The 57,671-nt window shown below is 39.8% G+C and carries 49 protein-coding genes and 2 pseudogenes; 11 read left to right on the forward strand and 40 right to left on the reverse strand.

Going from position 1 to position 57,671, the window contains the following annotated elements; translation table 11 throughout:
- Window positions 1-111: 111 nt before the first annotated feature.
- The 4 genes from JOC77_RS13965 to JOC77_RS13980 form a co-directional block, all read right to left on the reverse strand.
- Window positions 112-1,095 (reverse strand): Gfo/Idh/MocA family protein, encoded by a 984-nt coding sequence (locus JOC77_RS13965; protein ID WP_204544216.1) that lies wholly within the window; start codon window positions 1,093-1,095, stop codon window positions 112-114.
- 123 nt (window positions 1,096-1,218) lie between these two features.
- Window positions 1,219-2,439 carry an MFS transporter gene (locus tag JOC77_RS13970; protein ID WP_204544218.1) on the reverse strand — a complete coding sequence of 407 codons (1,221 nt, stop codon included), beginning with the start codon at window positions 2,437-2,439 and terminating at the stop codon, window positions 1,219-1,221.
- Between the two features lie 70 nt (window positions 2,440-2,509).
- Window positions 2,510-3,409, reverse strand: a complete 900-nt coding sequence (locus JOC77_RS13975) for an NAD(P)/FAD-dependent oxidoreductase (protein WP_204544220.1) — start codon at window positions 3,407-3,409, stop codon at window positions 2,510-2,512.
- A 153-nt stretch (window positions 3,410-3,562) separates the two neighbouring features.
- On the reverse strand, window positions 3,563-4,183 hold the full coding sequence (locus tag JOC77_RS13980) for a YczE/YyaS/YitT family protein (RefSeq protein WP_204544222.1): 621 nt from the start codon (window positions 4,181-4,183) through the stop codon (window positions 3,563-3,565).
- A gap of 208 nt (window positions 4,184-4,391) precedes the next feature.
- Between JOC77_RS13980 and JOC77_RS13985 the strand changes: the two genes are divergently transcribed.
- Complete coding sequence (locus JOC77_RS13985) at window positions 4,392-6,053, forward strand: glutamine--tRNA ligase/YqeY domain fusion protein (RefSeq protein ID WP_204544224.1); 1,662 nt, start codon at window positions 4,392-4,394, stop codon at window positions 6,051-6,053.
- Between the two features lie 465 nt (window positions 6,054-6,518).
- Here the strand turns inward: JOC77_RS13985 and JOC77_RS13990 are convergent, their stop codons facing one another.
- Window positions 6,519-8,633: an immune inhibitor A domain-containing protein gene (locus JOC77_RS13990; RefSeq protein ID WP_204544226.1), complete on the reverse strand. Its 2,115-nt coding sequence runs from the start codon at window positions 8,631-8,633 to the stop codon at window positions 6,519-6,521.
- A 379-nt stretch (window positions 8,634-9,012) separates the two neighbouring features.
- Between JOC77_RS13990 and JOC77_RS13995 the strand changes: the two genes are divergently transcribed.
- A complete protein-coding gene (locus JOC77_RS13995) occupies window positions 9,013-11,523 on the forward strand; it encodes a hypothetical protein (RefSeq protein ID WP_204544228.1) in 2,511 nt (836 codons plus the stop codon).
- Window positions 11,524-11,532: 9 nt separating this feature from the next.
- Window positions 11,533-12,192, forward strand: a complete 660-nt coding sequence (locus JOC77_RS14000) for a class D sortase (RefSeq protein WP_204544230.1) — start codon at window positions 11,533-11,535, stop codon at window positions 12,190-12,192.
- Between the two features lie 41 nt (window positions 12,193-12,233).
- Here the strand turns inward: JOC77_RS14000 and JOC77_RS14005 are convergent, their stop codons facing one another.
- The 3 genes and pseudogenes from JOC77_RS14005 to msrB all read right to left on the reverse strand — a co-directional run bounded on the left by JOC77_RS14005 (window position 12,234) and on the right by msrB (window position 14,866).
- On the reverse strand, window positions 12,234-12,662 hold the full coding sequence (locus tag JOC77_RS14005; protein ID WP_204544231.1) for a threonine/serine exporter family protein: 429 nt from the start codon (window positions 12,660-12,662) through the stop codon (window positions 12,234-12,236).
- A gap of 464 nt (window positions 12,663-13,126) precedes the next feature.
- Window positions 13,127-13,879: a threonine/serine exporter family protein gene (locus JOC77_RS14010; RefSeq protein WP_204544232.1), complete on the reverse strand. Its 753-nt coding sequence runs from the start codon at window positions 13,877-13,879 to the stop codon at window positions 13,127-13,129.
- A 28-nt stretch (window positions 13,880-13,907) separates the two neighbouring features.
- Window positions 13,908-14,866, reverse strand: a pseudogene (gene msrB / locus JOC77_RS14015) (peptide-methionine (R)-S-oxide reductase MsrB).
- A 157-nt stretch (window positions 14,867-15,023) separates the two neighbouring features.
- On the opposite strand from msrB, the gene JOC77_RS14020 reads away from it, so the two are divergent.
- Window positions 15,024-16,205 carry a NupC/NupG family nucleoside CNT transporter gene (locus JOC77_RS14020; RefSeq protein WP_204544234.1) on the forward strand — a complete coding sequence of 394 codons (1,182 nt, stop codon included), beginning with the start codon at window positions 15,024-15,026 and terminating at the stop codon, window positions 16,203-16,205.
- A gap of 147 nt (window positions 16,206-16,352) precedes the next feature.
- Here the strand turns inward: JOC77_RS14020 and JOC77_RS14025 are convergent, their stop codons facing one another.
- From JOC77_RS14025 to JOC77_RS14040, 4 genes are all read right to left on the reverse strand, one after another.
- On the reverse strand, window positions 16,353-16,967 hold the full coding sequence (locus tag JOC77_RS14025; RefSeq protein WP_204544235.1) for a hypothetical protein: 615 nt from the start codon (window positions 16,965-16,967) through the stop codon (window positions 16,353-16,355).
- A 12-nt stretch (window positions 16,968-16,979) separates the two neighbouring features.
- Window positions 16,980-18,170, reverse strand: coding sequence for a ParM/StbA family protein (locus JOC77_RS14030; protein WP_204544236.1), 1,191 nt, complete (start codon window positions 18,168-18,170; stop codon window positions 16,980-16,982).
- 421 nt (window positions 18,171-18,591) lie between these two features.
- Window positions 18,592-19,644, reverse strand: coding sequence for a hypothetical protein (locus tag JOC77_RS14035; RefSeq protein ID WP_204544237.1), 1,053 nt, complete (start codon window positions 19,642-19,644; stop codon window positions 18,592-18,594).
- Window positions 19,645-20,138: 494 nt separating this feature from the next.
- Complete coding sequence (locus JOC77_RS14040) at window positions 20,139-21,335, reverse strand: class I SAM-dependent rRNA methyltransferase (protein ID WP_204544238.1); 1,197 nt, start codon at window positions 21,333-21,335, stop codon at window positions 20,139-20,141.
- Between the two features lie 207 nt (window positions 21,336-21,542).
- On the opposite strand from JOC77_RS14040, the gene JOC77_RS14045 reads away from it, so the two are divergent.
- Window positions 21,543-22,433, forward strand: a complete 891-nt coding sequence (locus JOC77_RS14045) for an EamA family transporter (protein ID WP_204544239.1) — start codon at window positions 21,543-21,545, stop codon at window positions 22,431-22,433.
- A gap of 105 nt (window positions 22,434-22,538) precedes the next feature.
- On the forward strand, window positions 22,539-24,188 hold the full coding sequence (locus JOC77_RS14050) for a M20/M25/M40 family metallo-hydrolase (RefSeq protein WP_204544407.1): 1,650 nt from the start codon (window positions 22,539-22,541) through the stop codon (window positions 24,186-24,188).
- 485 nt (window positions 24,189-24,673) lie between these two features.
- Here JOC77_RS14050 and cstA read toward each other — a convergent pair whose 3' ends face one another.
- The 10 genes from cstA to JOC77_RS14100 all read right to left on the reverse strand — a co-directional run bounded on the left by cstA (window position 24,674) and on the right by JOC77_RS14100 (window position 37,617).
- Window positions 24,674-26,476: a carbon starvation protein CstA gene (gene cstA / locus JOC77_RS14055; RefSeq protein WP_204544241.1), complete on the reverse strand. Its 1,803-nt coding sequence runs from the start codon at window positions 26,474-26,476 to the stop codon at window positions 24,674-24,676.
- Between the two features lie 351 nt (window positions 26,477-26,827).
- A complete protein-coding gene (locus JOC77_RS14060) occupies window positions 26,828-27,577 on the reverse strand; it encodes a LytR/AlgR family response regulator transcription factor (RefSeq protein ID WP_204544243.1) in 750 nt (249 codons plus the stop codon).
- Complete coding sequence (locus JOC77_RS14065; RefSeq protein ID WP_204544245.1) at window positions 27,552-29,333, reverse strand: sensor histidine kinase; 1,782 nt, start codon at window positions 29,331-29,333, stop codon at window positions 27,552-27,554. Before JOC77_RS14065 ends, JOC77_RS14060 begins: the two co-directional genes overlap by 26 nt.
- 184 nt (window positions 29,334-29,517) lie before the next feature.
- Window positions 29,518-30,366 (reverse strand): KPN_02809 family neutral zinc metallopeptidase, encoded by an 849-nt coding sequence (gene ypfJ, locus JOC77_RS14070; protein WP_204544247.1) that lies wholly within the window; start codon window positions 30,364-30,366, stop codon window positions 29,518-29,520.
- Between the two features lie 278 nt (window positions 30,367-30,644).
- Window positions 30,645-31,691: an aldose epimerase family protein gene (locus tag JOC77_RS14075; protein WP_204544249.1), complete on the reverse strand. Its 1,047-nt coding sequence runs from the start codon at window positions 31,689-31,691 to the stop codon at window positions 30,645-30,647.
- 230 nt (window positions 31,692-31,921) lie between these two features.
- Complete coding sequence (locus tag JOC77_RS14080) at window positions 31,922-32,956, reverse strand: Gfo/Idh/MocA family protein (RefSeq protein ID WP_204544251.1); 1,035 nt, start codon at window positions 32,954-32,956, stop codon at window positions 31,922-31,924.
- Between the two features lie 12 nt (window positions 32,957-32,968).
- Window positions 32,969-33,943 carry an ABC transporter permease gene (locus JOC77_RS14085; RefSeq protein ID WP_204544253.1) on the reverse strand — a complete coding sequence of 325 codons (975 nt, stop codon included), beginning with the start codon at window positions 33,941-33,943 and terminating at the stop codon, window positions 32,969-32,971.
- A complete protein-coding gene (locus JOC77_RS14090) occupies window positions 33,936-35,450 on the reverse strand; it encodes a sugar ABC transporter ATP-binding protein (RefSeq protein ID WP_204544255.1) in 1,515 nt (504 codons plus the stop codon). The genes JOC77_RS14085 and JOC77_RS14090 overlap by 8 nt, the downstream gene beginning before the upstream one ends.
- A gap of 85 nt (window positions 35,451-35,535) precedes the next feature.
- The gene (locus JOC77_RS14095) at window positions 35,536-36,510 is read right to left on the reverse strand and encodes a substrate-binding domain-containing protein (protein ID WP_239558762.1); all 975 of its coding nucleotides are present in this window, start codon (window positions 36,508-36,510) and stop codon (window positions 35,536-35,538) included.
- Window positions 36,511-36,633: 123 nt separating this feature from the next.
- On the reverse strand, window positions 36,634-37,617 hold the full coding sequence (locus tag JOC77_RS14100; RefSeq protein WP_204544260.1) for a LacI family DNA-binding transcriptional regulator: 984 nt from the start codon (window positions 37,615-37,617) through the stop codon (window positions 36,634-36,636).
- A 532-nt stretch (window positions 37,618-38,149) separates the two neighbouring features.
- On the opposite strand from JOC77_RS14100, the gene JOC77_RS14105 reads away from it, so the two are divergent.
- Window positions 38,150-39,352, forward strand: a complete 1,203-nt coding sequence (locus tag JOC77_RS14105; RefSeq protein ID WP_204544262.1) for an MFS transporter — start codon at window positions 38,150-38,152, stop codon at window positions 39,350-39,352.
- Window positions 39,353-39,779: 427 nt separating this feature from the next.
- Here JOC77_RS14105 and JOC77_RS14110 read toward each other — a convergent pair whose 3' ends face one another.
- From JOC77_RS14110 to gvpJ (JOC77_RS14185), 16 genes are all read right to left on the reverse strand, one after another.
- Window positions 39,780-39,971 carry a hypothetical protein gene (locus tag JOC77_RS14110; protein WP_204544264.1) on the reverse strand — a complete coding sequence of 64 codons (192 nt, stop codon included), beginning with the start codon at window positions 39,969-39,971 and terminating at the stop codon, window positions 39,780-39,782.
- A gap of 92 nt (window positions 39,972-40,063) precedes the next feature.
- Window positions 40,064-42,097: a Na+/H+ antiporter gene (locus JOC77_RS14115; RefSeq protein WP_204544265.1), complete on the reverse strand. Its 2,034-nt coding sequence runs from the start codon at window positions 42,095-42,097 to the stop codon at window positions 40,064-40,066.
- A gap of 469 nt (window positions 42,098-42,566) precedes the next feature.
- Window positions 42,567-42,965, reverse strand: coding sequence for a gas vesicle accessory protein GvpU (gene gvpU / locus JOC77_RS14120; RefSeq protein WP_204544267.1), 399 nt, complete (start codon window positions 42,963-42,965; stop codon window positions 42,567-42,569).
- 2 nt (window positions 42,966-42,967) lie between these two features.
- Window positions 42,968-44,926 (reverse strand): YtxH domain-containing protein, encoded by a 1,959-nt coding sequence (gvpT, locus tag JOC77_RS14125; protein ID WP_204544269.1) that lies wholly within the window; start codon window positions 44,924-44,926, stop codon window positions 42,968-42,970.
- 15 nt (window positions 44,927-44,941) lie between these two features.
- Complete coding sequence (locus tag JOC77_RS14130; protein ID WP_204544270.1) at window positions 44,942-45,274, reverse strand: gas vesicle protein; 333 nt, start codon at window positions 45,272-45,274, stop codon at window positions 44,942-44,944.
- A gap of 24 nt (window positions 45,275-45,298) precedes the next feature.
- Window positions 45,299-45,583 carry a gas vesicle protein K gene (locus JOC77_RS14135; RefSeq protein ID WP_204544271.1) on the reverse strand — a complete coding sequence of 95 codons (285 nt, stop codon included), beginning with the start codon at window positions 45,581-45,583 and terminating at the stop codon, window positions 45,299-45,301.
- Window positions 45,549-45,824 (reverse strand): gas vesicle protein, encoded by a 276-nt coding sequence (locus tag JOC77_RS14140; RefSeq protein WP_204544272.1) that lies wholly within the window; start codon window positions 45,822-45,824, stop codon window positions 45,549-45,551. Before JOC77_RS14140 ends, JOC77_RS14135 begins: the two co-directional genes overlap by 35 nt.
- A gap of 10 nt (window positions 45,825-45,834) precedes the next feature.
- The gene (locus JOC77_RS14145) at window positions 45,835-46,644 is read right to left on the reverse strand and encodes a GvpL/GvpF family gas vesicle protein (RefSeq protein ID WP_204544273.1); all 810 of its coding nucleotides are present in this window, start codon (window positions 46,642-46,644) and stop codon (window positions 45,835-45,837) included.
- A 12-nt stretch (window positions 46,645-46,656) separates the two neighbouring features.
- Window positions 46,657-46,911 (reverse strand): gas vesicle protein GvpG, encoded by a 255-nt coding sequence (locus JOC77_RS14150; RefSeq protein ID WP_204544276.1) that lies wholly within the window; start codon window positions 46,909-46,911, stop codon window positions 46,657-46,659.
- Complete coding sequence (locus JOC77_RS14155) at window positions 46,911-47,675, reverse strand: GvpL/GvpF family gas vesicle protein (RefSeq protein WP_204544277.1); 765 nt, start codon at window positions 47,673-47,675, stop codon at window positions 46,911-46,913. The genes JOC77_RS14150 and JOC77_RS14155 overlap by 1 nt, the downstream gene beginning before the upstream one ends.
- A 21-nt stretch (window positions 47,676-47,696) precedes the next feature.
- The gene (gene gvpN, locus JOC77_RS14160) at window positions 47,697-48,611 is read right to left on the reverse strand and encodes a gas vesicle protein GvpN (protein ID WP_204544278.1); all 915 of its coding nucleotides are present in this window, start codon (window positions 48,609-48,611) and stop codon (window positions 47,697-47,699) included.
- Between the two features lie 24 nt (window positions 48,612-48,635).
- Window positions 48,636-48,902: a gas vesicle protein GvpO gene (gvpO, locus tag JOC77_RS14165; protein ID WP_204544279.1), complete on the reverse strand. Its 267-nt coding sequence runs from the start codon at window positions 48,900-48,902 to the stop codon at window positions 48,636-48,638.
- A 65-nt stretch (window positions 48,903-48,967) separates the two neighbouring features.
- The gene (gene gvpJ / locus JOC77_RS14170) at window positions 48,968-49,228 is read right to left on the reverse strand and encodes a gas vesicle protein GvpJ (RefSeq protein ID WP_204544280.1); all 261 of its coding nucleotides are present in this window, start codon (window positions 49,226-49,228) and stop codon (window positions 48,968-48,970) included.
- Window positions 49,229-49,256: 28 nt separating this feature from the next.
- Window positions 49,257-49,724, reverse strand: coding sequence for a gas vesicle protein GvpQ (gene gvpQ, locus JOC77_RS14175; RefSeq protein WP_204544281.1), 468 nt, complete (start codon window positions 49,722-49,724; stop codon window positions 49,257-49,259).
- A gap of 44 nt (window positions 49,725-49,768) precedes the next feature.
- A complete protein-coding gene (locus tag JOC77_RS14180; protein ID WP_204544283.1) occupies window positions 49,769-50,269 on the reverse strand; it encodes a gas vesicle protein GvpP in 501 nt (166 codons plus the stop codon).
- A gap of 47 nt (window positions 50,270-50,316) precedes the next feature.
- Window positions 50,317-50,577 carry a gas vesicle protein GvpJ gene (gene gvpJ / locus JOC77_RS14185; RefSeq protein WP_204544284.1) on the reverse strand — a complete coding sequence of 87 codons (261 nt, stop codon included), beginning with the start codon at window positions 50,575-50,577 and terminating at the stop codon, window positions 50,317-50,319.
- Between the two features lie 522 nt (window positions 50,578-51,099).
- On the opposite strand from gvpJ (JOC77_RS14185), the pseudogene JOC77_RS14190 reads away from it, so the two are divergent.
- Window positions 51,100-51,803, forward strand: a pseudogene (locus JOC77_RS14190) (DUF421 domain-containing protein).
- 223 nt (window positions 51,804-52,026) lie between these two features.
- Window positions 52,027-52,944 (forward strand): aldo/keto reductase, encoded by a 918-nt coding sequence (locus JOC77_RS14195; RefSeq protein ID WP_204544285.1) that lies wholly within the window; start codon window positions 52,027-52,029, stop codon window positions 52,942-52,944.
- A 100-nt stretch (window positions 52,945-53,044) separates the two neighbouring features.
- Here JOC77_RS14195 and JOC77_RS14200 read toward each other — a convergent pair whose 3' ends face one another.
- The gene (locus JOC77_RS14200; protein WP_204544286.1) at window positions 53,045-53,665 is read right to left on the reverse strand and encodes a DUF3298 and DUF4163 domain-containing protein; all 621 of its coding nucleotides are present in this window, start codon (window positions 53,663-53,665) and stop codon (window positions 53,045-53,047) included.
- A 228-nt stretch (window positions 53,666-53,893) separates the two neighbouring features.
- Here JOC77_RS14200 and JOC77_RS14205 point away from each other — a divergent pair, with 228 nt between their 5' ends.
- Entirely contained in the window at window positions 53,894-54,802 is a 909-nt protein-coding gene (locus JOC77_RS14205) for a Gfo/Idh/MocA family protein (protein ID WP_204544287.1), read from the forward strand.
- A 54-nt stretch (window positions 54,803-54,856) separates the two neighbouring features.
- On the opposite strand, the gene JOC77_RS14210 is transcribed toward JOC77_RS14205, so the two are convergent.
- Window positions 54,857-56,320: a protein adenylyltransferase SelO gene (locus tag JOC77_RS14210; protein ID WP_204544288.1), complete on the reverse strand. Its 1,464-nt coding sequence runs from the start codon at window positions 56,318-56,320 to the stop codon at window positions 54,857-54,859.
- A gap of 289 nt (window positions 56,321-56,609) precedes the next feature.
- Here JOC77_RS14210 and JOC77_RS14215 point away from each other — a divergent pair, with 289 nt between their 5' ends.
- Window positions 56,610-57,527 carry a nuclease-related domain-containing protein gene (locus JOC77_RS14215; protein ID WP_204544289.1) on the forward strand — a complete coding sequence of 306 codons (918 nt, stop codon included), beginning with the start codon at window positions 56,610-56,612 and terminating at the stop codon, window positions 57,525-57,527.
- The last annotated feature ends 144 nt before the right edge of the window (window positions 57,528-57,671 follow it).

Consider the following 57,671-nt stretch of genomic DNA (forward strand, 5'->3'; position numbering starts at 1 on the left):
ATTAAATAAAATGACCCCGGTACAATACCGGGATCATTTATTAGCAGCATAGGGCCTTTTTATTAAACTGTCCATTTTAGGGGTTACAGTTCACATTTGAGGACACCTTCTTTATTTTTCCGTACCAAAGACAATGTTGTTCTGCCTGCGGGCTTCTTCTGTGATAGACAATACGATTCGGCTTGCTTCCTTCCAGCTCTCATATGTCTCACGGTCATTCGTTTCCACGGTGCGAACAATTTGATCAATTTCGTAAACCATATCATTTTCCGCCTGTTCTACTCCCAGGCTTTCTTTTTCATGAGTCTTATGGTCTATAAATTCAACACTGCTGATCGGCGATACCTTATCGAGAAGGAATGCTCCCTTTTCGCCATGAATTTCACTGCTAATGTAGGACGCGGCAATTTTTGAAAATAGAACTGTACAAACAAAAGAATCATATTCTAAGACCAGTGTCCCACTGCCATCAATACCGTTACGGAGCAGCACGGGATGGTAGGAAACAGATTTTGGCGCTCCAAATAAGCCAACCGCTGCATATATCGCGTATACTCCTAAATCAGTGAGGGCACCACCTGAAAAATCCGGTGAAAATACGTTAGGATTTTCTCCTCGTAAAAAAGCGTCATATCTTGAAGAGTACTGTAAATAATGAAGCATCGCACTGCGGATCACACCTGCCTTTTCCAGGTTCTTCTTAAGAATGGTGAAATTTGGAGAATGGAAATTGCGAATGGCTTCGAATACGAAGACGCCATGTTCTTCCGCAAGCCGATAAATCTCTTCCCACTCTTTTAGATTTGAAAAGATCGGTTTCTCACAAATAACATGCTTTTTATTTTGAATGAAAATTTTTGCTTGTTCATAGTGATGGGAGTTCGGTGAGGCTATGTATACAACTTCTATTTCACTGCTCCTGGCCATTTTTTCGAGATCATCAAAGGCAGATTCCGCGTTATGCTTTTTAGCAAACTGTTCTGCGGCTTCCATGGATCGTGAGTAAACAGATGTTAAGGTTAATTGGTTAGTGGATTTTACAGCATCAATAAAGGATTCTGTTATCCAGCTGGTTCCTATTGTTCCTAGCTTCATAAGAGATAGTTACCCCTTTCAGGTAATGATGGTTTTAATTATAAACCAATTTCCCTTATTTCTAAAATACAAAGGAGCCTTTAGCACAGAAATAGACTGGCTTTAAGGCTCGCTCGCCGGTATTTATTTTTCCTGCAGTTCGATGTTTTTTGTTTCTTTTCCAAAAAAGAATACCGCTGCAGCTCCAATTAGCACCGCTACACAGAAAATCGTAAAAATTGAGGTAATAGATGTATCTTGAGCAACCAGATATCCTACCAGCAATGGTCCGAGCACTCCTCCAATACGGCCAAATGAAGCCGCCATCCCTGCGCCCGCACCACGGATAATCGTTGGATATTGCTCGGGAGTGTAGGCATATAAAGCACCCCAGGCGCCAAGGTTGAAGAAAGATAGAAAAATTCCTGATGTAATTAATAGAGTCAATGACTCTGCCTGCCCAAAGAAATAAGCACTAATGGCTGTGCCTATTAGGTAAGTAACAAGCACAAACTTTCTTCCCAGCCTTTCAATAAACCATGCTGCTGTAAAATAACCCGGTAATTGTGCCAGAGTCATAATCAATACATACTGAAAACTCTTAATGAGTGTAAACCCTTTCATAACCATTACGCTTGGGAGCCAAAGGAACATTCCATAATAGGAAAATACGACACAAAACCATAGAACCCAGAGCGTTGTGGTTTGCTTCCGGTATTTTTTAGCCCACACCCCGGAAAGATTTGCCCACACGGATGGTTTTTCTGAATCTTTTATTCGCTCATACCTTGGAGAATCCGGCAGATTCACCCTTAAGTACAATGCATAAAATGCAGGTATAACACTTATCAATAAAGCAATCTTCCATCCGTACTCTGGAATGATAAAATAGGAAATTAAAGCGGCCAGCAGCCAGCCTCCTGCCCAGAAGCTTTCAAGCAGGACCACTACCTTGCCCCGTTTTTCTGCAGGCACACTTTCAGAAACAAGCGTTGATGCAACGGGAAGCTCTCCCCCGAGACCCATCCCAATTATGAACCTTAGGATTAGAAATACAGTTAAAGAGCTTGTAAATGCAGATAAACCGCTGCCAATAGAAAACAATAAAAGAGTTATAATAAACACATTCTTCCGGCCGATCCGGTCTGCCATCAGTCCAAACAGCAATGCACCGACAGCCATTCCGATCGAGTTTACACTGCCTATCCAGCCAACTTGCTGGGAAGACAGTCCCCAATCTGCAGCTAGTGCTACCATAATAAAAGAAAGCATTCCTACGTCCATTGCATCAAATAGCCAGCCCAGACCAGCTACTCCTAAGAGCTTTTTATTATTCTTATCAAAGGCTTTTGCACTGTTTTCCATAAAATCCTCCCAGAATTCCATAAATAATAACACCTGAAAATATACCAGGTGTCATTACATCTGTAAATAACTATTTTTCATTCAATAAGCTTTTATGAATCCAAATCGCTGCCTGAAGTCCATCCCCCATGGCTATGGCTACCTGTTCAGAATGAACCGTCACATCTCCTGCGGCCCATACGTTCTCTACATTCGTCATTTGAGTACGGGGGTCTACTTTAATATGATTATTATCCATCACCTCTACACCCAGCTGTTTTGCGAGCTGTGATTTGACTTCATTGCCGCCAAAAGCGAGAAAGCACTTATTAGCCGAAAGCAGCCTGCCTTCATCGAGAATAAAGCCTTGAAAGGACTGCCGCTCTTTTACAACCTTTTTAATAGGTTCTTCAAGATATTCTATGTGTTTGTCCTTAAGCTTTTGCAGGAGATCCTTGTCTACTTTTTGCTGTTCATGATTAATATAAATCAGCTTGTCTGTCCAGTATGAAAGAGTCAGCGCCATATTAGCTCCTGCATTGCCTGAGCCAGCTATAATTGTAAGTTCATCTTTAATCTCATAGCCATCACAGTCAGGACAAATATATGCACTATTGCCCAGGCATTCGTATATTTCGGGCAGGTCAGGAATCCGGTCTATAATGCCTGTGGCAATCAGGATTCTTTTAGCCTCATACTGCTTCCCCTTTTCTGTGGTCAGGGTAAATCCCGTTTTTGTCTTCTCCGCAGAGCTGACTGTATCTTCGGTAAACTGAATTCCCACTTGTTCTGCCTGCTGACGCCCGAGCCTGCGAAGTTCTTCCCCGCTAATTCCATCCGGCCATCCCAGTATGTTATGATAGCTTCTGCATAAAGTCGATCTTCCTCTATTAGAATCTATGACTAGCGCTTTACGCTGAGCTCTTCCCAGCTGGATAGCAGCCTGAAGCCCCGCTATTCCGCCGCCGATTATAATGGTTTCGTAAAACATCGTATACTTCCTCTCGCCTAAGGCTTGATTCGTCTTTCCCTGCCTTTAGTATTTTATAAATTACCAGCTTTTATGTTTGCCTATATCCTTATGCCATGATTATTAAACAGAAAAGAGCCCCTATTTCCAAAATAGGAGCTTTTTTTTTGATGTTTATGCAGCCTTTTTCGCATTTTGTGGAGGACTAACTTTTCTAAAAAAGAGGAGAGATTTCTGAAATACAGGGCTTTGGATCAGTGTATAAATGAATGACATGACAAAGACTGGCCCGCCCAGCAATAATCCAATCAGCAAGACGGCGCTTTCTACCAGAATTCTTGCATTGCTGATCGACATGCCTGTTTTTTCAGAAATAGAAAGCATAAAGCCATCACGCGGACCTGCTCCAATGCCTGCCGCTACATACATGCCTCCGCCGATTCCAGTTAGAATAATTCCACAAAGAATAACCAGATAATCTGTCCATGTCCCGGAGGCAGAAGGAAGAATATCAAGCCACAGGAAAAAATCTATAATCGGGCCTATAAATAGTGCATTTAAAAAAGTACCGATACTAATATATTTTCTAGCCGTAATAGATGAAACACCGATTAGAAGAAGTCCTACAACCACTCCCCAGAATCCGATTGAGACCCCGAAGTGATCATATAATGCGACACTCAGTACATCCCACGGATGAAGTCCAAGGTGTTTAACTTGAATAGCGATTGCGATTCCCAGGCCAAATAAAGTCAGCCCGCTAAAAAACATGATATACCGAAAATACAAAGACATGTATATCTCCTCCCCCCTATGTAAAATATGTTAATTATTGTATTACTTTCAGCTTCAGGTGTATATGAATATTTAGAATTTTTCATAGTTTATCCGGTTTACTATCATTTTTTGTTTTATTATAAGGGAATAGCCAAAAATCCTGTATTTATCGTATATATTCAAGTAAAATTATTAATACGATTTTAAAAGAAAGAGGGCAGTTAAAGTGGAGCACACGAATTCTAATTTTATTAGAGATATCATTAAAGAGGACCTCGAAACAGGAAAGCGTGACTACGTAATTACCCGTTTCCCTCCAGAGCCTAATGGATATTTGCATATAGGCCATGCTAAATCCATTATTTTGAACTTTGGTGTCGCGGATGAGTTTAACGGAAAAACAAACCTTAGATTCGATGATACAAACCCTCTGAAAGAAGACATCGAATACGTTAACGCGATTAAAGAGGATGTAAAATGGCTGGGCTACGAATGGGACGGACTATTCTTTGCTTCGGACTATTTTGAAGAAATGTACAAAAAGGCCGTTCTGTTGATCAATAAAGGCCTGGCGTATGTGGACGATCTATCAGCAGACGAAATCCGTGAATATCGCGGTACACTTACTCAGCCGGGCAAGGACAGCCCTTATCGCAATCGCTCAGTGGAAGAAAACCTGGACTTGTTTGAGCGTATGAGAAATGCTGAATTTGGCAACGGTGAAAAAGTACTGCGTGCCAAAATTGACATGTCCTCACCAAACATTAACCTGCGTGATCCTGTTATTTACCGTATTTCTCATGCAACCCATCATAACACAGGAGACAAATGGTGCATTTACCCGATGTATGCTTTTGCACATCCATTAGAGGATGCGATTGAAGATGTAACACACTCTATTTGTACGGTCGAATTCGAAGATCAGCGTCCCCTTTATGACTGGATTGTCGAAAACTGTGAAATGGAAAGCCGCCCGCGTCAATATGAATTTGGCCGCTTGAACTTAACAAACACCGTCATGAGTAAGCGCAAGCTGAAGCAGCTGGTTGATGAAGGTTATGTAGACGGATGGGATGACCCACGCATGCCTACTATCTCTGGATTAAGAAGAAGAGGCTATACACCAGAAGCCATCCGCGCTTTCTGTCACGAAATTGGTGTTTCTAAAAGCGCAGGAACTGTAGATACAGGAATGCTTGAGCATTTTGTCCGTGAAGACTTAAAATTATCCACACCGCGCACTATGGGTATTATTAAGCCCTTAAAAGTTGTGATTACAAACTACCCTGAAGGCCAGGTTGAAATGCTTGAAGCAGAAATCAATCCAGAAAATCCAGAAATGGGTACAAGGCAGATTCCTTTTTCCCGTGAAATTTACATCGAACAGGATGATTTCATGGAAGATCCGCCAAAGAAATATTTCCGCCTGTTCCCGGGCAACGAAGTCCGTTTGAAACACGCGTACTTCATTAAATGCGAGGAAGTAATCAAGGATGAAAACGGAAATGTCATTGAAATCCGGGCTACTTATGACCCTGAAACAAAAAGCGGTACAGGCTTTACAGGCAGAAAGGTGAAAGGAACCATTCACTGGGTGGAAGCTACCCAAGCAGTTCCAGCCGAATTCAGGCTGTATGAGCCTCTTATCCTGGATGCAGACAGCGAAGATGCTAATGAAGAGGATGCAAAATCGTTCCTTGATCATGTGAACCCTAATTCCCTGCAGGTGGTCAACGGATTTGTAGAACCAAATATGAAGGATGTAAAACCTCAAGACAAGTTCCAATTCTTTCGCCATGGATACTTTAATGTGGATCCTAAAGATACAACGGAGGATCGATTGGTCTTTAACTTGATTGTTTCGTTGAAGAGTTCGTTTAGAATGTAAAAGGAAGCAGCCGGCATTACCGGCTGTTTGTGTGTTTACGTATATGGATCGTAAGGGACGTTGCCATCAGGCGCCCGGTAAACAAGCGATTTTGCCACATAAAATGGTGTTTTAACCACATAAATCATCTGTTTAGCCACATAAAATTGTATTTTAGCCACATATCGAGAGGGTTTTGATGGCTGGCAGTTAAATTAACAAGGGATTTTGAAGTTTATGCTTATGTTTTCAAACTTTATGCTTATGTTTCTTTGATTTATGCTTATGTTTTTGCACTTTATGCTTAAGTTTTTGGGGTTTATGCTTCTCAATGCTTAAGTTGGGTGGGTGTATGCTTATCTTTATGGATTTATGATTTAACCTTATTGGATATGCCTAAAATAAGACGGGCGACACCACACGCTAATTAGGTATGCAACAAAAAATAGAGCCTGTTTTCGAATCCGAAAACAGGCTCTATTTTAATTATTTTTTCTTTTTCTTAGAATCTTTTTTAAGAACTACTTCGTAAGTGAAATCTACTGGATTTTTGTCATCAGCAGGTGCTGCATAGGAAGTAATCATATAATTCTTGCCTTCCTTGAACAATTGGTTTAACTGAAGTGCTTTTTCATCTGTTACATTGAACGGATCAACAGTAACTACTTTAGTATGTGTTTTCTTTCCTTTTACGGTTTCATTGATAAAGGTTACTGTATATTCAACATATTTGCCTAAAAGCTCATTCATTGATTTAAAGCCTTCTGGAGAAGTACCAGCATTTGAGTAGCCGATTTCTGGAATGGTAATATTTTTAATAAACCAGCCATCTTCAGTAGAGCCCCAATCAGTTAAATAACGGAATGAAACTAAAACTTTTTTACCCGCGTATGCACTAAGATTAAAACTCTCGTTATCCCAGCCATCGCTATGCCCTGTAAATCCAGGAACGTTTTCTTTAATCTTCGGATAGCCTTCTTCTACAACGTCAGAACGTGTATTGCCGTTAGCAAGGCTCTTCCAAGTCTTACCGCCGTCTTCAGATACCTGGACCATACCAAAATCCCACTGTTCTTCAATTTGGTAGTAATGATCAAAATTTAATGTTGCGCTCGATTTTCCTGTTAAATCAGCTTCGAAAATAAGGGCATTATCTGCTTCATCGCCATTACCGCTCCAAAGTACTTTATTAGAAGCATTGGCTGGATCAGCGGCTGCTGTCCACGGAGTCGGAAGGAAATCCACCCCATCAAATTTAATCGTACGGATTTTATCCTGGAAATCCAGCTGTTTGAAGTCGCCGCCCCATGCCGGAACGCCTTCTTTTTCAATTGCCAATGCCTTTTCATAGTCTACTGTTATACCGCGTTTTGTACCTTTATCATCAACAACAAGATCTCTTAGATCAATGCTGTCAAAATTATACTTTCCATTACCGCTGTCAAGCGCAAGTGCTGTAATAAAGTCTTGATATAGCTGTGTAAAATCTAAATCATATCCGTGCTTAGCAAGGGTTTTATTCACCCCTTCAATTCCAACGTCTTCACTAGTTGCAAGATCACGGATGAATTCCCTTCCAAATTTATCGTTCATATAAAGAGTGAATAGATATACCTGGCCATAATCTGCGATCGTTTCTGGACCAGTCTTAGCCCCCTGATGCTCATCCCAGTTAACTAGTGAGTTTTCCGGGTGATCTAAATAAAAGTTGATAGATCTATCATCGTGACCGTATCCTCCGAGGTATTCGGAAAATGTAGACATCCCCTCGTTGATCCATGTTTCTTCAGCGCCATCGTTATCTGCATGAATTAAATGTTGAAGTTCGTGAATAGTCGTACCGAAGAATGTATTTTCTAAGCGAGTATCCCAATCTCTTGCATCAATTGTAATAATGTTTCTATCAATATAGTTTTCTAGTGTCTGCCAGTAGAACCCAGCTACAAAGAAAGGATATGTCGGATCATTATAATTATCATCAATAATATTATCGACCAGCATTATTACTTTATCGCTGCCTTCATAATAACCTTTTGGTATACCGTCAATCGCACCGGCAATAGGTGAATGAGATCCATCAAGCACATCCGGAGTTCCAAAGAATTCAGTAGCTTTAGGGTAGATATTGCTATCAAATTCATTTTTTAACTTGTCAACCTGGGCTTGAGTTACCACTTGCGCAGGACGTGAGTCTCCAGGCTTGAATGCTAAATCATTCGCAACCCAGATTTCAACATTTTCCCCAACACTCCGCAGAGTAAAGTCTTTGAATTTCAGGTTTCTATTTAAAAATTTCTTAGTCCCTCCATCATAAGTAAAAGTGCTGCTGGCACTGCTAGTAGAACTTCCGGCTGTCTCATTAAAATTAATATTCCTAGCCTGCTCCTCTATACTCTTAAGAGCATTTTGATTAAACGTCTGGTCTTCAGAAAGTTTATTCAAATACCCATCCACATCCACACGATCCCCATAACGCTCTACATCCCATTTTTCAGCTGTAGAGGAAGCAGATGTTGCAGCCTTTGCAGGTGAAGCGATTGGAGCAAACAAAGAAAGAGTTAAAGCACTAGCTGTTAATACAGATAATAGTTGTTTTTTCACTAGCCATTCTCCTTTTTATATAAAGTAGTCTAAATGACTTACTTATCCTAACATGGAGAATATTCTGAAAAAAGTGCTCTTTGAACTAGTATCTGTTTTAAATAATTTCATTTGACTCATCATTCGACATTATTTCCCATAAAATAATAGTACATTTGAATCAAAATTAATAGATTCATATGTATTTTTATTCCGAAAAATAAAACTTTTCTACTAAAAGAAATATTAACCTTCCACTAATTAGTTAACCGCGTGGAAAGCATAAAAATAATTACGAAAAAAATTATTGGAAAAAGGTTTATTAATTAGAATATTTTGGGTATTCCCCTCTTAGCAATACTATTTTACTATTAACTTAGTTCTAGGAGGATGGATTAATTTGTCAAAGAAGTACGCGGTTTTACCTGTTTCACTAGCTGCACTTGTAACTTTAGCCCCTTTATCAGCATTTGCTGAAGGGAGTCAGACCAGTACGGCTGTATCTAAGATTGAGAAGAGTAAATTAGAAAGTGCAGTATCTGCCACAACGAAGGCTAAACCAGCAGTGAAAACAACTACTTCTGCACAAACTAAAATAGTCACAGCTGCAGAAGCAAAAACAACCACATCTGCACAAGCTAAAACAGCTACAACTGCAAAAGCCCAAACAACTACTTCCGTACAAACTAAAACAGTTACAGCTGCAGAAGCAAAAACAATCACATCTGTACAAGCTAAATCAGCAACAACTGCAAAAGCCCAAACCGCTGCTTCTGCACAAACTAAAACGGTTACAACTGCAGAAGCAAAAACAATCACATCTGTACAACTTAAAACAGCTACAACTGCAAATACCCAGACAGCTGCTTCTACACAAGCTATCACAGATAAAGCTGCAGAAGCAAAAACAACAACAACTGCTGACACCTCTGTAAAAACAACAGTTCCAGCTACCACACCAAAAACAGATGATACATCTATTCCTATACCGCCAGTAAAGGATGATCTTCTGCAAGGACTAGCGATTGACTCCTCTGTTACTTCGTTTAGCAGCTTTCAGGCAAGCTCAAATCTGCTAAAAACAGCCGGTTCAATTAAACTGATCGGTGATACGAAAGTAGGAGACAAGCAGCTTCATCCCGTGTATAAATTCGACCTGACAAATTCCGGTAAAGAGACTCTTAGTTCTTTAAGTACAACCATTGCTTTTCCTGAGGGATATGTACTTGATGAAAGCTTTCCACAGCTTGTGTTAATAACACCAAACAATAAAAACCCACACCTTGAAAATATATCGTGGAAACTCAATGACGCAAAAAATGGGATGACTCTTACTATTCCTGATATGGAAGCCAGAGAAAGCATGCATTTCGATGTGAAGTTCTTCCTGGTAAAACCGGCTACAGAAACCATTATTACTAAAGAAATGAAGGCAAAGTTCCAGCTTGGCGGCAATGCCTGGTTTTCATTTAAAGGCAAGACGGCTGAATTCACACAGGATTTATATATTGAGAATAAAAACGATCTATCGTTCAAGGATTTCAGTCTCTCTTTTAAAGCTCCAGCCTTCTTTAAATTAGAAAAATATATCTGGGTAAATGGCATTAAGGTCAGCCTTGTCCAAGGAGCTGACGGGACGTGCACATTTAAGCTGCCTGAAGTATTAAAAGGAAAAACTCATCTGAAATTGAAATTGAGCGGAATGCTAAACGGAAAGGTTCAGTCTTTTTCTATGCCGTTTACCATGCTTTGTGGGAAAGATCTTATCTTGCAAAAATCATTAGGGGTGAGTATAAAGGACCTTAACATCCCGGTCTTTTCACCTGAGATGAAGCAAAAGATTAAGATGAATGGAAATGCCTGGTTTGTGCAGAAGGGGAATAAAGCTGAATTTTATCATGAATTGTTTATAGAAAATAGCAACTCTATGTCATTTAAGAACTTTATCCTTTGCTTCAACAAACCTGCTTCATTAAAGCTGGAAAAGTTTATATGGATAAATGGAGTGAAGGCAAGTCTTGTACAAAATGCGAATGGTACTTGTACGGTTACACTGCCGGAAATTCTTAAAGGAAAAACACATTTTAAAATAAAATTAAGCGGTACTGCAGCTGGAAAAATCAAAACATTTACTATGCCATTTAGCCTTCAATTAAATAAAGAAACGATTTGTGATAAGTCCATAGCCGTAACTTTAAAGAACAAGGTAAATCCTGTATTTACAAAAACAATGAAACAAAAAGTGAAGCTCAGCGCAAAAGCATGGCTTAAAGTACATGGAAAGAAAGCAGAATTTTCACCTGAGTTCTGGATTGAAAATAATAATAGCAGATCCTTTAAAGATATTTGCTTACTATTTAAAGCACCGTCTTCCTTTAAAATTGAAAATGTCATATGGATAGGCGGCATCAAAGGAACCATTACACAGCGGGCAGATGGAATGTATCAAATTATGCTCCCTGAGCTGCCAAAAGGAAAGATACACTTAATGCTTAAAGTCAGCGGAACGATTAATGGAGAGCTTAAACCAATCACGCTCCCGCTCATTCTTGAATCTGATAATGAAACAGTTATCGAAAAGCCATTCACAGTTCCATTGAACAACAGCGGAAATCCTGCAGGCGGCTTTGATCCTGGCACCGGCGTCTCGGCCGACCCGGTAAATTCCGGAGGCGTCTCTAGTGACAGGGGCACTTCTGCAGATCCAAGTACATCCGGAAACAATGGAACAACTCCTGTCAGCTCAAGCCCTGCTGTGGGAAGCAGCTCCACAGGTAATCCTGCAGTTTCAACCTTGTCAACATTGCCGATTACCGGATCGGCAATGGACAGTAAAGCATATATGCTTTTAGGATTAGCAGCTGTAGGAGCCGGTCTTTACCTTTTCCACCGAAAAGGGGCAAAAAACTAGGTGAACTAAATGAAGCCTTATTTTAAAATAATTGGAGGTACCTTCATTTTAATTGGTCTGCTGCTGTTTGTTTATCCCTTTTATACAGATTGGAAAGTAAATCAGGCGCAGAATGCTCTTAAACAAGACTGGATCAAGTTAAATCAGACGGTGGCACAGGCAGAAACAGCAAGGGCAGACGAATCTGAACCAGCCGTTTCCACCACAAAGGGCAAACAGGTACCGTCTAAAGCCGAATCAAAGAAAATTGTAACAGCCCGTGACATTGTAAAGAAAAAAGGCATAGTGGGTGAGCTTGTAATACCGAGAATTAATCTCGAGGCTATTATCGTTAAAGGTGTCGACCAAAAAAGCATGAAAAACGCAGTTGGCTGGATGCCTTCCACCTCCCTTCCAGGTGAACATGGCAATGTGGTGCTTGCTGCCCATAGGAGCCATACGTATGGACAGTTTTTTAACCGGCTGAATGAAATAAATAACGGAGATGTGATAACTTTGCGTTCATACGGAAGGGCATTCACATATAAGGTTTTTGACAGCCTTATTGTTGACCCGGCTGATCTTTCCGTCATCCAGCCGGCAAATGATGAAATCTTGACACTAATAACCTGCCACCCGCTTAATTCGAACAAAAAACGGCTCATTATTAAAGCGAGGCTCGCTGACTAAGTAAGAAATCCCTTGCCAGGCTTCACTGACAAGGGATTTCTTTATTGTTGATTGATTTTCTTGATGGTTTGATTGAGGACTTCCGAGAGGATGATTCCTACTGCAATCGCACCAGAGAGCATAAACGCCTTTGCAGCAAACTGCAGTGCTTCATTATAATCGTTTTCTACGAACTTTCTCATTGCATAATAGGCCATTCCCCCTGGTACCAGCGGGATCATACCAGCCACACTGAAAATAATAACGGGCATTTTATATTTTTTTGCATAAAACTGGCTCATGATAGCAATCAAAAATGCTGAGAGCAAGGTAGCTAATACCGGATCAAAGTGGTTTTCGAACAGAACAACATAGATAAACCAGCCAGCCATCCCTACAATGCCGCAATTTATAAGGGATTTTTTGGGGATATTAAAAATAATTCCTATTCCTGCCGTAGCAAAAAAACTTGTAATTAACTGTCCGATCATAGCTTACTCCTTTCATTAAAAAATGGCGATGTTAGAGCTCAATGTTGATTTTCTCACTAAGTTGATCTTCGCTGCAGGTGCGAGACTCCTGCGGGAAAAGCAGTATTGTCCAGTTCCGGACTGACACCTTCGGTCATAAGCCAATCGCCATCAAAAGGCAAAGGGCGCCTTTCGCTGCCGCTTGTCTTATGTCTGGCTAACGCATAAGGGCGACTATGCTTCTGTCTTCGCTTTCGCTTGCCAATCAGCAAGTCTTCTTTATCAGGTATCTGACTTTCTATATAGTGGTTTCTAAAACGAGTTTGTTCATCACAATTCTCTAAAGAGAAGCACCTTGAAAGTCACCGTCCTCCGCTTTTCTATTAAGGGAGACCCCGCAGGCGTACACGTGAGAGGAGGCTCCCGGACCGCCCGCGGAAAGCGAGTGCCTGTAGCGGAAATAAACAGACAAGTTTAACAAAGCCTTAAAAAATAGAAAAAACAGCGGCAATCCCGGTTCCGATTGCTGATGCAGTTAAAAAGGCATCTGCACCCTTGGACAGACCTGAGACTAAATGCCCTGACATTAAATCTCTTACAGCGTTTGTAATGAGCAGCCCGGGAACTAACGGCATGACCGATCCTATAATGATTTTATCTGCTTCATGGCCTGCTCCTAATGCTTTGAGAGAAAAGGCGGCAAGACCTATTACAAAGGCAGCTAAAAACTCGGCGAAAAACTTCACTTCTACCAGCTTATGTATGTACACAAAGCAAGTATAGCCCAGAGCTCCGGATAGTAACGCCGGTAAAAAATCATACCAGCCGCCCATAAACATAATCACAAAGCAGCCGCTTGATATCGACGCAGCTAGTAACTGAACTGCAAAAGGATAGGATAAGTTTTGTTTCTCTAATTCCTTCAGCTGCCTGTATGCTTCCTCTGATGTCAATTCTCCATTGGTTATTTTTCGGGAAATACTATTTGCCGCGGTTACTTTGTGCAGGTCTGTGTTTCGGTTAGCGATTCGGATTAATTTGGCCGGCACCACTCCATCCAGGGAAAAGATGATTCCGGTGGGTGTGACATAACTATGAGATTGTCCGATTTTATAATAAGCCGCAATCCGTTCCATGGTATCCTCTACACGGTAAGTCTCTGCTCCATTTTGGAGCATGATTTTGCCAGCAAGCAAACATAACTCCATCACTTCAAATGTGTCAGTTTTGTGTTCCATCCTATCTCCCCTAGCCAATATAATCGTGTTATGATCCAGGAAATAATATTAAAAAATCTCCATATCCTTCTTCTGTCAATTTTTCTTTAGGGATGAATCTTAATGCAGCGGAATTAATACAATATCTTAACCCCTTTGGCCCCGGACCATCCTCAAATACATGCCCTAAATGCGAATCACTTTCTCTGCTTCTGACTTCGGTCCTAGTTTTGTGATGGCTTACGTCTAGACGTTCCGTGACACTTGCTGACATCACAGGTTTTGTAAAACTTGGCCAGCCGCAGCCGCTGTCATACTTATCCTTTGACGTAAATAACGGTTCTCCGGATATAATATCCACGTATATGCCATCTTCAAAATGATCCCAATATTCGTTACGAAACGGGGGTTCAGTACCGTTTTCCTGGGTAACTCTGTACTGAAGCTCACTTAATTTTTCCTTCAAAGCCGTCCGGTCTTTTGGCCAGTATTGCCTCTGAAACTCTTCTCTTTTCGAGCCCGCCGGTATAGAGCATAACGAAAAGGATTTTTCTTATGGAAATCCTGGTGATATTCCTCTGCACGAAAGAATTCCGAAGCTGGAAGTATCTCTGTTACAATAGGATTTTTAAACCTTCCGCTTTCCATCAATGCCAGCCTGGACCCCTCTGCCTCTATTCTCTGAACTTCATTATGATAAAAAATAACGCTTTTATACGAACTTCCGCGATCTGTAAACTGGCCTTCGGAATCTGTTGGGTCTATTTGCTGCCAATACACTTCAACTAATTCTTTATAAGAAATAATAAGAGGATTATACACGATTTGTACAGCTTCATAATGGTCTGTGGTTCCTGATTTTACTTCTTTGTAGGTCGGATTCTTTTTTCTGCCGCCTGTATAGCCTGAAACCACGCTGTGAATCCCTTGACGCTCTTCAAATGGGGATACCATACACCAAAAGCAGCCACCAGCAAAAGTAGCAAGTTCAAGCATTTCATAACCCATCGAGCTGATTCTCCTTCTTCAAAAGATTGTAAAATAAGTATTTATTTTAACAGAACTAGAAATTATTTATAAATTAAGGAGTCTTGAACATATTAAATTTATAAATACATATACCCTGAAAGTTCATTCCTGAGACTATACAGAAAGTGGGAAAAATATGAATTACCTCATTTCAGTGCTCGGTTTAGCGGTTGTCTTTGTACTAGCATTATTAGCAAGCAGCAACCGTAAAGAAATTAAATATAAAAATATCCTTTTAATGCTTATCATTCAGTTAGTATTAGCTTATATTCTTTTAAATACTAAGTTTGGGTTAATCATCATCCGTGCCATTGCCCGTTTATTTGAAAAGCTATTGGAATATGCAGGAGAGGGCATCAATTTTGTTTTTGGCGGTCTAATGAATGAAGGTGCCTACACCTTCTTCCTGAATGTGCTGCTTCCTATTGTATTTATTTCCGTCTTGATCGGAATTTTGCAATACACTAAAATACTGCCCTTTATCATGCGTGGTATCGGTTTTGTATTAAGTAAAATTAATGGTATGGGCAAACTAGAATCTTATAATGGAGTTGCTTCGGCAATCGTCGGCCAATCCGAGGTATTTATTACCGTTAAAAAGCAGCTAGGCAGGCTTACGCCTCAGCGTCTGTATACCCTTTGTGCTTCAGCTATGTCAACAGTATCCATGTCTATCGTCGGAGCCTATATGACTATGATTGACCCAAGATATGTGGTAACCGCTATTGTTTTGAACCTATTCGGAGGGTTTATCATTGTATCTATAATTAATCCTTACACAGTCGGAAGTCATGAGGATATTTTGCAAATAGAGGAAGCAGAGAAACAGTCCTTTTTTGAAATGCTTGGAGAATATATTATGGATGGTTTCAAAGTTGCGATTATAGTCGCCGCTATGCTGCTTGGTTTTGTGGCTTTAATTGCGCTTATTAACAATCTATTTGCTTTAGTATTTAACCTGACATTTCAGCAAATTCTCGGCTATGTATTCTCACCGATAGCCTTTTTGATGAGTATTCCATCGGACGAAATTGTGAATGCAGGTGGAATTATGGCTACAAAGCTTGTTACCAATGAATTCGTGGCCATGGAACAGCTTTCGAAAGTTGCAGACCAGTTTTCTACCAGAACCCTGGGAATTATATCTGTATTCTTAGTTTCATTTGCAAATTTTTCTTCCATCGGAATTATTGCCGGTGCGGTTAAAGGACTGAACGAGGAACAGGGAAATGTGGTCGCGCGGTTTGGATTAAAACTCTTATACGGAGCTACATTGGTAAGTGTGCTATCCGCTATCATAGTTAGTTTCGTGCTTTAATTATCTCTATAAACGGCGGATGCCTAAATGTGCGACTTCAATATCGCATGACTATACAGCGGGTGTTATAGACCTGTAAAAAGCCCTCCCTTCTTTACTATATCAGAATAACAAAAACCCTCTGCCGAAGCTGACAGAGGGTCTTTTTTATTTATTCATTTGTGCAAGAAAGTCTCCCAGAAGATCCTCAAGACCTTCTTCTTCTACAGATTCTTCGGACTCATCCTGATTTTTCCTTGCCTTGTTCCAATCAAAGTTACTTAGATCATCATCTGAGAAGTCCGTTTTTGCTTCTTCTGCAGAATAGCGGGGTTCTTCTTCGATGCGCTCCTGCAGATTATTATCAGCTTCCTCAGCCCTTTTCTTCGGAATAATCTTTGGTTCTTCCTGGAGATATAATGCCTGATCTATATCTATTGCATTACTGTTCAGTGCTGCGAGCAAAGAAGCTGCCCGAATCGGATCAGAAATCAGCTGATACAAGATACTGCCCAGCAGTGCCTCGGAATGCTCATGCTTAAGCCAGTCTCTTTGCGCCTTGCTCAACTGTTTGGGTATCGGGATGCTGATAGTCTCCCTGTCTCTCGTCAGGGTATGGCTTACACCATTCATGACAAAATCAGCTATTTTACTGGAAAAATTTCGTTTTTCAGTTTCCTTCAACTTTTGCAGCTGCTTAATAACATGATCTGGTGCATCTGAAGGGATGCGGAAGGACAGAGCTTGTCCTCTCTTAATCCCGCTTGATGAACTTGTACTCATAGTATCACCCTACTAAGCTTTTACAGGCTTTTTTTCCTCGCCTTTTTTATCTTTTTGATCTTCCTTTTGTGTTCTGCGAAGATGATCAGAAATCAATTTATAATAAGCGTTAGCCATCATCCAAATGCTTTCCTTTTCATCTTCAAAGAAATCAATATTATATCCATCAAGGTTATTATTTAAAGTTTTAAGATAATCCTTAAGAATATTGGAGCCTCCGCCTACAAAATAGCAAATTTCAGTCTGAGAATTCTTTGACCACATATTTCTCAACAAACGATATTGCTTTTTAGCAAGTTCAAGCAGAATACGATCAATAATATCATGTACACTCGTACGGCTTCCTTTAACCATGATGTGGTTACGGTCATTCTTTTTGGTAATAATCTCAACCACATCACGGCGGCTGTCGAGTTCTACTCCATGCTTGCTTCTGATTTCTTCACGAATCTGCTCAAGAGCTGCAGAGACTCCCAAATTAAATCCTTGGGCTTTATCATCATCTACATTGCGGTTCTTAATGACAGCGATATCAGTTGAAAGACCGCCAATATCTTGGATAAGGATACTTTTATTAACTAAGTCTTTATTGATAATGTTTAAGTTGTTATCCATCACTAGATTTATAAAAGCCGCGAAGCCTTCCGGATAGACCTTCACATCTTCAAATTTGATATTAACTTTTATACCCTGATATTTAGGTGTTACCAGGAATTCCACCTGGTGGACTGAGCCTAATAATCTAGAACGGTAGCCGGCATCTTTTCCTTCTTTTACTTCACGAAGCGGAAGCCCTGTTCCAAGTATATAGTTTGCGTCAATTACATTATTGGAACGGTTGAATAGAGTTGAGTTTTCTTCTCTTACAGCATCAAGTGCTAGAGAGGCAAACAGCATGACCAGCGTCTGATCTTCTTCTGACTTACTGCTTCCTGGATCTAACTCTGAAGTGTTATCGCTTTTTGTGGCAAGCGTTCCAACACGGTAAATAGCATTATTTTCACTTAATGCAGGTGAATGAAGTCTGATATGTATTCCGTCTAGAGGATCTTTGCTATTCAATTCTTCAATTCCAATAATAGGACGATCTTCAATATCTCTCGCTATGGCATTAGGTATATTAAGTTCGTGGTCCAAATCTCCGAAAATAGCTTTTAACGAATCATTTCCAACATCAACTGCAGCAACTCTGCTTTTTCTCATTTAAACCTATCCTTCCCTATTAAAATCTAAATTTACTAAAGCTGACTAAAAGCTTTATTACATTCTATGGTAAATGAATTCTCTGAAATTTACAATGGACTTTGGAAGGACTTTCTTTTGTTTACAAAACTGTAAACATGTACACAATATTGTAAACTTCGAAGATAATTATGTATATATCCCGTCGTATCAACATGTATACACATTTGTTTACATGTAAACATTTTTCGTATACATTGTATACATTTTTGTATACTTGTACACGCTTTTTGTATACAAAAATATTAGCTTGATTTTATTCCAAACATTTCCTTTTATTACCCCGGTAAATACAAATAAAATTTATGATTCTTATTAAATAGATTTTAAAAAAGCCACGGGAAATCATTAGTAAAATTCCCGCGACTCTTTATAGTATGGTTTAAGAGATTCTATTAATTTCCTGTATGACTTCTTGCTTTATTTTTTCTAATACATCGCGATGGAGAGAAAGAGACTCCTTCTCTGCCCTTTCTTGAATCATTCTTGCTTCTTTTAGGAATGCAGTAGCTTCCTGGATTTTTGTTTTATACCTACCAGCAACATCTGCAAGCTGGACAGCGAATTTTTCGTCAGTACCATCCGTTATAACCGAGCCGTACATATCAATGATCCTATCATTTTCTCTAACTGGAAAATACTCGTGAGGAGCCGTACTATCAAAGATAGCAATTCCCAATTCTCGTAAAATGACCATATCCAGGCTGTTAGGATCAAAGCCACAATGATAAACCTCTACATCAAACCCTTTATGCTCCGCCTGTTTTGCGAGCTTCTTCAGAAGAGTCGACTTCCCTGAGCCGGGCCGGCCCTTAATAAAATAGCGGTTTTGGATTTCCTCGGTTAAAACGGGTACAAAATCAACTGAACCATGAGGAGTAGCAGCTCCTAAAAACCTATGTTTAACTACCGATTGTTTATTTAGCACTTCTTCCCCTAAAAAAGAATGAATCAATTCATCTGTTAATGTATCAGCTTTGGCAAAGTCCATATTATGAATATAGAACTCTTCCCACTCATCATGAATTTCAAGCGCTGTTGAAAAGGAGTCATATGCTTGGTTGCATTTTTCTTGAATTAGAGCTGTTATGTTCTCATCTTTATGGTTTTCAGGCTGGATATTAATAATTGCTCTCCTGCAGTTAAGTGAACGGGCGCCCTCTGCTATTATTTCTTTCACCACACCTATCCCTAAAGAGGGTACAATAACTCCATCAAGTCGTTTACTGTCAAAAGGGCTGTGTATAAACTCTACATTATGCCCCGTTTCCACTAACTCCCTGCCTATCCCCTCGATCAAATTAGAGCCTTCTGCGCCCCACTGACTATTAATCACAAATAAATGTTGAAGATTTGGAAGAGCTGATTCACTTATGTTAAAAAAACCTCTTGCTGTGTGACCGCAAACAAAATAATTTAGAACTTTCCCTGTCATTTATCCTCACGTCCTTATCTAATGATTGGAGTGATTTCCCTTTGCACGATTTAGAGTATGTAAGAATAGCTGACTAGGTGAATACCTATTTAACCAATAAGTTTGAATGAATTACCAAACTTATTGGTTTTTATAATCCTATAATTCCCTAAAAGCCAGGTTATCGACACACAAAGGCTATGTGATCCAATGAATATAAATACATGTATAAAAATTAACTCGTGCCATTTTCGAATACACCCTTTAAATGACAGGACTTCCTTTCTAACATCTTACTGGTCACACCTAGTCATAAAGCAAGTACGGGAAATCGGATGTATTATGGAAGGATGCACGTTTTTAGTAAATAAGGGGAGTAGTAGGGAATAGCTCAAAAACTCCTTTAAGCAGCGTTTGAAGCGCTCTAGGAAAGCAGGCAGACTTCGATGTCTAATGATTTATAAATTTATATAAAAGAAAAAAAGAAGATTAGTCCCGGCTAATCTTCTTTTTAATCATATATTCTTTTTTATAAATACAACCTTTAAATAATTCCCCTCAGGAAACTCTTTAATCGTTCTAAAGTCCTCTGGAAGAGAAAATTCTTCTAGTACGGTGTATCGGCTGTTAGATTCTTTGAAGGCTGCATCAATAAATCCTTTAAACTTGCCCATCCCAAACGAACTGGCGTTAGTAGAAGCAACGATTATCCCGTTGTTTTCAGTAATGGCTATGGCTTCCTTCAAAAGATTTTTATAATCCTTTTCCGCACTGAAAACAAATTTCTTGGATCTTGCAAAGCTTGGTGGATCCAGGATGACCATATCAAATTTCAGGCTTCTCTTAACGGCGTATTTAAAGTAGTTGAACACGTCTTCTACTATAATATCTTGTGCTTCGTAATCAATTTCATTGATACTGAACTGCTCAATGGTCTTGCTCCGGCTCCTGTTAGCCAGGTCAACACTTGTAGTTTTTACAGCCCCTCCAAGGGAAGCAAATACAGAGAATGCACCTGTATAGGAAAAGGTGTTTAAAACGCTTTTACCGTGGGCATATTTATCTCGTATTGTTTTACGGACTTCTCTTTGATCAAGAAATACACCTACCATTGCGCTTTCATTCAAATAAACAGCAAAGTTTACACCATTTTCTTTTACAATAATCGGGAATTGCCCTCTTTCTCCTGTAACAAAGTCATCTTCTTCAATGTATTGACCCTTGGTATCAAACCTTTTCTTTTGGTAAATCCCTTTAAAGTCGACCACAGTCTGCAATGCATTGATAATATCTTCATGGAAATGATAAATTCCCTGGCTGTACCAGTTTATTAAATAATAGCCGTTAAAATATTCAATGGTAATGCCGCCTACGCCATCGCCCTCACCATTAAATACTCTAAAAGCTGTTGTTTCTGAATTGCTGAAAAACGTCTTTCTAAGCTTGATTGCTTCTTTTAACTTATGTTCAAAAAATTCCTGGTCAATCTGTTCCTTTTCGTTACGGCTGATCGTCCAGCCAAAGCCTTTATTTTGCTTGCCATAATATCCTTTTGCGATAAACTTGTTCTTCTCGTCTACAAGGTTTACGATAGCTCCCTCTTCCTTAAGATCATCCAGATTAATGATCGCTTCCTTTAAGATTAAGGGATACCCGCTTCTATATTTACTTACGAAATTGGGCTTTATCTTTAACTGAATTAGTTTTTGCATCTTTTCATCCCATCTATTATTTAATTCTCTGTCCCTATTTTACACAAAATTGAATGAGACGAACCAAAAAAAGGATTATTTTAATGGCAGCACTCCTCAATTCGAACGATTCATTTAGCCGCACGAAATAAAAATTGTATTTCGTATTGCTAGTTTGCTATATTTATTGAAACTGAATTTTCTCAAACTTAGAGGAGATGTGTTCGTGTGAAAAAGTCCTATGTTTACATTTTTCTTATCTTGGCCAATTTGTTCTGGGCCGGAAATTATGTATTTGGTAAATATGTGGTAGCTGAAATGGCTCCTCTCCAGCTCACCTTTTCACGCTGGCTGATTGCTGCACTTCTATTATTCCCGCTTGCCCAGATGATAGAACGTCCGAATTGGAAGACAGTATGGAAGGAATGGAGAATCCTTGTTGTTCTATCTATACTTGGCATTGCAGGCTATAACTTTCTGTTATATGAAGCGCTCAGGTTTACAACCTCATTGAACGCGGCGATAGTAAATTCCATGAATCCAGCACTCATCGTCCTATTTTCATCCCTGCTTTTGAAAGAAAAAATCTCTAGGATTAATAGCTTGGGCCTGATTCTTTCCCTGTTAGGAGTCCTGATTGTGCTCACAAAGGGACAGCTTCAACAAATTTTCCACCTTGATTATAATCAGGGTGATCTTATTATGCTGGCCGTGATTCTGGTTTGGACATTGTATTCGATCATTGGGAGAAAAATTAAGCATATCCCGCCTATTTCGGCTACCTCTGCTTCCGTTCTAATTGCATTAATCCTTCTTCTCCCATTTGTCCTGATAGCTGATTTTGATTACTCATTAAGCAGTAACGCATTAATAGGTGTTTTATATATTGGGATATTTCCGTCCGTAGGATCCTTTATTTTTTGGAATGTATCGATCAATCAGGTTGGTGCCAGCAATGCTGCTATTTATTTAAATTTACTCACTGTATTTACTGCAATAATTAGTATATGGACGGGAAATTCTATTAGTATTATACAAATCCTTGGTGGTCTTCTTGTATTTATGGGAATCTACTTAACCAATCAACAAAGGGCCAAAAAGCCAGCTAATCTTTCATAATATTTTACTAGAATTATATTTCCCGGGTAATGTTTGGACATTTGCTGCTTTTAGCTAGACATACATAAAACTTGAACTTATTTAATCAATAAAGGGGTAGAAATGATGCTGCAATGCCGCGAAGAGGTTCTAAATTTTACGAAACAGCTTGTTAACATTGAGAGTATTGTGAATACGAATGGAGAAAAAGTGATGGCTCACTCCTTATACACCCTGCTCTCTTCTTTTCCCTATTTTACAGAGCATCCTTCTCACGTAACTCTCAGTCAGACTACTGAAGATGAACAGGAACGATATAATGTATTGGCCTTTGTAAAAGGCACAAAAGGCAGGAGCAATCGTACAGTCATATTGATGGGCCATATGGACACAGTGGGCATTGATGACTTTAATCACTTAAAAGCTCTTGCCTGCTCCCCAGAAGATCTACATAAAGCACTATTAAATGAGCAGCTCCCTGACTCCGCTAAAGAACATTTAGAGTCCGGCGGCTGGATGTTCGGCAGAGGCGTTCTAGATATGAAGAGCGGCATTGCAAGCCATCTGTACCTGATCAAATATTTTTCGGAGCATCCCCACGAATTAGACGGAAACCTGGTATTCTTATCAGAATGTGATGAGGAGGACGGTTCACATGGTGTTCTTTCTGCGTTAAAAACCTTTAAAAAATGGAAGGCAGACCATGGATTCAACTATGTAGCAGCCATTAATGCTGATTTTGTTTCCCCTCGGTATGATGGTGACGAGAACCGTTATATTTACAAAGGAACAGTTGGGAAGCTTCTCCCCTCCTTCTTCATTACCGGAGCTGAAACCCATGTCGGATCCTGCTTTGAAGGACTAGACCCAAACTTTATTGCTGCTGAACTAACCAGGCAGATAAATTACAATCCAGAGCTCTGCAATGAAGCATTTGGTGAGACTACGGTTCCTCCAGTTTCTTTGAAACAAACAGATCTTAAACCTTCTTATACGGTTCAGACGGCACTTTCTGCTTATGTTTATTACAATTTTTTTATACATTCATGGTCACCGAAAGATGTGCTCTATAAATTAAAAGAACAGGCTGAGATTGCATTCAGCCATGCATTGACTACTTATAATGCACGGTATAAACAATTCTGCACGCTAAGCGGGGAACCCTATAAAAATCACCCTTGGCAGCCGAGAGTTCTTACGTACGAAGAGATGGAAGATTTACTGGTAAAGGAAAATGGTGATTCTTATAGCAATCATATGACAGATTTTAAGCAAATACTTTTATTAGATACTGAATTAGATACCCGCATGTTTGCTGCCAGAGTGGTCGAAGAAGCGTGGAAATGGATGAGAGATAAAAGTCCTGCCATTATCTTGTTCTATTCGTCTCTTTATTCTCCCCGGATTGAATTATCAGGAAAAACAGATGACGAACAAGCATTGATAGAAGCACTGGATCAAGCTGTCGAGGAAATGCAGCCGAGTTATCCGCATCCCATTGTCACCAGGAACTTCTTTCCCTACATCTCAGATATGAGCTTCATCGCACTCAGCGATGATGAGGAAGGCATAAATGCTGTTTCTAAAAATAATCCCGGCTGGGGAACCAAGCATTACGTTGAATATAAAGATGTCCGCGAATTGAATGTACCTGTTATCAATATCGGGCCTTATGGGGTTGATGCCCATAAAAAGCTGGAACGAATGGAAATGTCGTATTCGCTGGAAATTGTGCCGAATTTAACTTATAAGGTTATTGAACGTCTTCTAAAATAAACATAAATATTGCGGGAGGGACCTGTTAAAGGTCCTTTCTTTTATTCACCTCATGCGCTAAGAAGCTGATTTAAATTATGGTAAAGTCATTAAGAACACCTTTATAAGGGCGGACGAACTCTCTCTATATTGAACAACATATTCTCTTATGACTCTAAAAAAGCGCAATCCTCTTAAAATTAGATTTCCCCTCTTAAAAATCGAATTTCACTCTTAAATTTTAATTTTCGCACTTAAAATTTAAAATCTGATTCTGCCCCTTAAATTCGTAAAAACCCTCTTTAAATAGTACTTGCTTTCCCCTACCATATACCACAGAGTCCTAGAATAATAGATTTACAATAAATTTCGCTTTCTGAAACAGAAAATTTACGCTTAGAGGTAGTTTTTGCGTATTTAACTCACAGCTAAGCCGCCTATTCCTGGCAGAATGGCAAAGATAAAGGCAGGTCCCTCATAACAGGGCCTGCCTTTATCGTTAATAATTATGCTGTTTTTCTTTCCAATTTAACAGCCGGGCTGTTCCATGTTTCAAACCAATTTTTAACGGCAGTGATCATGATGATAACGCCCAGGACTAGCATAATGATCGACAGTGCAGCGTTAAGGACGCTGTATCCAGCAGCAGCTGAATTGAGGTAGACATTTTTAATCATCCAATATCCTGCATAGTTAACTGTTACATATAGATATGCCAGTGGAATCAGGCAAGTCAGCATATAACGGCGTTTGTCTGCAATTCTTAGAATGATGGTAGCTCCGATAATAAGTCCGATTGAAGCCATCAGCTGATTGGAAACTCCGAACAATGCCCATACAGATCCAATGTCTCCTGAGAAGAGCAGGTAACCCCATAGGAAGCAGGCTAATGCACTAGCGAAGATGTTACCAGGAAGCCAGTCTACCCGCTTAAGCGGCTTATAGAAAGTGCCTCCGAAGTCCTGTATCAAGTAGCGGGATACACGAGTACCTGAATCAATAGCTGTTAAGATGAATAATGCTTCGAACATTATAACAAATTGGAAGAAGAATGAAGCAAGATTACTGAACCAAGGAATCTCTGTGAAGATATAAGTCATACCAACAGCAAGTGTAACAGCACCGCCCGTACGACCTTCCAGGCTCAACCCGATTTCTTTGCTTAATTCCTGAAGATGAACCGTTTGCATTCCTAATGTTTTAAATACTTCAGGTGTTGAATTAATGGCGAAGTAGTCGGCCGGCTGAAGAGCCGTTGCTGCTACTAGAGCCATGATTCCTACCACACACTCTACGAGCATAGCACCAAATCCAACGACTTTAATGTCATTCCAGCGGTCAAGCATTTTTGGTGTTGTCCCAGACCCTACAAAAGCATGGAACCCAGAAATTGCTCCACAGGCAATTGTAATAGAAATGAATGGCCAGACCGGACCGGCAAGGATTGGGCCGCCGCCATCTATAAATTCTGTTAGAGCTGGGAATTGAATGGTTGGGTTCACTACGAATACTCCAATGATTAATGCCGCAAATACACCGATTTTCATAAAGCTGCTCAAATAATCCCGTGGTGCAAGCAATAGCCATACCGGCAATGCCGCTGCAAAAAATGCATAGATTGGGAGAATAATTGATAATTGCTTTACATCAAGTGTCAGCAAGTCGCCTAAGAATGTTCCTTGAATATAAGGTCCAAAGAAAACGGCAAGCATTATCAACACAAACCCTACAATAGAAGCTGCTTTTAAATTGCCAGTTTTTCTATGATACAATCCGACACCCATTGCAATCGGAATAGTGATCCCTACAGCGAACGTTCCCCATGGATTATGTTCTAATGCATGAAGAACAACCATGGATAAGCCAGCCATTGTGATCGTAATGATAAACAACATAGCCAGACCGGTACAGAAGCCGGCTACAGGGCCTAATTCTTTCTTCGCAACCTCTGCTAAGGACTCGCCGTTTTGGCGCATTGAAGCGAATAATACCACCGCATCATGAACGGCTCCACCAATCACTGCACCAATTAATAGCCAAAGTAATGAAGGCAGATAACCGAATTGAGCGGCAAGGATCGGCCCAACAAGTGGACCTGCTGCAGCAATCGCTGCAAAGTGATGTCCAAAAGCGACCCATTTATTTGTAGGAACATAGTCTTTTCCGTCATCCAGCGCGTGGGCTGGCGTTTGTTTAGCTTCATCCATCTGTTTTAATTTCAAGACCTTAACGGCCATAAACGTACCGTATAATCGGTAAGCTATCATAAGAATACATATTGAGCCTATTACCATTGTAATCGCATTCATTTTTAAGCACCCCCATAACTTTCTACACCCTGAATATACACCATGAAAACAAACTGATAGCGTTTTCATAACATTAAACCAGATAATAACGATGAGTTGCAGAAATAGGGGGTTAAAATGCAATACAAGCGTTTTCAAATACGTGCAAGCAACGGCTAAATTACGGATGAACTTGTGCAGTAACTAGTTTTCTGAGTCATATAATTGCTGAATACAGCTCCACCAGTTTCATCTAATAGCCTATTTTTTTGATTCTCCTCTAGATTTATTCAAAAAAAAGGACAATCCATCAGACCGCCTCATGCCTTGCACTATTAGGCACATTTGGAAGCAATCCTAGATTGTCCTAGGTTAAAAACCGAGCAGATGCTTTAAATCTTTAACATATGTACGGCTGACAGGAACCTTCGAGCCGTCCTTCATCAGCAAATTATAGGTAGAATTGAACCAGGGTTCGATTTCGGCTATATGGTTTAAGCTTACAAGATAACTCCGATGAACTCTGACCAGCTGCAGTGAACTTAGTTTTTTTTCAACAGCAGATAAAGTAGCTGGAACCATATATTGGGAATCCACCGTTTTGATAAGTGTCTTTCCTTCAGCTGTAGCAATATAAGCAATTGAGCTTTTATCTACCAGTACAATCTTGTCATCAGCTGTTACTGCAAGCTTGCCTACTTGAGGTTCTGTTTTTGGTCTCAAGCCTGCAGCTGCTGCTGGCAGTTCCAATCCACCTATCGTACTTATGGTTTTTATTTTATCAAGGGTTTGCCTGATCCGGTTCTCATCAAACGGCTTTAACACATAATCAACAGCATTTAATTCAAATGCCTGCAGTGCAAATTCATCATATGCTGTTGCAAAAATAATGGCCGGAGCATGCTCCATTTCTCCAATCTTTTCTGCAGCATCTAGCCCGCTATCCTCGGAAAGCTCTATATCCAGGAAAACTAGATCCGGTTTTAATTGCTTGATCTGTTCAAGTGCATCAAACATACTGCTTGATTCACCGACAACTTCTACTTCCCTGGTCCTTAATAAAAGATATCTCAATTCATCTCTTGCCAGCGGTTCATCATCCACTATAAATGCTGTCATCATGATAATCATATGCTCCTTTTTTCTCTAGAGGAATACTGATAGAGATCGTTGTACCTTTCCCTTCTTTGCTTTTAATTTCAAACAAAGCTTCTTTGTTATATATCCCTGTTAAGCGTTCCCGGATATTAACGAGTGCTGTTCCTGTCCCAAGCCTCGATTCAACCGCCTCTTTTCCTAATACATCCAGTTTTTCAGGAGGAATGCCCTTTCCATTATCACTTACTGTAATGTTCACAAAGGATTCATCTGAAAAGACCTTCACAGTTACCTTACCCTTGCTGTTGGATCTTGCAAAAGCATGTCTGATGCTGTTTTCAACAAGCGGCTGAAGTATAAAAGGCGGAACAAAGCTTTTTTCAAGGCCTGGCTCCATTTCAAATATGACTTCATATCTATCTGGAAAGCGAGCCTGTTCTAGCGATAAATAAGCTTTCACATGCTCCATTTCTTTGTCTAATGGAATTAGAATCTGCCTCGCTCCCTGCAGATTGCTTCTGAAAAATTGGCTCAGCTCTAATAATAACTTCCGTGCCTTTTCTGGGTTAGTCCGGCACAAAACAGATATAGTATTAATGGCATTAAATAAAAAATGTGGATGTACCTGTGCCTGGAGGGCTTTTATTTCTGCATTTTTAAGTAATTTACTCTGCTGTTCTGCTTCAGCAAGCTCCAGCTGTGTCGAAAAAAGATTAGCTAGGCCTTCAGCGAGCTCCTTCTCTCCTTCGGTAAGATCTCCTGGGTTATTAAAATACAGTTTTAAAGTACCCACCGTTTTATTATGAACCATTAAGGGCAGAACAACGGCTGCTCTTAGCGGACAAGGCTCATGCCTGCACAGGATTTCTTCGCGGCTCCTCGCCGTAAGCACCCGGCCTTCCCTAAGAACTTTTTTCGTCAATTCTGTAGAAAATCCTTTAGTCGGAACATGATGATCAGAAGCCGCCCCCACATGGGCAAGCACACCCTCTGAATCAGTGATGGCTATGGCGTCTGCATCTGTCAGCTGAAGCATAATATCGGCTACCTCTCTGCAGGATTCCGGATTTAATCCCTGCCTAAAAAAAGGAAGCGTACGGTCAGCGATGTAAAAGGCCTTGCTTGTCTGAAGAACTTTTGTACGTTCCTGCTCACGAAATATGAATTGAATGATCAGCATAAATAGAAGCATACCCAGCCCGTTTACAGCAACCATGGGAATACCTATCACCTTAACTAAATCCCACGCTAGTTCAAACGGGCGTGTTACCAGCAGTATAATGCCCATTTGTGTTACTTCCATCAACATGCCGATTCCTACAGCAAAGGTTGGTGTAATAGGTGTTTTCTTTCTTCGAATCATGCCGAACCATCCAGCAGCTCCTCCAGCTAATATGGCTGAAATGGCACAAGCTGCGGCTGTGAATCCTCCAAGAAAAAAACGATGCACTCCTGCAATCAAGCCTATACCCAATCCGACAAGAGGACCTCCAAGAAGTGATCCTATAGCAATCCCCATAATTCGGGTATTAGCAATGGCACTGTCCGGCTCAATTCCGATCAGCCAGCTATTTTCCGCGGCAGAATTTGCATGTATTTGTATGCCTGTATAATTGCTGATCACCCCAAACAATCCAAAAAGGGCAATCAGCATTAATTTTTCTGCAGCACCTTGATCCTTATGAATGATCCGCCGGAAGGATTTACTTTGTGAAAGAAGGAACACCACAATTAAGATCACTCCAACCCGCTCAATCATCAATGGAATAAGATTTATCATTGTTCTTCACCTTCAAGCTCATTAGTTATTACATCTTACAACACACGGTCCTTCATGTCGAATAGAGTAAGGAGAAGGACTAATGATTCTCGGATTGCACTCAACCATAAAAAAAGCCAGAATCCATGAAATGGATCCCGGCTATATAAAAAAAAATTAAGTTGTCTGCGCTCTTAAGACTCCCTTACAGACTGCCTGCCTTAAAGGTATCTCCTCCTTCTATGGTGCCGGATTCAAATCCCTTATAAAACCAGCGCTTCCTCTGCTCAGACGTACCGTGTGTAAAGCTTTCAGGAACTACATGTCCTTGAGCTTTTTTCTGAATGGTATCATCACCGACAGCGCTTGCTGCATTTAAGGCTTCTTCAAGATCGCCCTCTTCCAGCAGATCCATTCCCTGGGCATGATGTGCCCACACGCCAGCCAGGTAATCAGCCTGTAATTCAAAGCGGACTTGATATTTATTGTACTCTGTCTGGCTAAGTCTTTGACGCAGAGGTTCGAGCTTATCTGTGGTTCCTAAAAGGGTTTGGACATGATGTCCGACTTCATGGGCAATTACATAAGCCATTGCGAAGTCGCCTGGAGCCTGGAATTTTTGCTGAAGTTCGTCATAAAAACTGAGATCAATATAGAGCTTTTGATCGCCAGGACAGTAAAAGGGCCCCACCGAGGAACCGGCTGTTCCGCATGCGGACTGAACACTGTCTGTATATAGGACCAGGGTCGGCTCTTTATATTGTAAACCTTCCTTCCTGAATTGTTCTGACCAGACTTCCTCCGTATCTGCCAGTACCACTGATACAAAGTCGGCGAGCTCCTTCTCCCGCTCGGATTCTTCGTAAGGTGCACCCGAATTTGAACCTGGATCTGTCATGTTCATATTGTTCAAAAGATCGCCTGGATTGCCTCCCATAAGAGTTATTATCAGTACAAGGATGATCCCGCCGATTCCGCCTCCCATGATTGTTTTACCGCCCATGCCTCTTCGGTCCTCGACGTTCGCGCTTCCTCTTCTGCCCTTCCATTGCATTGTATTTCCTCCCCTATTCAATTTTGGAGTTATTAACAAAATATAATTTACTATTGTGTTATACCCGGGATGAGCTATTTCTAAAGCTTTAACAGCCGTTCATTTAATTTCCAATTCTTTTGACCGGGCGTCAGTTTTCTTTTTAGAGGGGGAGGTTAGTACTGATCCGTACTTCTAACTCATATCCGGACTGGCCCAATTAAAGTAAAGGTTGAATAGTTGTAATAACTGCTGCCATGTAAAAAACCCAGTCTAATAGACTGGGCCGCATTTAATTATTAATTGAAGGAAAATTTATATACCGTTTCAGATGTATATACTTCATCCTTTTCTAAAATAGCGGACGGAAATTGCGGATGATTTAGGGAATCTGGGAAACCTTGTGTTTCTAAGCATATTCCTAAATACTCCCTTGAGGCAGTTCCGCGAATAGAGAACCCGGCTTCTAATTGATTGCTTGTGTATAGAACAACTCCAGGTTCAGTAGTCTCAATAATAAGTTTACGCCCGCTCTCTTTATCATACAAGTGAATTTCGTTGTTTTGATGTTCATCTAATAAAAATGGGTGATCGTAACCATTTCCAGCCAGGATATTTTGAGGATGAGCTGACTCTGTTCCATCCTTAATTTTTCTTCCGGATCTAAAATCAAATGGAGTAGAATCTACAGAAAGGATCTCGCCTGTCGGAATTAGTTCTTTATCAAGCTCAAGAAAACGGCTGCTCTTTAGCGTCAGAGTATGATTTAGAATGTCCTCTTTTAGATTGCCGCTCAAATTAAAATACGTATGGTTGGTAACATTCAGGACGGTTTTTTGATCACTGACTCCTTCGTATGAAACCTTGAATTCGTTTTGGTTATTAAGCTCGTACACGACCTTCATATTCAGATTTCCTGGGTATCCTTCTTCTCCATCCTTGCTAAGATACTTGAATTCTAAACTGATAGATTCCTTTTCTTCCTTTACATCTGCTTTCCATATTACTTTATCAAAACCCTGCAATCCTCCATGAAGATGATGTCCGTTATTGTTCTTCTCCAAATGGTACGTAGTCCCATCCAACGTAAACTCAGCATTTGCAATCCTGCCAGCATGCCGGCCTACCACAGCACCAAAATAAGGGGAGTGCTGCTGATATTCTTCAAGTGTATCAAACCCTAACACTACATTTTCAAAGCTTCCGTTCCGTTCTGGAACTATAATCTTCGTAATAATGCAGCCATAATCAATAGCAGTTACCTCCATGCCCTGATCATTTACCAGAGTATAGGCTGTAACCGTCTGGCCGTTTTGTTCTGCAAATTTCTCCTTTAATACTCTCATTTTTTTTGGACTCCAATCAAAGTAAATTCTTTCAGACTATATATTCTCTTTTTAACACAGATATAATCCTCAAGTTCTTCAATACGATCTTAGAACATGTTATATGATTCCTAGTATACACTTTATGAAAGCGGTTTTCTCTTTTAAATCACTTTATGGGAATCTAGTTAAATCTCAGCTAAAATCATCTCTTATACTCAAAAAAGTCTCTCCTTCAATGAAGGAAAGACTTAAATCGTCACTACTCGATTTATTTCTGCTGCTTCTAAAATCCCAATGATAACTTTCAGCGATGCCAGCGCATCCTCTCCTGACACAACAGGATCTTTGTTAAAGAGGATACAATCAATAAATGCGTCAATTACTCCACTATTTGTCTGGTGATCATTCGTCTGTATGCTTTCTAGCATATAATTCTCTTTCTCACCATTGTTAAAAATCACTTGAAGCTGGTATTCTTCGCTATGATATACTTTCAAGATGCCTTTTTCGCAATAAATGATGGTGCTATTATCTTCTTCTCCATAATATGTCCAGGAAAAAGAAGCTGTCCCTAAACGTCCTTGTTTTGTCTTTAAAGTGCAGACGATGTTATCACAAACTTCTATAGGATGACCTTTTTCATCCACTTTGTCTAGTGCGCCTTGAAATGCACTGACCTGCTCAATGTTATCATTTAATAAGTAATGTAATAGATCAATTTTATGTATACCCAGATCACCAGCAACACCAAATCGGGAGCGGTCTTTTTTAAAAAACCAGGTGGAGTTTGATTTATTAACACCCCAATGTTCCGGTCCCTTGTGTCCAAAAGTGGTTTTGAATGTAAGAACTTTACCGAGAGCTCCGCTATCAATCATCTCTTTTGCCTTTTGGTGGGTACGGGTGAAACGTTGATTATGATCTACCATTAGAACTTTCCCGGATTTCTTTTGAGCTTCGATTATTTCTTTTGCATCTTCTATTGTTAGAGAAATCGGCTTTTCACATAACACATGCTTACCGTTAAGTAATGCTTGGGTGGAAAATATGTGATGATATTCGTTGGATGAGCAATCACTGACGATTTGGATTGAAGGATCATCTAATAAATCTTCTACAGAAAGTGCCACAGTACCGCCAAACATTTCTGCCAGCGCTTCGGCCCGCTCGGGGTTTCGGTCATAGAAAACAATATCGTCCACATATGGGTTGACTTTATATTCAGGCGCATGACGAAATTTTGTTATGGAACCACATCCAATAATCCCTGCTTTTAATCCCAAATGACTGTCCTCCTATTCTCTTTTTTGGAATAACACGGCAACGATAATAATGGACCCTTTTACAAATCCTTGTAGATGAGGTGAAACGTTCATTAAATTCATCATGTTATTCAAAATACCGAGAATCAGCACACCAAAGAATGTTCCGATAATTTTGCCGCGGCCGCCTGTCATTCTTGTGCCGCCAATTATAACGGCTGCAATTGCATCTAATTCATATTGAACACCAGAGCTCGAAGAGGAGATTGAATTAAGCCGGGATGTTTCAATAATCGCTGCCACACTTACTAATAAACCTACCAGGCTATAGACCCCCAGCTTGACACGGTCCACACGAATAGCGGATAAAAGCGCTGCCTTTTCATTGCTTCCAAGCGCATACACATATCTCCCAAAGCGTGTTTTATGCATGAGGACATAAACAAGGACTGTCATGATCAAGAAAATAATGATCGGGTAATCAATCAGCCATAAATCACTGTTAGCAATTGCGGTGAAACCTGATACTTCTCCTGATACACTGCCTCCTTCGGCAATATATAATGCAATTGAGCGTGCTCCCGCCATCATGCCTAAAGTAGCAATGAACGATGCAATCCTGCCTTTTGCAACCATTAATCCATTTAAGAAACCTGCTGCAGATCCCACGAATAATGCTGTTAAAATGGCAACAAGAATACTCCCGGAAGCATTTAACGCTAACACCGTTATAACACCGACTAATACGAGGACAGACCCTACCGATAAATCAATTCCGCCTGAAAGCATAACAACAGTCATCCCTAAGGCAACAATCCCAATTATCGAAACCTGCATTAATATATTCAGCTGATTATTGATATCAAGGAATCTAGGACTCATAATCGAAGCTGCGATAAAGATAATTAAGAAGGCAATGATTACGCTGTATTCTGACCACAGCCAGGAGAGGCGGGTTTTTGTATTTGAAGTTTGCTGATTATATTCTTTTAATTGTAAATTAGCCAATTTTTTCGGCCTCCCTTTTTGAGCCAGTTGCATAACTCATAATTTCGTCTTCCGTTGCTTCCTCTCCCTTTAACCGGGCTGTTATTTCCCCTTGGTACATAACATAAATATTGTGGCAGACCTTTAGAACTTCCGGAGCTTCAGAAGATAGAATAATAATGGCTTTTCCCTGCTCAACCAGTTCGTTTATATGGTGGTAGATCTCCTGCTTTGCTCCAACATCAATTCCCTGTGTAGGATTATCAAAAATAATGATATCTGGATTAACTTCCAGCCATTTTGCAATAATCACCTTCTGCTGATTGCCTCCGCTTAGCTTGTCGATTGTAATTCGGGGATTGTGTACTTTTATATTTAGTTTTTCTTTATAATATTGAAATTTTTGATGTTCCGCTTTCTCCTGGATCAAGCCGGTCTTTTCAAAGTTCCGCATTGAAGCTAAGCTCATATTATGTACGACGCTTAAATCTTTAATAATACCATTTTCTTTTCGATCCTTTGGAACGAGACCTATTCCTGCTTTTATGGCTTTACTGGGATGATCTATTTTGACCAGCTGATTATTTATTTTTACTTTGCCGGTATACTTTTTTCGATAACCAAACAAGCTTTCAAAGAGTTCTGTCCGGCCGTCTCCGGCTAAACCGGTAAAGCCTAGAATTTCACCTTTTCGTAATGTGAAATTTATATTATTAAATAGTCCTTCACTTGTTAAATTGCTAACTTCAAGCAGCACTGGTCCTAGCGAATGATCATGCATGAACCGATCTTCTGAAATAGATTTTCCAACCATCAGTCTGGTAATGGTCTCCAAATTTTCATCTTTCATAGATCCGGTCCCCACAACTTCCCCATCACGGAGAACGGTATACCGATCACAAACTTCCTTGATCTCTTTTAGTTTATGGGAAATATAAATGATTGAAACTCCCGATTTTTTTAGATTTTTCATTAACTTGAATAGACGCTTAACCTCGTGTTCCGCCAGTGACGAAGTTGGCTCGTCCATAATGATCAGCGAAGATTTATGCAGCAAGGCCTTGGCAATTTCTATTAATTGTTTATAGGAAGTATCCAGATTCCGTACATATTCTTTTGGATTAATGCTGACTCCAAGCTGAGACAGGACATTGCTTGTCTGCCTGCACATTTCTTCCACTTTTAAAAACCCTATTTTATTCTTGAGTTCTGCTCCTAAAAACATATTTTCATAGACTCTCAAATCAGACACTACATTAAGTTCCTGGTGTATAAAGCTGATGCCCTGATCCTGAGAAACTCGTGGATTATTCATTTTAACTTCTTTTCCGTTCATCATAATAAATCCATTATCCGGCTGGTGAACACCGCCTAAGATATTCATCAAGGTGGATTTCCCCGCTCCATTCTCACCAAGCAAAGCATGGATTTCACCCTTCTGTACCTTCAAAGTTACGCTTTTTAAGACCGGTACACCGTTGAACGATTTTTCTATATTGCTCATGGTTACAAAAGGATTCACAGACATATCATTTATCCCTCCTTTATAGGAAAAGAGGAAATACCATAGCTGTTTGCAGCAAGTATAGTATTTCCCGGCCATTATTTAGAATTTAGAATTTAGATTCAGGATCATAGTGATCATCAACGTTATCTTTTGTTACCTGTGTGGCTTCTTTTACCACCATTTTTTCTTCGGATTTGGAACCTTTAGCGATCTCTGCAGCAATTTTCACTGCATCTTTAACCATGGTTGGCGAGTATAAAAATGTAGCCTTAATTAAGCCATCTTCTTTCATATTCTCAAATACTGCCTTGCCTCCGCCTGCACCCGTAATAAATTTAATATCTGTACGGCCAGCTTCTTTTATAGCCTGCAGCACGCCTAGTGCCATGCCGTCATCTTGGGTGAAAACAGCATCAATGTGAGAATTAGCCTGCAAAATATTTTGCATAACTTCTAAAGATTTTTCAGTAGAGAAATCACCGCTTTGAGAGGCGATCACTTCAATGCCGTCAGAGCTTTCCATTGCTTCTTTAAACCCTTTTCCACGCTGTTCAGTAACTGAGCTCGGCGGTCCTGTGATTTCGACTACCTTTCCTTTTCCATTTAACTTTTCAATAAAATATTTTCCAGCGTTTACGCCAATACCCTCGTTGTCACCTTTAACAACAACAGTAGCTGCATCATTTTCTAGTTCACGGTCAACAATGACTAAAGGAATGCCGGCATCTTTAATTTTTTGGCCTACTGGAGTAAGTGCAGCGGACTCGATTGGTAGCATAACGATGACATCAACATCCTGCGAGATTAAATCATCGATGTCATTTGCCTGTTTGTTGGGATCCGTGGCATTTGTAAGCACATAATTAATACCATCACTTTTCTTTAAGTCTTTGGCCTGCTTCTCAGCACTATCAATTAATGCACCCATCCAACCATGTGTTGCAGATGGAAGAGAGATACCGATTTTTAGTTTATCGTCTCCCTTGCCGCCATCACCACTGCCTTTACTGCTGCTGCAAGCAGCCAAACTGAATACTGTCATCACACACATACATAACACTAATAATTTCTTCAAAACCATTCCCCCCTTAACTTTTAAAAAAAGCTCCCCTTATATGTAATCGCTTTCTTTCACATCTAAGGCCAGCGTTCTATCATTAAAAGTGTTCAATAACAGAACGCTAATCTTAGCTGTGATTTAATCTCAAGTCGATTCACGAATGACTAATTCGTGATCTAAGATGATGCTTTCCACCTTTTCCCCTTTAATCTTATTGATCAGCATCTTTGCTGCAAGTGTACCCATCTTATACATAGGCTGGGCAATTGTAGTCAACGTTGGATTGGTCATATTAGAAAAGTCAATTTGATCGAAACCGACCAGGGCTATATCATTTGGAACCTTTAATCCAAGGCTGTTTATTTCTTTGAGGGCCCCTATTGCCAACAGATCTGATACAGCAAATACAGCAGTCGGCCGCTTCTCTAGGTTCAAAATCTTCTTCATGGCCTGCTGGCCATACTCTAAACCTATTTGCTTAGTATGAAAAATATAATCTTGATTAATAGATATGCCATGTTCTTCTAATGCTTTTTGATAACCCATTTGACGCTGCCGCGCATATAGATATTTCTCATCTGTATTGATCAATGCTATTTTGTTGTGGCCCAGTTTGATGAGATGTTTAACTGCCCTAAAAGATGCGCCTTCGTTATCTATTGTTACAAATGGTATACCGCTATCAATTGTATACTCGCTGCATTGAATAATCGCATGGTTTTCAGACAGTGAAACTAACGTCTCTATATTAACTGCCGGATCCATTGAAATAATGCCATCAGCCATTTTCTTTCGTACTAAATTAAAATACGTATTCTCTCGTTCAGGATTAGAATCAGTCTGGCATAAGAGAATATTATAATCCTGGCTGATTGCGATATCCTCAATTCCTCTTATGATTTCTAAGTAGAATGGGTTTGAGATGGTAGGGATCAAGACTAGAAGAATTCGGCTTTCTGAGGTTCGCAGATTCCTGCCCAGCATGCTGGGTTCATAATTCAGCTTTTTGATTGCCTGTTCCACTTTAATCCTTGTCTTTGGAGATACTGTCAATTGTCCGTTTACCACTCTAGATACGGTTGCTACCGAAACTCCTGCCAAACTGGCAACCTGCTGTATATTTGCCATCTGAAACCCTACTTTCTATCCATACACTTATATGCAGCAAAAATGTAATCGATTACATTTACATGGTAATACATTCCAAATTTTCTGTCAATTAAATTTATGCTAGCAAAAAACGTTGAACTTTTGGGTAGTATAGCTTTTTTTTAGGTTAGGCAGCATTCGATTTCAGAAATTGTTATAGGATTATATTATTAACCGCTGAATGGTTTACTAAAAAACATGATTACTGGGTGTACGGTTATGTAATCAATTACATTTATTATTATAGTAAATTGGTCTGATAATTGAGCAGTTGTTCTTGTTAGGCCTCACTCTGTACATCGTGCTATACTTTCTGGTACATTGATATAGTTATATATTATAATTATTATCTTAGTTAACTATTTCATTCTATAGCAGGTGCTATACATAGCAAAAGTGAATGCGTATGTATTTTCTCCCTACTGAGTAATGAATCTATTCGGTTATGGGAGCAGAACCTGAGCTAAATGGGGTGTAAGTCAAAAAATATCTTAGAGTGAGGGGATAGAAAATGAATACATCAGGATCTAAATTATGGACGAAGGATTTTATTGTTGTTTCTTCCGTCAATTTTTTCTTAACCCTGATTTTTTATTTGTTAATGGTAACGATTGCGGTATTTGCCGTAAATAGATTCAATGCTTCTACTAGTGAGGCCGGGCTTGTAACGGGGATATTTATTATCGGAACGTTAATTGGGCGGCTGTTTATCGGCCGCTTTATCGATTCTATCGGCCGGAAGCGGACTTTGTATATTGGATTGCTCTGTTTTACGCTTGCCACTCTTTTATATTTTATCAATGGCGGAATTACCTTACTGCTTGTGACTCGTTTAGTACATGGCATGACCCTGGGAATGGCCAGTACAGCAACAGGAACGATTGTAGCACAGATTATCCCGTCTTCACGCAAAGGGGAAGGAATCGGTTATTACAGCATGAGTGCGACTCTGGCTACAGCAATTGGGCCATTCATTGGAATTTATATGAGCCAGCATACAACCTTCCAGATGATTTTCAGCTTCTGCCTTGTTCTGGGCATCATCAGTTTGATCATAGCGTTGTTCCTCCATGTCCCTGCATTGGATGGGTCCGTCAAAACTTCGCCGGTTAAAGGGTTCAAGCTTGCCAGCTTCGTAGAGCCTAAGGCATTGCCTATTGCGTGTATTACCTTGGTCATCGCTCTCTGCTACTCCAGCGTCCTTTCTTTCATTAATTTTTATGCCATTGAAATCCGCCTGGTCAGCTCAGCAAGTTTCTTTTTCATTGTCTATGCCATAGCCGTTTTATTATCACGCCCATTTACAGGCCGCTTAATGGATCTTAAAGGGGCGAACTATATTATGTATCCGGCCTTTATTTTGCTGGCAGCCGGAATGCTACTTTTAAGCACAGCAGACCAAAGTGTCACCTTATTATCAGCGGGCGTCCTTATTGGTATAGGCTTTGGCAATATGCAATCAGCCACCCAGGCCGTTGCAGTAAAATTAACTCCGCCGCACCGGATGGGATTAGCGACATCAACTTTCTTTATCTTTCTTGACGCAGGACTTGGATTTGGACCTTATCTGCTGGGTTTCATCATCCCAGTGACAGGCTACAGCACACTCTATGTGATGATGGGCGTTATGACTCTGGCTTCTGCTGTTCTTTATTATTTCCTTCATGGAAAAAAAGAAAGTTCAGGAAGAGCGGGTATGAATGCTTTAACATGATAGGTAAGGGACATCCTGATTGGGGATGTCCCTTTTTGGGTTAAAAGCCGTATATCTACTTATGAAGGCGCAATTACCGGTTCGCGGCCGCATTAGTTTATTTTTCAGCGCATATCACTGGAAGGAAGTTTGATTTCTCTTATCTAAATAGGCAGTTTGTATATCCATTTAGGACTTTGGCGCAATTATTTTCTTATATGATGCAATTACTTATTTATACGCGAGACAGCCCAGACAGTTTTTCAAAACAGTCCAGGATGTCTTTCATTTCAAAGCTGCTCTAATTAGCCGAGCCGTTTTACTTACGTCTCCTGTCGATATTCTTCGCTGGCCAAACAAACTATAGGAATGAGCTTCAGCTTATATCATCTTGGCCAATTCTTTTGCTGAACTCTGAATGGCAGTGTGGAAAGCGCATCATAACATGTTACCCTTTAGGCAAGTCAAGTGCCTGGTATGCTGACTGATACTTTCCGCCTTCAGCAACTTCTGAATGGTACAAAGCCTTTAGAGCAAAGTTTTTCTCAAGTTTGTGTTCATTCATCAATTCTTTAAGCCGCTTTTGTAAATTTTTATCGTCTTTGACCAGCTGCTGCATTTGTGATTTTATATACTTCATTAAATGATTAACTCCCCTTCAAACTAATGTACCTTACGTTTCAAACGCAATACACTAAGGTCATACTATTTTACATTTTGCAGAACTCATTGCTATTCAACGTGTTCATATAAAGCCACACTTTCATGGTAGTTAACAAACCTTCTTAATTCTTTGGCCTGATCTCTGTTAATTTCTCCAGATTCAAACATTCTGCGGATTTCTGAACGTTCTACATCCATCACTTTAAGACGCAGTTCTTCTTTTTGTTCTTCTTTTTTTTCATTGTATCTTACAGTTGGTCTTTTTAATCGATTGATCATTCTTTTATAATCTAAAACCACGACATGAACCATTTCTGCTCTTTGCTGGTGTTCTTTTTCATACTCCCTTAAGCTTTTAAGAGCCGCTTTTAAAGCCTTTAATTGAATATCCTGTCCAATACGCAATTTAGCTATCGTAGTTGCCCTTTCTATAGGATAATGGCCTCTATAGCGTTTCCACCCTCTTATCATTTTACCTATTAGATATATGATCCCAGATTGGACGTTATATGAGAGTGCCTCTTCACGATAGTCAAGAGATCTTTCAAACGATTCAAACATGGCTTGATCCATTGCGTCTTTATTCATTTCTGCGTGGATATATTTTCTTTCAGCTTTTAACGCCATTAGCCGTATTTCTTTCATTTTTTGCAGGTAATGGCTGGTATCATATTGTTTCGAATCTAGTTCTGGTTTTATTTGCTGAAACCTCACCTTATATTCATTAATTAGTTCATAAGCTGTGGATTCATTTTCTTCATTCATTTCTAAACGAAGCTTTTTAATAGCAGATAATAACAGCCTTTGCTTTGCCTCATTTACACTTATTAAATTTGTTGTTTCGCCTTCTGCTGATTCTTCACTTAGCAGAGGCAATAACATGGTGGCCGCAAGTAATGTAAACAGAATGACGCCAGCTGCCAAAAACAGAATCAACGAACGTTCCGGGAATACATCACCGTTCTTTAAAAGGTAAGGAATCGATAGAACCCCCGCCATAGTAACTGCACCGCGGACCCCCGTTAAACTAATTAACAATGTTGTTTTTATGTTTGGTTTAGCGGCAGCTTTTTCCTGTCCGCTGCGATTTTCATAAAAGGAAAAGAAATATGACCAAATGAAGCGAATTCCCAATATAGCAAAACCAATGGCAATCACATATCCAATAGCTAACCAGTTTCCTATATTAGGGTTTTCAACTGTTTCAGCCATGGAGGAGGGTATGTTTACCCCTAACAACAGAAATACAATTCCATTTAAAATAAATAATACAATGGACCAAATATTTTCTGTGAGAACCTGTTCTTCAGCAATTATCGTTTCAGTTCGTTCTTTTACTAATGCATGGACAATGCCGGCTACAACTACAGCAATCACTCCAGATGCATGCAAAAGCTCTTCAGTAATCATAAAAATAACGAATGGAGTCATAATTCGCAGAAGCGAGTGAAAGGTAACATCATTAATTCCCTGTTTGCGTAAGGTAAATCGTATCCATGTTATAAGCAAGCCGAGAACTAAACCCAAAAGAGCACCGGCTATAAACATATATGTAAAATCAAAGATTGCTTCTCTTAATGAAAAATATCCTGTCACCACAGCCGCTACCGCATAATTAAAAGCAACTAAACCTGAGGCATCATTTATTAAAGATTCTCCTCTAACAAGATGTAATACTTTTTCTGGGATACGAATACGCTTAGCAATGCCATTCACAGCTACCGGGTCTGTCGGTGATAGAATCGCTGCCAAGGCAAATGATGCTGCCAAAGGGATATCCGATATGAGCCAATGAATGAAGTATCCTCCGCCAATAGTTGTTAACAGAACAAGGACTATGGCATTCCCAAATATAGGCGCTCTCATCTTCCATAATTCTTCACGTGGAAAATGCCTTCCATCATTGTATAAAAGAGGAGCCACAAATAGCAGCAGAAACCACTCTGTTTCAATTTCAATTGAAATATCTTTAAATACAATGGCCGCTATAATTCCAAATGCAATCTGAATCAGAGCATTAGGTATCGTTGGAATGTAATGGCTGATGATATTGGATATTAGTAAACAAATAAGCAGCAATAATACGGTCATCAATAAATCCATTTAAGCTCTCCCCCCTGTAGTACTGTTCTATTTTCTCCAAATTTACTTAACACAACCATATATTTGCGTATATAGATTTAAGTATAACAAAGGAAAAGAGACTATCCTTATTGTACGCACTGCAGGTGTGTCACATTCAAACCTTCAAAAGCGCCCGATAGGCTTTTTAGCGGGGCTTAATCTATAGTAGTAAGGGTATGGAGGGAGATTACTTTTTCACGGATCTATGATTATTGGGAATCTAAGCAACATTCATGAGCCAAGTTTTCTGAGTTCCATTAATGAGACTTCTCATACATTCAGACGGCAGCTTTAATAGCCTGAGTACAGATTGTACCCAGGCTATTCTAACTCGCGGGCGAAGCTATGGAAAGCAGGACTCTTCCCAAAGAAAGGAATAGGAACAGCCAGGCAAATTCTATGTGAGTTCAATCTATTGAAAGATATGCTGAATTGACTCAGTTCATATCTATGTTTCATTATCGCTGCTATCGTATATTCTTCCTAAAAAGAACCCGTCAATTTCATTTAATTTGCCCCGCCAGAGTATCTTTCCCTTTGACGGGGTGGGCTTGCTGTCACCGACGTATACCTTGGTATCTTTCATATGGAGAAAATAGGCTTCGGAATCGTCATTGTTTTGAGCCGCCTCTCCGGCTCGTCCAAGCTGTTCGCTTAATGCTTGTGCAATTTCATTTCCGTCTTCGAATGTTTCACTCATCGTATTGAAATATTCCTTAGCAGATATCATCGTTCCCGTAATAACAGAACCTTTAACGTTTAAGGTGATATCCAAGGAGAAATCATGTTTATTGGCCGCTTGGACAAAGAATTCAAGTATATTGTCTTTCATTATGCCAGAACTCATAATCAGGTCTCCTTTTTTATTTCGTTTAATAGCAGATAGGTGTCCTGATCATCGTTAAGAACATTATAGAAATCTACCTTCTCTGCCAGATCTGACTTTTTGGATTTTAACCCTTTTTTATCTGAATTGCTTTTTTTACTCTTATCAGCTTGCTCACTTACTGAATTGTTTTCATTTTGGTCTTTGCCCTTACTTTGCTTCTTCCCGCTATTTTGATTTTGCTTCTTACCCTTTGCCTCTTTACCGTTCCCTTCAGCCTCTTCCTCTTCACTTTCTTCTTGGTCTTCAGAATCGTCCTTATTGCTGTTACCTTGATCTTTTATCTGTTCGCTGTTTCCATCTTGTATCTCTTCATCAGTATCTGCTTCTTCAGGGTCCCGATTATCTGAGTCGTCATCATTTTCCTGACTGTCTTCCTGATCTTCTGCCTGATGTTTCACCTTTTCACTAGCATTTTCTTGATTGTCTTCTTCTGAATCAGCTTCATCACTTTCTTTCTGACCTTCCGTGCTTGCTTCATTCTCCTGGCTGTCTGCCTGATCTTCTGATTGATTTTTTAGCTTGTCACTCTTCTTTTCTTCATTATCTTCTTCAGTATCAGCCTCTTCACTGTCTTTCTGGCCTTCTGATCCATCATTCTCCTGGCTATCACCCTGAATTTCTACCGGATTCTTTACCTCGTTATCGTTCTCTCGATCTTTCTCTGAAGCTTCCTGATCACTGTCTTCCTGGTTTTCTGTTTCTTCTTCATTATTCTCGCCATTAACCTTGTCCTGCGGATCTACCTTTTCATCATCCTCTGACTCCTCCACGTCACTGTCAGTTTGTCCTTCCGACTCTTCGGTATCATCCTGATCTTTTGTTGAGCCTTGTTCATTTCCATTATTATTTAAGGCGTTTTTTTTTTGAGAATTTAGGGCGTTATCCTCTTTCTCAGTTTCGTCAGACTGATTGGAATCTTGGCTCTGGCCATTTTTTTCTTGAGCTAAATTTGATAACAGCTCTTCGATTTTGCCTAAGCGGTCCTGAAGCTTTTCGTTTTCTTCTTTTAGGGACTCGTATTCATTTTCGGGCGTTTTTTCAGCTGACTCTGATTGTTCACCTTCATCGCCTTCCTGGCCTGATTCAGCTTTTACGTCTTCACTAGTCTCATCAGCGTCTGTTTGGGATTGCCCTGTCTCGGTATTTTCTCCTTTTGTATCAGCTTCTTCACTATCGTCCTCACTGTCTCCCTCAGTCTCAGTACCCTCACCATTCCCCTGGCCTTCTGGCTGTGATGTCTGATTACTATCTTCTTGTCCCTCGGATTCCTTTGTTTCATTTCCTCCTGAAGACTGTGATTCTTGATTGCTTAAAGGACCTTGTAAAAATGACTGTGATTCATTGTTATCATCCTGGCCTTCTGATTGAGACACAGCCTCATCTTCTTTTTTTGAACTGGACTCGTCATTTTTCAACTCATTGGAGGAGGAAGGTTGATCGGATTCTGCTTGATCCTTACCTTTGCTTTCACCACTTTTTGTTTGGATCAGCTTCGTCAGCATTTCCTCTAAACGGTCTAAACGGTCGTTGACATCTTCATTGCCCGAGGATTCTTTCGATTTATTAACTGGAGATTGAACGCTGGTTTCATTCTCCCCTTTTGAATCCTGTTCGTTTGTATACCCTTCGATATTTGCTTCCTCTTTCTTATCAAAGATCTTTCCGGCTGAATTTTTAATAGAATCGACTGCTTTTATCGACTTATCCTTGACCGCCTTTCCTAATGAAGCTCCTGTGCTTTTTAATTTTTCCCCGCTCATATTTTCTACAAGCTTTTTACCATTATCAGGTGTTGCCGCATAACCCACTGCAGCACCGATCAGACCTCCTGCGATTGAACGGATGAGCGTACTGCTGCTCGTGCTGCTTTCTGTTTTCTTATCCTGATTTTGTTTTTCCGTTTCTTTTGTTTTTTCCATTGTAAAAACCCCCTATTAGTAGTTGAATTCAGTTGAATTTAAACGGTTATTTGACATGCTTTTTTCGAGTGCTTCAAGCCTTTGATGCAGCTTCTTATTTTCTTCTTCAAGAGCCTTTGTATTGCTGTCTGAAGCTTTAGATGATAAATAGGGATCGTTTTCCCACCAGTCCATCCCTATTTCCTTTGCCTTATCAACAGATGCAACAATCAGCCGTATTTTAATCGTTAATAGTTCAACATCTGCAATACCTACTGTGATATCACCTGCTATGACGACGCCTTTATCTAATATTTTCTCTAATACATCCACAATCGTACTGGACTGCATATTATGTTCGATTGCCATTTGAATTCCACCTTTAGTTTTGAATTAAAGCAAGCTTCCTAAAGGACCAAGATCGATGTTCAAGTCCTCAGCATCAAGGCCGAAAATTTCTTTCAATTCTTCCATTTTTTCTTCGAGGTTCATTAATGCTTCACCTAAGTTTTCAATTTGCTCGTCTGTCAAAGTCCCGCCTTCGACACGTCTTATCGCATGCCTTTCTACAATCTGCCTTAACAGCTCAATGACTGTTAAAACTAACTGCGCTAACCCGTGTTCTGCATTCTCAGGATCAAGATTAATCTTTCCATTTGTTTGGCTGGCCGGTTGCATCGATCAACTCCTCCCTCTGTATATCAAATTCTTGTGATGATACGGTTTTTCGATTTCCTGCTTTAGCCTGAACGAGAGATTCTACTGAAGCAATAAGTAACCTCAAATCCAAATAGACTAGGTCGACTCCTGCAATGGAAATCACTAAATCTGCTTTTAACGCAACACCCTTATCAAGGATGACATCCAAAATATCAATTAATGCGATATCCTTGTTTTCTATCGATTCTCTTAGAGACATATACTCGTCCTCACTTTGAAAAGCTAGAAAAATGATAGGCTGGCCAAGGCCCTGACGCCTCAAAGTGCCACCCTGTTTCTTTCATGTCCTTTTCATATTGCTGGATTTGTTCCAGGAAACTTTCTACATTAGATGTGGAAATAAGATATACACAATTCCAGGTCATATTGTCTTTTCTTCCTGTTACATTGTTACTCCAGGTTCTTTTTACATTTCCTTTAAGGGCAGACTGTTGTAACTGTGCATGAATTTTTTCACTAACCTTGTTTTTTTCTTCTTCAAGTTCAGATTCTATTAAACTGTCTAACTTTTTCTTTTCGAAAAATTGTTTACCCTTAGGCAGTTGACTTATTTCTGCTCTCTTTGCTTCGATTGCCGGGTTGCTGAGGCTTACTTGTTCTTTTAAAACTTGATCATCGCAGTAAATTTTTAAGTTCCATTCTTCATTACCAGTTATTAAGGCAAGCGTATCCATCATTTTGGCTTCATTTGATAAAACAGCCGTTTCAAGGCTTGCCTGATTTATATACAGCGTACAAAATTTCAATGGTATGATCGTGAAAATTTTTGATAGATTAAGCACAGTTTCATGATGGTGGAAGGCTTTTTCCTGGAGCCATTCCATATCATTATTCGTCTTGTCTTTAATACTTTCTTCCGAGTAAATTTCGGAATCAAGATTACAAACAATAGCTGTTATATTGCCTATAGGAATGGCATATAACTCGCCTTCACCGTCAAAGCCCTTTAAGGATGGAAAGGTTCGTTCGGATGCTTCCTTTGTTGGAATTAATCCATATAGATAAATTAGACCGTCCATCTCTTATAATCCTCATTTCTTCTTTGTCATTTGTTCCCATTGTTCTAATTCCATTCGTTTTGCTGTTTCATATCTTATAAGCAGCTCTTCTTCCTTAGCGGTATAAGCCTCTTCAGGAATTTCACCAAGTTCGTACATCATTTGCAGCTGAATCAGCTTTTGCTGAATGGTAGGAAGGTCATACAGCTCTTTATCCGCCTCTTCTTTCACCTTTTCGCCTATTTTTATAACAAGGTTGATAGGTGCAGAAACCAGTTTATGCAGCATCAGTCATCCTCAACTTTTAATCTAATATTGATAAAGTTATAGGCTGGCCAAGGGCCGCTATAGTTGAATTCGACCTTATCCTTCCATTTTTCATACATTTCATTAATGCTTTGATCAAATTGGGCTTCTTTGTTTCGATCAACCAGGAAGGCAGCATTCAAAAGCATTTTCTCACCTATTGGATCATTTGTTTTGGATGCTTCGGCCAGCTCCTGCAGAGGCTTAAACACTTCCTGCTTTACCTGCTGCTGTAAAGTTGTAATGATTTTTTGAGCAGCTCCGCCCAATTGAATTCTTTCATAATAGCTGGCTGCTTCCGATTTCCCCTTAACAGCTTTAGCCATTTTTTCTATATTTGAATTCTCGCTGACCTGTGCTTCAAGCCACTCTTTTTTTCCAATCACTTTCAATCCAAGTTCAATCTTCCCTTTAATTTCCGGGAAAAGCTTTTCAAATTGCGGATATAAATTTTCCAGCAGTACACCCACATCTTCTTTCGAGTGGAAAACATTACCGAAGCTGACTGGAATCACTGTATCATTCTTCTTCATCACTTGAGATACAGCATTTTGATGCATCATTAAATTGGCTTTATTCGGGTGATAAATTTTCATTGGAACCTCGGCGGCGATCATAGCTGCATCTTTATAACGGATTGTCATCAATTCTCTTTGTTCGCCTTCCATTTCTATTTCACCGAAGGTTTCCTCTGTTTCTGTCTGTATTCCGCAAAAAATATAAATACCCATTGATTCTTCACTCATTGTAAAACTCTCCTTTATTCCTCAGGTGACCTTCATGTTATGACATGCTTTTATTATCATTTTTTCTGCAGTTTCTAATGGCTGATCTGATTCAATACAACGGCTCACTTGATGGCCTAATATGTCCATACAGAGACGTTGAAAAGCTGAATCTGACCCGTCTATTGGAATTTCTCCTTCCGCTGCCAATTTGGCGATCATCAGTGATGCCCGCAGACTCGGCCCGCTATCCGCTTTGCATTCCCTGCGCAGCTCTGCTACCAGCGTTGTAATCGCCATAGCGCGTTTCTTATCAAGATCTACTTTTTCTGAAATAATTGCTGCCTCGCGGCCACTGTCCTTATGATCGATATATAGGGTAATGAGTCTATCAAGCAGCGCATCTTGTGTTTGGTAGACGCCTGCATACTCATCAGGATTGCTGGTAAAAATCACCGCAAAATCAGGATGAACACGGACAAATGGTTCAGTTAATTTTGTCCCGTATAATGGGAGAATTCCTTCTTCTAAAATGGATAAAAAGATATTATTTGTGGTTGGCCGTGATCGGGTAAACTCATCATAAACGAGAGTGTATCCATTCTTCACTGCCTCTAGGAGACGCCCGTCTCTCCATGTCTCTGTTATACTTTCGTCTCTTTTGTAAACAGAACGAACATAGTTATCGACAACCTTTTTGCTCGTATATCCGGTAAAGTCGCCAATTAAATCTTTATTGTTTAATTCATGATTACCGTGTATAAGCATGACTGGTTTTTTTCTTCTCTTCGCCAGAGCGAGAGCCAGAGAGGTTTTCCCTGTGCCAGACGGGCCTGTAAAATGGATAGGATAGCCTGCTTTCAAGTATTGTAATGAGCGGGAAAGTAAGTCTTCTGTCCTTTCGTCTTGTACCATGGATTTTGAATTCCTGTTGATCTCTTTCTTTAAGACCGTCACTCTATTTCCTCCTACTCCCACGTCCTATACATCTTGATTTAGTGAACTTCTGTAACGGATATCCCGTCTTTTATAGGATGTTACTTCCTTCTCCTCATTGAGATACACATCGTAAACACCCAGCATTTCATCTTTTGCATATTTTTTCATATATTCCTTTTCCTCGATCACTTCAACTGTCAGCTTCCAGCCATTGTTATCACTTTCTTCTACAGAGGTAATTTTATGGACTGGAGCTATATATTCATTGAAGAAATCCGTAACATTTCCAAGTATTTTTTTAATTTCCATAGTGGCCTCCTGCTAAAGATGGCAAGCTAGGGTTAAGATTAACCCTGGCTTTGCCTTCTTTTTCTCTAGATACTAAAGCGAGCATTTCTTTCATTCGATTGGGCTGGAAGTCCGTTTTCTTCCACTTCATCCCGAAGCAGCCCAACTGCCTCTGCATAGCGCAGCCATGTATCAACACTTGCAATAACCACTCTTGCTTCAACTGTTAAAATTTCAATTCCGACTACTGATACCCTGACAAATGCGTCAATTACAATCCCTTTATCTAATATCCGGTCAATAACCTCCGCCAGGCTGGAACTATCTGTACTCTTTTGAAGTGCCATTCTTAACATTCTCCTTTCATCATTTCATTTAGGAACCATAAGTCTTCATGTCATTTACGGATTTGAGTTTCTCTGAGCTTTTGATTTTGGTAGCACCCTTGATATCCTTGGATGTCTTTATATGGCTGATGCCTTTTATTTGGCTGGCACCTTTAACTTTCCGATCATCTTTGTGTTTATTGCCTGAAGAAATCTTCTTTTGGAATTCTTCTCCGGCTTCCACCACTTTCCCCAGCTTTTCACGTGCTGTGAGCAGGACATTCTGGGTCTTTTCTTTTGCTTCTCCGCCCTTTTCATGGACTTTATCAGCAAAATCGTCTCTGGCATGCTCCAGGTTTTCTGTGAATTCATGCGCTTTATCCTGAATGTGCTCTACTATTTTCTCTTTCGCTTTGTCGACTACTACTTCTTTCACTTTTTCTTTTACAGGTTCAGGAGTATGGTCCACCACTTTTTTCGCAGCTTTTCCCACTACTTTTTTTACGCGTTTGTCCATTCAAGTAACCCCCCTTCGGGAAAACAGAAAAAGGACTAGGGCAATTACTTGGAATCAACTAAATCGCTCAGCATTTTTTCCATTTTTTGAAGACGCTCATTCAGGTTTTTGTTTTCTTCTTTGATCTCTTCGAGCGATTGGCTTTCCCCGCTAGTTTCCCCGCTTGTACCGCCTTTTCCCTTCTTTGGAGACAGCAGTCCTTCTTCTATTTTGCTGATATAACCAGATGCTAATTGTTTGACACTGTTCTGCGCCTGGCCAGCGAGAAGTTCCTGTGCTGTTTTTCTAAATTCCTTGCCCGCAGTTTTTATAAGTTCAGATTCACCCAGATTTTTCATAACCTTCTTGCTTGTTTCAGGGTTTGCCAGCAGCCCGATGCCTGCTCCGACAACACCGCCTAAAATGGCCAGGTTCACAGAATAATTAGCGCCTTTTTTTTCGTCCGTTTGCTTTTCGTTTTCTGATGGCTTATTTTCTCCGTTATTCTCACTAACTTCTTGATTTTTATTTTCATTCTCATTGTTTTTTAGTTCTTCGTTATTCATTTTTATTACCTCAGCTCCTTATCGAATTCTTTAAACACTTCATCTTTCTAGCTGCTAAATGCAGCTGCCTGCGTTTGCTTTCTATTCATAAGACCTTCATCTTGAACTTCATCACTTAATAATCCAACAGCCTCTGCATATCGCAGCCAAGTATCAACACTGGCTATGACTACTCGGGCTTCAACAGTAAGAATTTCTATCCCTACCAGAGAAACCCTTACAAACGCATCAATAACAATTCCCTTGTCTAAGATCCTGTCAATCACTTCTGCAAGGCTCGAGCTGTCTGTACTTTTTTGAACACTCATGTCTTTGTCTCCTCTCAAATTTATTTTACGGGGAGGCACTTGGATGAAATGTTTTGCGGGTTTAGTCTGTATATACCTTCTCCTGTATTCAATAAACGAGGACTTCATAACCATAAACACCAAATTTTGTGCAATATGTCAGCATCTTCACCTCTTAGTAATATTAGAAAGGTAATAATCGCGATGATTTCAAAAGCTTTGGTTACATTTATTACTTTCCGGTTACTTATTTTAAAAAAGAAATAATGACATAGGATGCCATTTTCTTTCCTATATAAAGCTTCAGAACAAAACAAAAAAGACCTTATTCCAGCACCAGGTCTTTAATAGCAGTCATTTAGTTACATTTATAGGCATGTATAGGGGAAGCTGCGTATTTTATGTGAAAATAAGGCTAAATAAAACTTTATATAGAAAGTTACTAAAAAATTAGGTATAGACACTTGTTATTCACTGGATTATTAAAATAACATCAGTGTTAAACTATGTAATAGCCTACCTGAGGTAAAGGATGTGTCTTACATGGATTTTTTTCATAGCCAGGAAACACTTACGACCATGGAATGGATTCTTCGAGCAATTGTTGCTTTTATCTTTTTATTAATTGTTGCTAAAGTCTTAGGCCAGCGTGCGATTTCCCAACTGAGACTTCTTGACTTTGTTATTGCTTTAGTCATTGGAAACATAATTGCCCATCCGTTATCTGATGAAAATCTTGGGCTAAAAGGGGCCATCATTACAACCCTTGTATTAGTGACCTTATATCTTGGGGGCGTTTTTCTGATTCTTAGATGGCCATGGTTTAGAAGGCTGATTAACCATGGACCAATCCCCATTGTTAAGAACGGAGAAATCCTTTATAAAGGATTAAAAAAAGCAAGAATATCCCTTGATGTGATAATGGAAGAATTACGGGAAGGTAGAGTTGATGATTTGAAGAAAATTGCCTTAGCCATTTGGGAAGCAAACGGAAAGATTTCGTTTTTTTTGGATCCCAAATACGAACCGCTTACACCTGCATTCTTCCAGATGGAAACAGAGCCTTTCGATTTGCCAAGGACGATTATTAAGGAAGGCAGAATTAATTCCAAAGAGTTAAAACAAATACATAAAGACGATAACTGGGTTGTTCCAAATTAGAGCGATTATATCAGACTGAAGTAAAAAATGTCCTCCTTGCAACCCTTGACAGTAAAGATAACCTGAAGGTTTTTTTATATAAGTAAATCCTTTGATGCAGTGTGGAGAGGGGTTCACTATGAAAAGGATTACATATAGTAAATGATTTCTTTTCATATACAGGCTTTTGCATCAGCTTAAAAATTGAGCCTGCTATACTTATATGTCAAAATAGATGTATATCTATAACGTTTTCATTAATTTTTGGGAAAGCCATTATTTGTAATGGCACTAAGTTACCTATTCCACTAAATTGGAGGCAGTAAAGCAATGAGATCAATAAAACTAGGAAGCAGCACATTAGAGGTGCCAGTCGTTGCTGTCGGCTGCATGCGTATTAACTCGCTAGACAAGACGGAGGCTGAGCGCTTTGTCCAAACAGCTTTAGAAGAAGGAGCCAGCTTCTTCGACCATGCAGATATATATGGCGGCGGGACATGTGAGGAAATATTCGCAGATGCCATCCACATGAATGCAGATATTCGAGAGAAAATCATCCTTCAGTCCAAATGCGGGATTCGAAAAGGGATGTTCGATTTTTCGAAAGAACATATTTTAGAATCCGTAGACGGAATTTTAAAGCGTCTGAAAACCGAATATCTGGACGTTCTGCTTCTGCATCGTCCGGATGCACTTGTAGAACCAGAAGAAGTAGCAGAGGCCTTTGATATCCTTGAAAACTCGGGAAAAGTGCGTCATTTTGGCGTTTCTAACCAGAAGCCCATGCAGATTGAGCTGCTAAAGAAGTATGTAAGGCAGCCGCTTGTTGCAAACCAGCTGCAATTGAGTATTACGAACGCCAACATGATCTCTAATGGAATCAATGTGAACATGGAAAACGATTCAGCGGTAGACCGGGATGGCAGCGTGCTAGATTATTGCAGACTGCATGATATCACCATTCAACCCTGGTCTCCTTTTCAATACGGATTCTTTGAAGGTGTGTTCCTTGGAAATGATAAGTTCCCAGAACTGAATCAGACCATTGATGAGATCGCGGGAAAATATGAAGTCAGCAACACAACCATTGCCACTGCGTGGCTTTTACGCCATCCCGCACAGATGCAGCCAGTTATCGGTACCATGAATTTAGATAGACTAAAGGACTGCTGTAAGGCGAGCGAAATTCATCTGACGCGAGAAGAATGGTACAGTATTTATCGTGCTGCAGGCAATATTCTTCCATAAAACAATACGAAAGAGGCACATTCCTCATAATGTGCCTCTTTTTTAAGACTTAAAGTTCATATTTTAAGTAAGCTATAAAAACTCGCGGTTAGTTTAATGGCTAATTATTAGCAGCCATCCGTCCCAGGGGACCATTTTCATCAATCATTCCCTCTATATCATATACGGATATGGGAAACATCGGGAAACCATAAACATATGGTGTGATTTCATATAATTGAAAATAGATAACAAGAACTTTATCCGCAATGTAAAAGTCCTGATTGGGTTTAATGGCTGTGAATCCGTTAAGCAGCTGAATATTTCGCTGTTTAATTTGTTTTTCAATTAAGATGGAAAGAGCTTTTACATATTCACTCCCAGGCTTAAACAAGTCTTTAAGTTCACAAAGCCTCTCATTTTTCAGGTCAAACGTTAAAGATTTTATATACGTCATACCATGGGCGGCATGAAAGTGATACGTATAATTAGAGAGTGATAAACTTAGAACCTGACGCTGATTGTTTTTGATTTCATATGAACCAATCATTTCTTCTACGGTTGTCGGCATATTTCCTATTTGCTGATTTATGAGCTGCTGTGTTTGATTCACAATCGTCCTATTCATTGATCTTTCCCATTGATGGTTCTGCATGCTGCTAACTTCTGGATACAAGACGGTCTTACTCGGCCCGCTGCCAATTGCAGCCGTTTTAATGGTTACCGGTAACGTATTGGGCATTTTTATCCATCCTCTGATATTATTAACTCATTGTATTCGTCAGAAGAGTAAATGTGTGCAAAGCCAAAAGGGTAGCAGCACTTTACCTGTTTCACTCTAAAAGAGATAAAGTGTAAATGAACTCTTTATAAAAAATGCCTGAATAGATACCAAAACACGGCTAATAGATGGGAACTTTGCAAAAAATCATTACAAGCTTCAACAGATTATTCTAATGAGGTGTTATAAATGAAAATAGGAATTATTGGATTAGGAGATATTGCTAAAAAGGCCTACCTGCCAGTGCTTTCTGAAAAAGAAGGAATAGAACTTGTGCTCTGCACAAGAAATCTTAAAACGCTAAACAGATTAGCAAATAAGTATAAGGTTCAGGAAAAAGTTCAGACCGTTGACGAACTGATTACAAGAAACATTGATGCAGCCTTTATTAGTACGGCTACTGAGGGACATTTTGAAACAGCTGAAAAATTACTTAGTAACGGCATCCATATATACATAGACAAACCCATATCCATGAATTTTCATGAAACCGAAAAAATTGTGCAGCTTTCCAATGAGAGCGGCAAAATCGCAATGGTTGGTTTTAACCGACGTTTTATACCTAGAGTTAAAGAACTTAAGGAACATGGCAAAGCCAGCTTGATTATCATGCAAAAAAACAGATTTGCTGCTCCGGATTATATAAGAAGATTTGTTGTAGAAGATTTTATCCATGTGGTAGATACTCTCAGATTTTTGATGAATACCGCAGTTAAGGATGTAAAGGTTGAGTACCTTAGAAATGGTGAAATGCTTGATCATTTGGTCATACAGCTTATTGGAGAAGGATGTGCAGCTATTGGAGTGATGAACAGGAATGGCGGTGTTACAGAAGAAATCATTGAATATATGACTGGGCATAATAAGTATGTTGTAAACAGCCTTGTTGAAACCACTCATTTTCATAATAAAGAAATACATATAACTAAATTTGGCGACTGGGAGCCAACCCTTTATAAACGAGGCTTTTACCAACTAGTAGATCATTTTATTGATTGCGTTCAGAACAACAAGACACCTGATCCTTCTATTGAGGATTCGCTGCTCACTCATGAAATCTGCGAAAGAATCGTTAAATCTATAGACTCAGCAGTTTAATAAGAAAAGAAGCCAGGGACTATGTTGTCTCTGGCTTATTTGTTTATTTTTATATCAGGTACCGCAAAAGGTCCGATATGGGGCTGAGGATGCAGGCAGTGCACCGTATTCAGCTTGTTCAGGAGAGTGTGCGTATGGGTTTGAAAGTACCTGTAAAAGCCGTTGCATTACGCTGTAATCTCCTTCTTTCACTGCAGCTTCCAGTGCCGCTTCTACCCGGTGGTTCCGGGGAATAACCGCAGGATTGCTGTTTCGCATCAACTGGTTCGAAGAGTCTTCCGATTCCTCCTGCCTGCCTAGTCTCTCCTGCCAGAGCTCATGCCACTGAGTAAATTCAGGTGTTCCGGATAGGACTGTATCCTCCACCGTATCAAAAGTTAATGCGCGGAAGGTATTCGTATAATCCGCTCGGTACTTCGACATCATACTGAGAAGATCTTCGATAAGGGGTTTATCTTGTTCTTCTTCGTTAAATAAACCCAGTTTTGCTCTCATTCCTTCCAGCCAATTAGTGTAATACAACTTAGGAAACTTTGAAATTTCATTCTGCGCTATTTCAACAGCTTCTTCCTGATTTTCATGCAGCAGCGGCAATAGGCTCTCAGCAAACCGCGCCAGGTTCCACCCGCCAATATTCGGCTGATTCCCATAGGCATAGCGGCCCTGAGTGTCAATGGAACTGAAGACCGTTTCCGGATCAAACACATCCATAAAGGCGCAAGGGCCATAATCTATGGTTTCGCCGCTAATAGTCATATTGTCCGTGTTCATAACTCCATGAATAAAGCCAACCAGCTGCCATTTCGCAATCAGCATCGCCTGACGCCTAATCATTTCCTGCAGCAGCGAAAGATATCGGTTTTCACTGTCCTCAATCTCTGGAAAATGGCGTTTTATTGCGTAATCAGCAAGGGCTTTGAGTTCTTCTTCTGTCCCCCATGTAGCAGCGTATTGAAACGTACCTACGCGCAGATGACTAGAAGCCACACGAGTGAGAATAGCACCTGGAAGCTCTGTTTCCCGGATAATGTTCTCGCCAGTTGTCACCACTGCCAGACTGCGGGTAGTAGGAATACCGAGCGCATGAATGGCTTCACTTATTATATATTCGCGCAGCATCGGCCCAAGTGCCGCCCGGCCGTCTCCCCCGCGGGAGTATGGCGTTCTGCCTGCCCCTTTAAGCTGAACATCCACCCTCTCGCCCTCGGGCAGGATATGCTCTCCAAGCAGAACAGCACGGCCATCCCCTAACATATTAAAATGTCCGAATTGATGCCCCGCGTAAGCCTGAGCAAGAGGAGAAGCACCTTCAGGAATCTTGTTCCCAGCAAACACTGCTCCGCCATCTTCAGTTTGCAGCGCCTGAACATCCAAACCTAGAGATTCCGCCAGTTCAATGTTGAGAATTGCCAGCTTCGGTGACCGCACAGAACCTGGGCTGGTACTGGTAAAAAATAATTTAGGCAAACGAGCGTAACTGTTATCAAAGTTCCATCCTAATTCATTACTCTTTGTCATAGGTTCTCCTTTTCTAATTTTGGCTTTTAATACAGGTTTTTTCTCTTATATCTCTAAAATGAAACATCATTACTTTTCTGCATTTTTTTATAACAGCATCCCATCATTTAATGTCTGCTTCTGCCTGTTTATTATACCGTTTCCATACGAGGACTGTTTTCTATTTTACAACCAGACTGGGGTGTTACAGAAGAAGGTATTTAAGAAAAAGTATAGAATATTACTTGGGTAAAGTTATTAAAGAAATTGATATATATTAGCCATATTAAAATGAAAAAGGATGTGAATTATGCTTTATAAATCTCGAACTGAACCTGCTGAATTACTAATTCTGAAATCCTTAAACACTCGGATGAGTTTGTCTGAGAAAGAAAGGCATCATTATTTCAACCTTAAAAAAGGCTATGAAGGAGAGGTATTATTTGATTCATTGACGGAAAAACTTCAATGTGAATGTTTTATATTAAACGATTTGCTACTCCAACTAAATAACACCACTTTCCAAATCGACTCAATAATAATTAGTTCAGACTCCATTTATTTTTTCGAAGTGAAAAATTATGAAGGAGATTATTATTACGATTCGGAAAGATTATATAAGAAACCCAAGTATGAAATTAATAATCCACTAAACCAATTGAAGAGGAGCGAATCCTTACTGCGCCTGTTACTCCAAAACCTTGGCTTTAATATCCCCCTTATTTCTTCAGTCGTTTTTATCAACCCCGAATTCACCTTATACCAAGCACCTTTAAATAAACCATTTATTTTCCCAAATCAAGTTAGTCGTTACTTTGAAAATTTAAATACATTATCTACAAAGTTAGATAGAAAACACAAAATGCTAGCTGATAAATTAATTTCACAGCATATGAAAGACTCTCCTTTTAAACTATTACCATCTTATGAGTATGAGCAGCTGAGAAAGGGAATCACTTGTTTAGTTTGTAGCTCCTTTTCTATTTCTGTAAAAGGGAAGAAATGTATTTGCAAGGAATGCGGACACGAAGAAATGGTTGTAACCGCTGTAATCCGTAGTGTGAATGAATTTAAGCTTCTTTTTCCAAGTCAAAAAATTACTACGAATGTAATTCAAGATTGGTGTAAAGTGATAGAGTCCAAAAAAAGGATTAGAAGGATTCTCTTGAAAAATTATAAAATAGTAGGGGTTCATCAATGGACTTTCTACGAAAAAACCACAACTTAAAACTTTAATGTATACCTCCTATGGCAAATGAAGGACTTTACTCCATCTCATTTACTGAATTTTGGCCTTCATTCCCCTTATGAAGGACTTTCCACTTACTCATTTACTGGATTTTGTCCCTCATTTCCCTTATGAAAGACTTTC

The sequence above is a fragment of the Peribacillus deserti genome (assembly GCF_016909175.1).
GTDB lineage: Bacteria > Bacillota > Bacilli > Bacillales > DSM-1321 > Paraperibacillus > Paraperibacillus deserti.

What these genes read in the sequence shown, in the direction of transcription:
- JOC77_RS14105 (WP_204544262.1), top strand. Translation starts at nt 38,150, where the DNA reads ATGAATACATCAGGATCTAAATTATGGACGAAGGATTTTATTGTTGTT.
- JOC77_RS14035 (WP_204544237.1), bottom strand. Translation starts at nt 19,644, where the DNA reads ATGACAGGGAAAGTTCTAAATTATTTTGTTTGCGGTCACACAGCAAGA.
- JOC77_RS14195 (WP_204544285.1), top strand. Translation starts at nt 52,027, where the DNA reads ATGAGATCAATAAAACTAGGAAGCAGCACATTAGAGGTGCCAGTCGTT.
- JOC77_RS14090 (WP_204544255.1), bottom strand. Translation starts at nt 35,450, where the DNA reads ATGTCTGTGAATCCTTTTGTAACCATGAGCAATATAGAAAAATCGTTC.
- JOC77_RS14095 (WP_239558762.1), bottom strand. Translation starts at nt 36,510, where the DNA reads ATGGTTTTGAAGAAATTATTAGTGTTATGTATGTGTGTGATGACAGTA.
- JOC77_RS14135 (WP_204544271.1), bottom strand. Translation starts at nt 45,583, where the DNA reads ATGCAACCGGCCAGCCAAACAAATGGAAAGATTAATCTTGATCCTGAG.
- JOC77_RS14115 (WP_204544265.1), bottom strand. Translation starts at nt 42,097, where the DNA reads ATGGATTTATTGATGACCGTATTATTGCTGCTTATTTGTTTACTAATA.
- JOC77_RS14150 (WP_204544276.1), bottom strand. Translation starts at nt 46,911, where the DNA reads ATGCTGCATAAACTGGTTTCTGCACCTATCAACCTTGTTATAAAAATA.
- JOC77_RS14030 (WP_204544236.1), bottom strand. Translation starts at nt 18,170, where the DNA reads ATGAGAAAAAGCAGAGTTGCTGCAGTTGATGTTGGAAATGATTCGTTA.
- JOC77_RS14155 (WP_204544277.1), bottom strand. Translation starts at nt 47,675, where the DNA reads ATGAGTGAAGAATCAATGGGTATTTATATTTTTTGCGGAATACAGACA.
- JOC77_RS14130 (WP_204544270.1), bottom strand. Translation starts at nt 45,274, where the DNA reads ATGGCAATCGAACATAATATGCAGTCCAGTACGATTGTGGATGTATTA.
- JOC77_RS14215 (WP_204544289.1), top strand. Translation starts at nt 56,610, where the DNA reads ATGCTTTATAAATCTCGAACTGAACCTGCTGAATTACTAATTCTGAAA.
- JOC77_RS14110 (WP_204544264.1), bottom strand. Translation starts at nt 39,971, where the DNA reads ATGAAGTATATAAAATCACAAATGCAGCAGCTGGTCAAAGACGATAAA.
- JOC77_RS14020 (WP_204544234.1), top strand. Translation starts at nt 15,024, where the DNA reads ATGAATTACCTCATTTCAGTGCTCGGTTTAGCGGTTGTCTTTGTACTA.
- JOC77_RS14065 (WP_204544245.1), bottom strand. Translation starts at nt 29,333, where the DNA reads ATGATAAATCTTATTCCATTGATGATTGAGCGGGTTGGAGTGATCTTA.
- cstA (WP_204544241.1), bottom strand. Translation starts at nt 26,476, where the DNA reads ATGAATGCGATTACAATGGTAATAGGCTCAATATGTATTCTTATGATA.
- gvpJ (WP_204544284.1), bottom strand. Translation starts at nt 50,577, where the DNA reads ATGAGTGTTCAAAAAAGTACAGACAGCTCGAGCCTTGCAGAAGTGATT.
- gvpU (WP_204544267.1), bottom strand. Translation starts at nt 42,965, where the DNA reads ATGAGTTCTGGCATAATGAAAGACAATATACTTGAATTCTTTGTCCAA.
- JOC77_RS14075 (WP_204544249.1), bottom strand. Translation starts at nt 31,691, where the DNA reads ATGAGAGTATTAAAGGAGAAATTTGCAGAACAAAACGGCCAGACGGTT.
- JOC77_RS14100 (WP_204544260.1), bottom strand. Translation starts at nt 37,617, where the DNA reads ATGGCAAATATACAGCAGGTTGCCAGTTTGGCAGGAGTTTCGGTAGCA.
- JOC77_RS14005 (WP_204544231.1), bottom strand. Translation starts at nt 12,662, where the DNA reads ATGATCGGACAGTTAATTACAAGTTTTTTTGCTACGGCAGGAATAGGA.
- JOC77_RS14025 (WP_204544235.1), bottom strand. Translation starts at nt 16,967, where the DNA reads ATGAGTACAAGTTCATCAAGCGGGATTAAGAGAGGACAAGCTCTGTCC.
- JOC77_RS14200 (WP_204544286.1), bottom strand. Translation starts at nt 53,665, where the DNA reads ATGCCCAATACGTTACCGGTAACCATTAAAACGGCTGCAATTGGCAGC.
- JOC77_RS14040 (WP_204544238.1), bottom strand. Translation starts at nt 21,335, where the DNA reads ATGCAAAAACTAATTCAGTTAAAGATAAAGCCCAATTTCGTAAGTAAA.
- JOC77_RS14060 (WP_204544243.1), bottom strand. Translation starts at nt 27,577, where the DNA reads ATGATGACAGCATTTATAGTGGATGATGAACCGCTGGCAAGAGATGAA.
- gvpO (WP_204544279.1), bottom strand. Translation starts at nt 48,902, where the DNA reads ATGGAAATTAAAAAAATACTTGGAAATGTTACGGATTTCTTCAATGAA.
- gvpQ (WP_204544281.1), bottom strand. Translation starts at nt 49,724, where the DNA reads ATGGACAAACGCGTAAAAAAAGTAGTGGGAAAAGCTGCGAAAAAAGTG.
- JOC77_RS14145 (WP_204544273.1), bottom strand. Translation starts at nt 46,644, where the DNA reads ATGGACGGTCTAATTTATCTATATGGATTAATTCCAACAAAGGAAGCA.
- JOC77_RS14180 (WP_204544283.1), bottom strand. Translation starts at nt 50,269, where the DNA reads ATGAATAACGAAGAACTAAAAAACAATGAGAATGAAAATAAAAATCAA.
- JOC77_RS13970 (WP_204544218.1), bottom strand. Translation starts at nt 2,439, where the DNA reads ATGGAAAACAGTGCAAAAGCCTTTGATAAGAATAATAAAAAGCTCTTA.
- JOC77_RS14140 (WP_204544272.1), bottom strand. Translation starts at nt 45,824, where the DNA reads ATGTCTCTAAGAGAATCGATAGAAAACAAGGATATCGCATTAATTGAT.
- JOC77_RS14210 (WP_204544288.1), bottom strand. Translation starts at nt 56,320, where the DNA reads ATGACAAAGAGTAATGAATTAGGATGGAACTTTGATAACAGTTACGCT.
- gvpT (WP_204544269.1), bottom strand. Translation starts at nt 44,926, where the DNA reads ATGGAAAAAACAAAAGAAACGGAAAAACAAAATCAGGATAAGAAAACA.
- JOC77_RS14010 (WP_204544232.1), bottom strand. Translation starts at nt 13,879, where the DNA reads ATGGAACACAAAACTGACACATTTGAAGTGATGGAGTTATGTTTGCTT.
- JOC77_RS14205 (WP_204544287.1), top strand. Translation starts at nt 53,894, where the DNA reads ATGAAAATAGGAATTATTGGATTAGGAGATATTGCTAAAAAGGCCTAC.
- JOC77_RS14000 (WP_204544230.1), top strand. Translation starts at nt 11,533, where the DNA reads ATGAAGCCTTATTTTAAAATAATTGGAGGTACCTTCATTTTAATTGGT.
- gvpJ (WP_204544280.1), bottom strand. Translation starts at nt 49,228, where the DNA reads ATGGCACTTCAAAAGAGTACAGATAGTTCCAGCCTGGCGGAGGTTATT.
- JOC77_RS13980 (WP_204544222.1), bottom strand. Translation starts at nt 4,183, where the DNA reads ATGTCTTTGTATTTTCGGTATATCATGTTTTTTAGCGGGCTGACTTTA.
- JOC77_RS13965 (WP_204544216.1), bottom strand. Translation starts at nt 1,095, where the DNA reads ATGAAGCTAGGAACAATAGGAACCAGCTGGATAACAGAATCCTTTATT.
- JOC77_RS13975 (WP_204544220.1), bottom strand. Translation starts at nt 3,409, where the DNA reads ATGTTTTACGAAACCATTATAATCGGCGGCGGAATAGCGGGGCTTCAG.
- JOC77_RS14050 (WP_204544407.1), top strand. Translation starts at nt 22,539, where the DNA reads ATGCTGCAATGCCGCGAAGAGGTTCTAAATTTTACGAAACAGCTTGTT.
- ypfJ (WP_204544247.1), bottom strand. Translation starts at nt 30,366, where the DNA reads ATGCAATGGAAGGGCAGAAGAGGAAGCGCGAACGTCGAGGACCGAAGA.